The 57,671-nt window shown below is 73.7% G+C and carries 49 protein-coding genes and 1 pseudogene (2 of these 50 cut by a window edge); 16 read left to right on the top strand and 34 right to left on the bottom strand.

Annotated features, from left to right (window positions below; all coding sequences use genetic code 11):
• Nucleotides 1-201, top strand: the final stretch of a protein-coding gene (locus EV384_RS04890) for a N,N-dimethylformamidase beta subunit family domain-containing protein (RefSeq protein ID WP_130330526.1). 1,329 nt of this gene lie to the left of the window's left edge; 201 of the gene's 1,530 nt are visible here — the last part of the coding sequence; its start codon lies off the left edge, out of view; it ends in the stop codon at nt 199-201.
• 52 nt (nt 202-253) lie between these two features.
• Here EV384_RS04890 and EV384_RS04885 read toward each other — a convergent pair whose 3' ends face one another.
• The 6 genes from EV384_RS04885 to EV384_RS04855 form a co-directional block, all read right to left on the bottom strand.
• Complete coding sequence (locus tag EV384_RS04885; RefSeq protein ID WP_242623944.1) at nt 254-5,320, bottom strand: DNA repair ATPase; 5,067 nt, start codon at nt 5,318-5,320, stop codon at nt 254-256.
• Nucleotides 5,313-7,334, bottom strand: a complete 2,022-nt coding sequence (locus EV384_RS04880) for a flotillin family protein (protein ID WP_130330524.1) — start codon at nt 7,332-7,334, stop codon at nt 5,313-5,315. Before EV384_RS04880 ends, EV384_RS04885 begins: the two co-directional genes overlap by 8 nt.
• Before the next feature lie 170 nt (nt 7,335-7,504).
• On the bottom strand, nt 7,505-8,143 hold the full coding sequence (locus tag EV384_RS04875; protein WP_130330522.1) for a hypothetical protein: 639 nt from the start codon (nt 8,141-8,143) through the stop codon (nt 7,505-7,507).
• Nucleotides 8,144-8,307: 164 nt separating this feature from the next.
• Entirely contained in the window at nt 8,308-9,558 is a 1,251-nt protein-coding gene (gene purD / locus EV384_RS04870; protein WP_130330520.1) for a phosphoribosylamine--glycine ligase, read from the bottom strand.
• Nucleotides 9,559-9,642: 84 nt separating this feature from the next.
• Nucleotides 9,643-10,551 carry a type IV toxin-antitoxin system AbiEi family antitoxin domain-containing protein gene (locus EV384_RS04865; protein WP_242623943.1) on the bottom strand — a complete coding sequence of 303 codons (909 nt, stop codon included), beginning with the start codon at nt 10,549-10,551 and terminating at the stop codon, nt 9,643-9,645.
• A 314-nt stretch (nt 10,552-10,865) separates the two neighbouring features.
• Nucleotides 10,866-12,155 (bottom strand): adenylosuccinate synthase, encoded by a 1,290-nt coding sequence (locus EV384_RS04855; RefSeq protein ID WP_130330516.1) that lies wholly within the window; start codon nt 12,153-12,155, stop codon nt 10,866-10,868.
• 124 nt (nt 12,156-12,279) lie between these two features.
• On the opposite strand from EV384_RS04855, the gene EV384_RS04850 reads away from it, so the two are divergent.
• Both EV384_RS04850 and EV384_RS04845 read left to right on the top strand, forming a co-directional pair.
• Nucleotides 12,280-13,278, top strand: coding sequence for a diacylglycerol kinase family protein (locus tag EV384_RS04850; protein WP_130330514.1), 999 nt, complete (start codon nt 12,280-12,282; stop codon nt 13,276-13,278).
• A 74-nt stretch (nt 13,279-13,352) separates the two neighbouring features.
• Complete coding sequence (locus tag EV384_RS04845; RefSeq protein WP_130330512.1) at nt 13,353-15,302, top strand: chromosome partitioning protein; 1,950 nt, start codon at nt 13,353-13,355, stop codon at nt 15,300-15,302.
• Between the two features lie 51 nt (nt 15,303-15,353).
• On the opposite strand, the gene EV384_RS04840 is transcribed toward EV384_RS04845, so the two are convergent.
• Nucleotides 15,354-15,782 carry a DUF3151 domain-containing protein gene (locus EV384_RS04840; RefSeq protein WP_130330510.1) on the bottom strand — a complete coding sequence of 143 codons (429 nt, stop codon included), beginning with the start codon at nt 15,780-15,782 and terminating at the stop codon, nt 15,354-15,356.
• Nucleotides 15,783-16,044: 262 nt separating this feature from the next.
• Here EV384_RS04840 and EV384_RS04835 point away from each other — a divergent pair, with 262 nt between their 5' ends.
• Nucleotides 16,045-17,262, top strand: coding sequence for an LOG family protein (locus EV384_RS04835; protein WP_130330508.1), 1,218 nt, complete (start codon nt 16,045-16,047; stop codon nt 17,260-17,262).
• 54 nt (nt 17,263-17,316) lie between these two features.
• Here the strand turns inward: EV384_RS04835 and fbaA are convergent, their stop codons facing one another.
• The gene (gene fbaA, locus EV384_RS04830) at nt 17,317-18,339 is read right to left on the bottom strand and encodes a class II fructose-bisphosphate aldolase (RefSeq protein WP_130330506.1); all 1,023 of its coding nucleotides are present in this window, start codon (nt 18,337-18,339) and stop codon (nt 17,317-17,319) included.
• 143 nt (nt 18,340-18,482) lie between these two features.
• The gene (locus EV384_RS04825) at nt 18,483-18,866 is read right to left on the bottom strand and encodes a phage holin family protein (protein WP_130330504.1); all 384 of its coding nucleotides are present in this window, start codon (nt 18,864-18,866) and stop codon (nt 18,483-18,485) included.
• Nucleotides 18,867-19,003: 137 nt separating this feature from the next.
• Between EV384_RS04825 and EV384_RS04820 the strand changes: the two genes are divergently transcribed.
• A complete protein-coding gene (locus EV384_RS04820; protein ID WP_130340245.1) occupies nt 19,004-19,216 on the top strand; it encodes a hypothetical protein in 213 nt (70 codons plus the stop codon).
• 3 nt (nt 19,217-19,219) lie between these two features.
• Here the strand turns inward: EV384_RS04820 and EV384_RS04815 are convergent, their stop codons facing one another.
• Both EV384_RS04815 and EV384_RS04810 read right to left on the bottom strand, forming a co-directional pair.
• Nucleotides 19,220-20,278, bottom strand: coding sequence for an LCP family protein (locus EV384_RS04815; RefSeq protein WP_130330502.1), 1,059 nt, complete (start codon nt 20,276-20,278; stop codon nt 19,220-19,222).
• On the bottom strand, nt 20,275-20,760 hold the full coding sequence (locus EV384_RS04810) for a SigE family RNA polymerase sigma factor (protein WP_130330500.1): 486 nt from the start codon (nt 20,758-20,760) through the stop codon (nt 20,275-20,277). The genes EV384_RS04815 and EV384_RS04810 overlap by 4 nt, the downstream gene beginning before the upstream one ends.
• Before the next feature lie 258 nt (nt 20,761-21,018).
• On the opposite strand from EV384_RS04810, the gene EV384_RS04805 reads away from it, so the two are divergent.
• The 4 genes from EV384_RS04805 (at nt 21,019) to EV384_RS04790 (ending at nt 27,514) form a co-directional block, all read left to right on the top strand.
• The gene (locus tag EV384_RS04805; protein ID WP_130330498.1) at nt 21,019-22,584 is read left to right on the top strand and encodes an LPXTG cell wall anchor domain-containing protein; all 1,566 of its coding nucleotides are present in this window, start codon (nt 21,019-21,021) and stop codon (nt 22,582-22,584) included.
• 126 nt (nt 22,585-22,710) lie between these two features.
• On the top strand, nt 22,711-24,144 hold the full coding sequence (locus EV384_RS04800; protein ID WP_130330496.1) for a 3' terminal RNA ribose 2'-O-methyltransferase Hen1: 1,434 nt from the start codon (nt 22,711-22,713) through the stop codon (nt 24,142-24,144).
• Nucleotides 24,141-26,657, top strand: coding sequence for a polynucleotide kinase-phosphatase (locus tag EV384_RS04795; protein WP_130330494.1), 2,517 nt, complete (start codon nt 24,141-24,143; stop codon nt 26,655-26,657). The genes EV384_RS04800 and EV384_RS04795 overlap by 4 nt, the downstream gene beginning before the upstream one ends.
• Before the next feature lie 50 nt (nt 26,658-26,707).
• A complete protein-coding gene (locus EV384_RS04790; RefSeq protein WP_207232236.1) occupies nt 26,708-27,514 on the top strand; it encodes a DedA family protein in 807 nt (268 codons plus the stop codon).
• A 179-nt stretch (nt 27,515-27,693) separates the two neighbouring features.
• On the opposite strand, the gene EV384_RS04785 is transcribed toward EV384_RS04790, so the two are convergent.
• From EV384_RS04785 to clpB, 15 genes and pseudogenes are all read right to left on the bottom strand, one after another.
• Nucleotides 27,694-28,071, bottom strand: a complete 378-nt coding sequence (locus tag EV384_RS04785; protein ID WP_007454255.1) for an ArsR/SmtB family transcription factor — start codon at nt 28,069-28,071, stop codon at nt 27,694-27,696.
• Nucleotides 28,072-28,128: 57 nt separating this feature from the next.
• The gene (pyrE, locus tag EV384_RS04780) at nt 28,129-28,668 is read right to left on the bottom strand and encodes an orotate phosphoribosyltransferase (protein WP_130330492.1); all 540 of its coding nucleotides are present in this window, start codon (nt 28,666-28,668) and stop codon (nt 28,129-28,131) included.
• 165 nt (nt 28,669-28,833) lie between these two features.
• Nucleotides 28,834-29,640: an SDR family NAD(P)-dependent oxidoreductase gene (locus EV384_RS04775; RefSeq protein ID WP_130330490.1), complete on the bottom strand. Its 807-nt coding sequence runs from the start codon at nt 29,638-29,640 to the stop codon at nt 28,834-28,836.
• A 209-nt stretch (nt 29,641-29,849) separates the two neighbouring features.
• Nucleotides 29,850-30,458: pseudogene (locus EV384_RS04770) on the bottom strand (hypothetical protein); the annotation flags it as partial.
• A 72-nt stretch (nt 30,459-30,530) separates the two neighbouring features.
• Complete coding sequence (locus EV384_RS04765; RefSeq protein ID WP_130330486.1) at nt 30,531-31,346, bottom strand: hypothetical protein; 816 nt, start codon at nt 31,344-31,346, stop codon at nt 30,531-30,533.
• A gap of 94 nt (nt 31,347-31,440) precedes the next feature.
• Entirely contained in the window at nt 31,441-32,436 is a 996-nt protein-coding gene (locus EV384_RS04760) for a hypothetical protein (RefSeq protein ID WP_207232555.1), read from the bottom strand.
• 72 nt (nt 32,437-32,508) lie between these two features.
• A complete protein-coding gene (locus EV384_RS04755; protein ID WP_130330482.1) occupies nt 32,509-34,077 on the bottom strand; it encodes a polyamine aminopropyltransferase in 1,569 nt (522 codons plus the stop codon).
• The gene (locus EV384_RS04750; protein ID WP_130330480.1) at nt 34,074-34,874 is read right to left on the bottom strand and encodes a hypothetical protein; all 801 of its coding nucleotides are present in this window, start codon (nt 34,872-34,874) and stop codon (nt 34,074-34,076) included. Before EV384_RS04750 ends, EV384_RS04755 begins: the two co-directional genes overlap by 4 nt.
• Complete coding sequence (locus EV384_RS04745) at nt 34,874-35,296, bottom strand: DUF350 domain-containing protein (protein ID WP_130330478.1); 423 nt, start codon at nt 35,294-35,296, stop codon at nt 34,874-34,876. Before EV384_RS04745 ends, EV384_RS04750 begins: the two co-directional genes overlap by 1 nt.
• 30 nt (nt 35,297-35,326) lie before the next feature.
• Nucleotides 35,327-35,758, bottom strand: a complete 432-nt coding sequence (locus EV384_RS04740) for a DUF4247 domain-containing protein (protein ID WP_130330476.1) — start codon at nt 35,756-35,758, stop codon at nt 35,327-35,329.
• 55 nt (nt 35,759-35,813) lie between these two features.
• Nucleotides 35,814-36,305: a DUF2617 family protein gene (locus tag EV384_RS04735; protein WP_130330474.1), complete on the bottom strand. Its 492-nt coding sequence runs from the start codon at nt 36,303-36,305 to the stop codon at nt 35,814-35,816.
• A 2-nt stretch (nt 36,306-36,307) separates the two neighbouring features.
• Nucleotides 36,308-36,937 (bottom strand): DUF4178 domain-containing protein, encoded by a 630-nt coding sequence (locus EV384_RS04730; protein ID WP_130330472.1) that lies wholly within the window; start codon nt 36,935-36,937, stop codon nt 36,308-36,310.
• Nucleotides 36,938-37,020: 83 nt separating this feature from the next.
• Complete coding sequence (locus tag EV384_RS04725) at nt 37,021-37,884, bottom strand: hypothetical protein (protein WP_130330470.1); 864 nt, start codon at nt 37,882-37,884, stop codon at nt 37,021-37,023.
• Nucleotides 37,885-37,953: 69 nt separating this feature from the next.
• A complete protein-coding gene (locus EV384_RS04720) occupies nt 37,954-38,331 on the bottom strand; it encodes a hypothetical protein (RefSeq protein WP_130330468.1) in 378 nt (125 codons plus the stop codon).
• Nucleotides 38,332-38,478: 147 nt separating this feature from the next.
• Nucleotides 38,479-41,070, bottom strand: coding sequence for an ATP-dependent chaperone ClpB (clpB, locus tag EV384_RS04715; protein WP_130330466.1), 2,592 nt, complete (start codon nt 41,068-41,070; stop codon nt 38,479-38,481).
• A 186-nt stretch (nt 41,071-41,256) separates the two neighbouring features.
• Here clpB and EV384_RS04710 point away from each other — a divergent pair, with 186 nt between their 5' ends.
• Complete coding sequence (locus EV384_RS04710; protein WP_130330464.1) at nt 41,257-42,309, top strand: Fic family protein; 1,053 nt, start codon at nt 41,257-41,259, stop codon at nt 42,307-42,309.
• A gap of 197 nt (nt 42,310-42,506) precedes the next feature.
• On the opposite strand, the gene EV384_RS04700 is transcribed toward EV384_RS04710, so the two are convergent.
• Nucleotides 42,507-43,661: a beta propeller repeat protein gene (locus EV384_RS04700; protein ID WP_130330462.1), complete on the bottom strand. Its 1,155-nt coding sequence runs from the start codon at nt 43,659-43,661 to the stop codon at nt 42,507-42,509.
• Between the two features lie 30 nt (nt 43,662-43,691).
• On the opposite strand from EV384_RS04700, the gene EV384_RS04695 reads away from it, so the two are divergent.
• The 3 genes from EV384_RS04695 to EV384_RS04685 all read left to right on the top strand — a co-directional run bounded on the left by EV384_RS04695 (nt 43,692) and on the right by EV384_RS04685 (nt 46,021).
• Nucleotides 43,692-44,192: a cation:proton antiporter regulatory subunit gene (locus EV384_RS04695; protein WP_130330460.1), complete on the top strand. Its 501-nt coding sequence runs from the start codon at nt 43,692-43,694 to the stop codon at nt 44,190-44,192.
• A 5-nt stretch (nt 44,193-44,197) separates the two neighbouring features.
• The gene (locus tag EV384_RS04690) at nt 44,198-45,406 is read left to right on the top strand and encodes a cation:proton antiporter (protein ID WP_130330458.1); all 1,209 of its coding nucleotides are present in this window, start codon (nt 44,198-44,200) and stop codon (nt 45,404-45,406) included.
• A 183-nt stretch (nt 45,407-45,589) separates the two neighbouring features.
• Entirely contained in the window at nt 45,590-46,021 is a 432-nt protein-coding gene (locus tag EV384_RS04685; protein WP_130330456.1) for a hypothetical protein, read from the top strand.
• A 104-nt stretch (nt 46,022-46,125) separates the two neighbouring features.
• Here the strand turns inward: EV384_RS04685 and EV384_RS04680 are convergent, their stop codons facing one another.
• From EV384_RS04680 to dnaK, 5 genes are all read right to left on the bottom strand, one after another.
• Nucleotides 46,126-46,344 carry a hypothetical protein gene (locus EV384_RS04680; protein ID WP_130330454.1) on the bottom strand — a complete coding sequence of 73 codons (219 nt, stop codon included), beginning with the start codon at nt 46,342-46,344 and terminating at the stop codon, nt 46,126-46,128.
• 144 nt (nt 46,345-46,488) lie between these two features.
• Nucleotides 46,489-46,929 (bottom strand): heat shock protein transcriptional repressor HspR, encoded by a 441-nt coding sequence (locus EV384_RS04675; protein WP_130330452.1) that lies wholly within the window; start codon nt 46,927-46,929, stop codon nt 46,489-46,491.
• Nucleotides 46,930-46,959: 30 nt separating this feature from the next.
• Nucleotides 46,960-48,153, bottom strand: a complete 1,194-nt coding sequence (gene dnaJ / locus EV384_RS04670; RefSeq protein ID WP_130330450.1) for a molecular chaperone DnaJ — start codon at nt 48,151-48,153, stop codon at nt 46,960-46,962.
• An 82-nt stretch (nt 48,154-48,235) separates the two neighbouring features.
• Nucleotides 48,236-48,979 (bottom strand): nucleotide exchange factor GrpE, encoded by a 744-nt coding sequence (grpE, locus tag EV384_RS04665; RefSeq protein WP_130330448.1) that lies wholly within the window; start codon nt 48,977-48,979, stop codon nt 48,236-48,238.
• 47 nt (nt 48,980-49,026) lie between these two features.
• A complete protein-coding gene (dnaK, locus tag EV384_RS04660; protein ID WP_130330446.1) occupies nt 49,027-50,883 on the bottom strand; it encodes a molecular chaperone DnaK in 1,857 nt (618 codons plus the stop codon).
• Nucleotides 50,884-51,104: 221 nt separating this feature from the next.
• Between dnaK and EV384_RS04655 the strand changes: the two genes are divergently transcribed.
• From EV384_RS04655 to EV384_RS04645, 3 genes are all read left to right on the top strand, one after another.
• A complete protein-coding gene (locus EV384_RS04655; RefSeq protein ID WP_130330444.1) occupies nt 51,105-52,946 on the top strand; it encodes a GTPase family protein in 1,842 nt (613 codons plus the stop codon).
• A 103-nt stretch (nt 52,947-53,049) separates the two neighbouring features.
• Entirely contained in the window at nt 53,050-54,735 is a 1,686-nt protein-coding gene (locus EV384_RS04650; RefSeq protein ID WP_130330442.1) for a GTPase, read from the top strand.
• A 94-nt stretch (nt 54,736-54,829) separates the two neighbouring features.
• On the top strand, nt 54,830-56,053 hold the full coding sequence (locus EV384_RS04645; protein WP_130330440.1) for a hypothetical protein: 1,224 nt from the start codon (nt 54,830-54,832) through the stop codon (nt 56,051-56,053).
• Nucleotides 56,054-56,073: 20 nt separating this feature from the next.
• Here EV384_RS04645 and EV384_RS04640 read toward each other — a convergent pair whose 3' ends face one another.
• Entirely contained in the window at nt 56,074-56,985 is a 912-nt protein-coding gene (locus tag EV384_RS04640) for a diacylglycerol kinase catalytic domain-containing protein (protein ID WP_130330438.1), read from the bottom strand.
• On the bottom strand, nt 56,982-57,671 hold the 3' portion of the coding sequence (locus EV384_RS04635; RefSeq protein WP_130330436.1) for an SPFH domain-containing protein. 405 nt of this gene lie beyond the right edge of the window; only the last 690 of its 1,095 coding nucleotides appear in the window; its start codon lies beyond the right edge, outside the window; it ends in the stop codon at nt 56,982-56,984. Before EV384_RS04635 ends, EV384_RS04640 begins: the two co-directional genes overlap by 4 nt.

Raw genomic sequence — 57,671 nt, 5'->3', positions numbered from 1 at the left:
CAGAACACCCACCTGTACGAGACACCGCAGGGCGCAATCGTCTTCGCCGCCGGCACGCTCTGCTGGACGATGGCTCTCAACCGCCCGGGGCACCGGGACGAGCGGATCGAGCGGGCCACCGCCAACCTGCTGGACCGGATGACCGGACGGTCCGGCGCGTCGACGGGCCCGGCGGGTCCGGCGGTGGGGGCCCAGGGCTGACGGGTCGGCGGCGGGGCGGCCCGGCGTACCGGAAGCCGCCCCGCCGCCGGCGTCAGGCCCGGTCGGCGGCGCGGCCGATCGCCGCCGCCACCCCGCCGACCCGGTCGGCGAGCAGGCCGAGCGCGCCCACCGCCCGGTCCACCGGGTCGTCGGAGGCGCCGCCGAGCGCGCGGGCCCGCAGGTAGCCGGCCTTCACCTCGGCCCACCGCCGGGCCTGCTCGGCCGTGAGCCGGCCACGCAGCTCGGCCAGCTTCAGCAGGTTCGCCTCGGCACCCGAGGCGAGGGTCTGCGCCTCGCCGAGGTAGTGGTCGTCGATGACCGCCTCCAGCTCCTCGTCGCTGAGCACCGGGACGATCCGTTCGGCCAGCTTGTTCATGTTCCGGTACGACCCCTGCAGCTGGAAGGGCGGCTCGGTGCGGGACGCGTCGGACTGCGCCGCCGAGGCGATGTACGCCTGGTTGTTGGCGAGCACGACCTGCTGCAGCCGCAGCAGCTTGCGCAGCACCGAGACGATCTGCTCCAGCTCCACGGGCGAGTACGGGTGGGAGAGCTGGTCGGCCCGGACCGACTCGTCGCCCCGCGCCATCCGGACCAGCAGCTCGACGTCGCCGCGGTCGCGGCCGGAGAGCGGCGCCAGCACCGCGTTCGAGGTGAGCGCGTTCTCGATGTAGCTGAGCGCGAAGACCTCCTCCCGGCCGGAGAGCACGTCCCCGAGGTTCCACACGTCGGCCCGGTTGGCCAGCATGTCCGGCACCCGGAACCGCTGCCCCGACTCGGTGTACGGGTTGCCCGCCATGCACACCGCGAACCGCTTGCCCCGCAGGTCGTAGGTGCGGGTCCGGCCCTCCCAGACGCCCTCCATCCGGCGCTGCCCGTCGCAGAGCGAGATGAACTTCTGCAGCAGCTCCGGCGAGGTGTGCTGGATGTCGTCGAGATAGAGCAGGACGTTGTTGCCCAGCTCCAGGGCGAAGGAGATCTTCTCCACCTCCTGCCGGGCGGTCGCGTCGGGCGCGTCCGCCGGGTCGAGCGAGGTGACCCCCGAGCCCAGGGCCGGCCCGTTGACCTTGACGAAGACCAGGCCCAGCCGGCTGGCCACGTACTCCATCAGGGTGGTCTTCCCGTAGCCGGGCGGGGAGATCAACAGCAGCAGGCCGGACTGGTCGACCCGCTTGGCGTCGCCGGTCGCGCCGAGCTGACGGGCCAGGTTGTCGCCGATCAGCGGCAGGTAGACCTCGTCGAGCAGCCGGTTGCGGACGAACGCGCTCATCACCCGCGGCCGGTACTCCTCCAGCCGCAGCCGGTCCCGCTCGGCGGCGACCAGCGCGTTGCGCCGGCGCTGGTAGTCCCGGTACGCGGGCACCAGCTCGGTGCGGAACCGGCGGGTCCGGGCCAGCGTCTCGTCCAGTCGCAGGGTGAGCGCCGACCCGGCGATCCGGGGATGCGCGCCGAGCAGCCCGCCGACGGTCTCCGACATCTTCGCCGCCGCCTCGTGGCGCGGCAGGTCGGCGCCGCACAGCTCCACCGCGACCGCCTCCGGCAGGTCGTACCCGGAGAGCGTGCCGTCGTCGGTGGCGAGGAACGCCGTCAGCCACGCCTCGACCAGCTGGTGGCGGCCGGTCAGGTCGCCGTCGAGGGCCCGCAGGTCGGCGTCGAACTCCCGGGCTGAGCGGGACTGCGGGCCGCCGAGGGCGCGGCGGAACCGGTCCAGCATGGCCCGCGCCCCGGCGCCGGTGACGAAGCCCGCCGGTGGTCGGGACAGCTCCTCGAACAGGTACTCCCCGGCCAGGGCGGCCGCCGCGGCCGGCCCGGTCAGCCCGGCGTCGGCCAGGAAGCGGCCCACCTCGGCGGCCAGCTCGGCGTGCAGCCGGTCGATCGCGTCCCCCGCCTCGACCCGGTCGCCGTCCGACGCGGCGCCCCGGTCGGGGCGGCCGAAGCGGTCCCGGGCCCGGGCCAGCGAGGTGGCCCTGGCGGTCCAGCCGGCCCGGGCCGGCTCGGCCGCGCCGAACCGCCAGAAGAGCTGCGCGGCCGCCCGGGCGGCCGGCGGGTAGCGGAGCAGGCCCGCCCCGGCATGCAGGCGCAGCAACGCCCGCAGCAGCTCCGTGGCATCGTGGTCGTGTACGCCCCGCTCGTAGCCCTCGTCGTAGCGGGCCTCGGCGAACCGGCGGACCAGCTCGCGCAGCTCACCGGCGTCGGCCGCCGCCGCCCGCAGCCCGTCCAGGGTCAGCCGCTCCCGGCCCGCCTCGGCGGCGGTCAGGATCGACGTGGCCAGGTACTCCGCGCGGTACACCTCCGGCGACTCGGAGACCAGCAGCTGGTCCCAGAACCGGCGGGTCCGGGCGAACTCCTCGTCCCGGACCGGGGCGCGGTAGTCGGTGCCGGTCACCGCCACCGCCAGCCCGCCGTCGTGCGGCACCACGGTGACGTCGACCGGCTGGGTGTTCACCGCGAACCGGTGCCGGCCCAACCGGATCGTCTCGCCGCCGTCGGTATACAGGTCCAGGCGGTCGCGCAGGCCGCGACCGGCCTCCTGGCGCGCGGCCCGGATCCGGCCGTCCAGCTCCTCGGCCCGGACCGGGTCGCCGAGGGTACGCAGCTCGTCGACGACCGCGCGCAGCTTGCCCACCATCGGGTCCGCCGCGAAGTAGGTGTTGATCTCGTCCAGTGAGCCGAGCGTGCCGATCCGGCGCCGCACGCTGACCAGGATGCGCTCCGCCGACGAGACGAGCCGGTCGGCCCGCCGGGCCCGCTCGTCGAGCAGCGACTGCTTCCGGGAGGAGAACGCCTCGTAGATCTCGGTCCGCCGGGTCGCCAGCTCGGCGAGGAAGTCGTCGAACTCCCCGAACCGGGACTCCAGGTCCTCCACCCGCAACAGCAGCCGGCCGAGCTGCTCGTCGCAGCGCTCGGCGGTGTCCGCCGCCGCCAGCGCCCCGGTCACCGCCTGCCCGAGCAGCGCGAACTCGGCCGCGAAGCCGGCCCGGCCCTCCACCTCCAGCAGCTCCCGGCGGCGGTTGTCGAGCACCGCCCGGGCCCGGTTGACCGCGCCGAGCACCGCACCGACCCGGGTCAGGATCCCGGTGCGTACGGTCGCGTCGGCGATCTCCAGCCCGCCCACCACGTCGGTGATGGTCTGCAGGCCCTCGGCCCGCCCGGCCAGCTCGTCCCGGACCGCCCCGGCCTCGGCCACCGTGCCGATCGCGGCGCCCTGCCCGGCCAGCCGGTCCACCTCGGCCTGGTAACCGGTGAACGCGTCGTCCCGGCGCAGGAAGTCCACCGCCCGCCGGCCGGCGGCCGTCAACTCCTCGTCCAGCCGCGTCGCCAGCTCGTCGACCCGCCCGTGGTCGACGTACCGCAGCTCCCGCAGGGTCTCCAGGTGGCCGCGCGCCTGGCGCAGCCCGGCGAGCTGCCGCACCCAGTCGTCGGCGGTGAGCGGCGCCTCGCCGCGGGCCCGCCGGGCCAGCGAGGCGATCCGCTCCGCGCTCTCGTCCAGCGCGGTCCGCGCCTGCTCGCTGAGGGCGCGGACCTTCTCGTACTCGTCGAGGACCGCGACGGCGGTGCGCCGCAGCTCGGCCAGCGGCGCCAGCAGGTCGCCGAGGTCGGCCTCGCCGAGCCAGTGGTAGTGGTCGACGATCCGGGCGCAGGCCGCGATCAGCGCCTCGTAGACCCCGGTGGTGGCCGCGGCGCCGTCGACCATCCGGGCCACCGACAGGCAGTCGGAGATGCCCCGGACCAGGTCGGCGTTGCCGATCCGCTCCAGCGGGCCGGTGCCCGCCGGCTGGGCCGCCGCGTACGCGTCGGAGACGTACGGCGTCTGCCAGATCTGCATCGGGTGGACCCGGGTCGGCTCCTCGGAGGTCGCCCGGAACACCACCAGCGTGCCGTCGTCGAAGAGGGAGAAGCCGTGGCACGGGATCGGCGCCGCCACCTCCTTGCGGATGGCGTTGTACGGCAGCAGCAGCGAGCGGCCGTCGGCCCGGGCGTGGAAGACGTAGAGGACGTCCTCCCCGTTCGGGGAGCGGACCACCCGCTCGAACTCCAGCCCGGACACGTCGGTGTCGAAGGTGCGGGTGACCCCGGTGGCCAGGTGGTAGCCGCCCGGGAAGATGATGCCGTGGTCCTCGGGCAGCCGCTGGCAGGCCGGCCCGATGCCGTCGAGCCGGACCACCTCCCGGGTCAGCGTGTTGAAGACCAGGTGCCGCCACTCGGTCTCCTTGTACGGCCGCATCCGCAGCAGGATCAGCGGGCCGACCCGGGCCCAGCTCACGTCGGCGTCGGCCAGGCTCTGCAACGGCTCGGCCACCGGCTCGTCGTAGATGCCCTCGCCGACCTCGGTGTTGTTCTCCAGCTTGACGGTCAGCGTCCCGCCGACCGTCTCCACGAAGATCTCGTCGGCGATGGAGATGTGCGGGTGCCGGCCGAGGACGTGGTCCTCCCGGGTCGTCTCGATCCACTCGAAGTCGTGCGAGGGCGGGAAGACGTGGTCCCGCTCGCCCCGGTTGTCCAGGTACCCGACGCCGCCGTCGGCGTCGAGCCGCCAGCGCAGCACCCGGATGTCGTCGGTCCGCGGGCCGGTCTGGAACACCGCCAGCAACCGCCCGTCGAGCCGCCGAAGGTGCAGCAGCCGGGTCTGCCGGTAGTAGCGGTACAGCTCCGCGAAGTCGCGCTGGAAAACCGGGTCACGCAGCAGACCGGGCAGCTCGTCCGAGCCGGCCCGGTCGAACCGGAACGTGTCGGCGCCGCCTCCGTCGCCGGCGGCGCCGCGCTCCCGCTCGAAGCGGTGCAGCGAGAAGACGTCGTCGATCGTCGTCTCCGGCTTCAGTCCGATGAAGACGTTGTAGCCGAAGAGCATCAACCCGCCGACCGGCACGATGTCCCGGGGCACGCAGTTGTTCCCGGTACGGATCCGCTCGGTGCTGAGCAGGCGCAGCTCGGTGCTGCCGAAGACCTCCAGCCGGCGGGCGTTCAGCCGCTCCGCCCGCCGGGCCAGCTCGCCGGCCTGCCCGACGAGCCGGTTCCGCAGCACCTCGTAGCTGCCCGCGTCCAGCCCGGCCGGGCCGCCCGCGTCCGCCCCGGTCGGCCCGGCCGCGTTCCCGCCGGTCGAACCGGGCACCGGCTCACTCACCGGCGCGCTGCCGCGGACCGGCCAGGGCAGCCAGCGGGGTGTCGGCCACGCCGAGGCGCTGCGCGGCGTTCAGCAACTCCTGGAGCTTGCCCTTGTCCGCGCCGCCGGCCCGCATCTGCTGCATCAGGAAGGCGGAGAGGGTCAGGTTCTGCACGTCACCGGTGTTCACCGAGCCGAGGATCCGGGTCAGGTCGTCGGTGAAGCTGGCGGTGCCGTCCAGCCACGGCTGGGTGAGCCCACGGGCCACCTCGGAGTGCGCGACGAAGCCGTCCACGCTCTTGCCGAACGAGATCGAGCTGAGCAGCCGGTCGAAGAAGACGCTGTCCCCGCCGACGATGTCGATGTTCGCCTTCTCCAGGCCGGTGGAGATCAGCCTCGCCTGCGCCTCGGCGACCTGCCGCTGCGCGTCCAGCCCGGCGAGCCGGACCTCCTTCTCCAGCTCCAGCCGGAGCCGGTACTCCTCGTGCTGGCGGGTGGCGTCGTCCAGCGCGGCCATCGCCGCGGCCTTGTCGGTGAGGCCCTCGGCCTCGCCCTTCAGCTTCTCGCGCACCGCCTCCGCGGCCAGCAGGGCCTTGTCGCGCTCGACGGCGACCTCCGCGCGGCCGACCTTCTCGATCGCCTCGGCGCCCCGCTCGCGGACCTGCACCTCGGCCAGGCCGACGGCCGCCGCCTCGGCCTGGAGGCCCTCGGCCAGCCGGATCTTCGCCCGGGTGTCCAGCTCGGCGGCCTGCTGCCGGGCCTCGGCGAGGACCAGCTCCTCACGCGCCTTGAACTTCGCCGCCGCCTCGGCGGCCTCCGCCGCCTTGATGTCCTTGACCAGGTTCTCCTGCGCCTCGGCCTCGGCCTGGATGACCACCGCCTGACGGGTTCGTTCGGCCTCCTCGACCACCCGCAGCCGCTTGATGTTCTCCTCCTGCTCGGCGACGGTCTTGTCGACCGCGATCCGCTCCCGGACGACCTCGGCGATGGCCCGCTTCTCCGCCTCGACCTCCTTGTCCTTGGCGATCGTGCTGAGCTCCGTCTCCCGCTGCCGCCCGATGACCTCGAGCAGCCGGTCCTTCTCGATCCGCTCGGTCTCGATCGCGATGACCCGCTCCCGGTTCTTCTCGGCGACCGCGATCTCCCGGGTCCGGTTCTCGTGCTGGACGCCCAACTGCTCGTCGGTACGGATGTTCGCCGTCTCCGCCCGCAGCCGCTCCTCCGCCCGGACCCGGGTGATCTCGGCCTCCTCGCGGGCCCGCACCGTCTCGATCTCACGCCGCTGCTTGGCCTCGGCGTCCGCCTGCCGCCGCTCCAGCTCCAGGATCGCCTCCCGGGCGTCGACGTTCTGCCGGGTGATCTCCTTCTCCTCGCTGCGCTGGAACTCGTTGGTCCGCACGTGTTCGATCGCGGTCAGCTCGGTGATCTTCCGGATGCCCTGGGCGTCCAGGATGTTCTTGGCGTCCAGCTGGGACATCGGGGTCTGCTCGAGAAAGTCGATCGCCGCGTCCTCCAGGCTGTAGCCGTTGAGGTCGGTGCCGATCACCCGGATGATCTGGTCGCGGAACTCGTCGCGCTTGGTGTAGAGATCGACGAAGTCGAGCTGCTTGCCGACCGTCTTCAGCGCCTCCGAGAACTTGGCGTTGAAGAGCTCCTGGAGGGTCTCCCGGTCGCTGGCCCGGGCGGTGCCGATGGCCTGCGCCACCTTGATGACGTCCTCGGTGGTCTTGTTGACCCGGACGAAGAAGGTGATCCGGATGTCGGCCCGGATGTTGTCCCGACAGATCAGACCCTCGTTGCCGGTCCGCTCGATGTCGATGGTCTTCACCGAGATGTCCATGATCTCGGCCTTGTGCAGCACCGGCAGGACGACCGCCCCGGTGAACGTGACGTCGACCCGGCGGACCTTGGAGACGATCAACGCCTTGCCCTGCTCCACCTTGCGGAACAGGCGGCTGACCAGGAGGACCACGCCGAGGGCGACGAGCAGGAGGACGGCGAGCAGTACGCCGATCCCGGTGGTGAGGACATCCATGGCTGAGCGCGCGGTGCCGGTCCGGTGGTGCGGGCGGACCGGTGGGTGCCGCGCATCCTCCTTTCGATAAGGGTGCGGTGGCAGCGTGGGACGAACCGGCGGCGGGGTGACCGGCCGGTCGAGGCTGAGAGGGGTGACCCGCCGTCGCGGGAGAGGGTCACCGACGGCGGTTACATCGGTGCGTGACGCGAAGGATCAGGGTCGAAGGCGATGCCGGCGGGCATGACCCAGAAGAACTCGCCCTCGACGTCGTAGTCGTAGATCAGCGCGGAGCTACCGGCGCGCAGTGGCTCGGCGCCGGGCTGGCGGACCTGGACGATCGCGGAGGAGCCGTCCGCCGCCGTCACCTCCGCCTGCCCGAAGTCGGCGGTCACCCGTCCGGTGCGGATGGTGCAGAGGCTGCCGACGAAGGCGTGCCGGCTGGCCTCCGTACCGGAGGGGAAGAGGCGGTTCAGCGGCACGGCGACCAGCCGGGTCACCAGCCAGGCGCCGAGCAGGCCCACCAGCAGCACCCCCATCGACAGGGCGACCCGGGCGCCGACACCGAGGCCGAGCCCGTCGAGCAGCACGGTGCCGGCCAGGCTGACGAACCAGGCCACCGCGACGAGCAGGGAGAACACGATGGCGGCAGGCAGCCCGCCCAGCCCGAGGCCGGCCAGGAAACCACCCGGCGCGCCATCGACGTCGAGGTCGTCGCCGAGGTCCAGCACGCCCGTCAGCACCAGCAGCCAGTAGCCGACGACCACCAGCAGCAGGAAGCTGAACAGCACGGTGGGGAAGCTGAGCGCCGTATCCAGAAACCCGGCCACCGCGAACCCCCTCCCCGTCACCGGCGAGGCCTCACCCCCGACCGGCAGGGTCGATCGTGACACGGGGTGTCAACGACGGACGGCCGCCGAACGGTTGGTTTCGCGTCGGCCCGACCGGCCGGCCCGACCTGCGGAACCGACCGGCCCGGCGGGCCGCGGCGGGGTCAGCGCGGCAGGGTGATCCGGCCCGCCACCGCGGCGGCGGCGATGTCGGTGCGGTGGTGCGAGCCGGCCAGCTCGATGCCGCGTACCAGGGCGTAGGCGGCCTCCCGCGCGGCGGCCAGGTCGGGGCCGGTGGCCGTACCGGAGAGGACCCGGCCGCCGGCGGAGAGCAACGCGCCGTCGGAGGCCCGGCGGGCGGTGCCGGCGTGGATGACCCCCGGGCGGTCCGCGCCGGTGATCACGTCGCCGGTACGCGGCGCGGCCGGGTAGCCGTCGGCGGCCACGACCACGGTGACCGCCCCGCCGTCCCGCCAGCGCAACGGCGGGTGCGCGGCCAGCGTGCCGGTGGCGGCGGCGTGCAGCAGCCCGGCGAGCGGCGTCTCCAGCAGCGCCAGGACGACCTGGGTCTCCGGGTCGCCGAACCGGGCGTTGAACTCGATCACCCGCGGCCCGGCGGCGGTGATCGCCAGCCCGACGTAGAGCAGCCCGGCGAAGGGCGTGCCCCGGCGGCGCATCTCCGCCAGCGTCGGGTGCACCACGTCGCGCATCACCTCGTCGACCAGGCTGGGCGGCGCCCAGGGCAGCGGCGCGTACGCCCCCATGCCACCGGTGTTCGGGCCGGTGTCGCCGTCGCCGGCCCGCTTGAAGTCCTGCGCGGGCAGCAGCGGCAGCGCCGCCTCGCCGTCGGTGACCACGAAGAGCGAGACCTCGGGGCCGGCGAGGTACTCCTCGATCACCACCCGGCCGCACTCCCCGGCGTGCTGGAGCGCCACGGACCGGTCCTCAGTGACGACGACGCCCTTGCCAGCGGCCAGGCCGTCGTTCTTCACCACGTACGGCGGGCCGAACTCGTCCAGCGCCCGGCCGGCGCTCTCGGCGTCGGCGCAGGTGAAGGCGCGGGCGGTGGGCACACCGGCGGCGAGCATGACGTCCTTCGCGAACGCCTTGGAGCCCTCCAGCCGGGCCGCCTCCGCCGACGGGCCGAACGCGGGGATGCCCTTGGCGCGTACCGCGTCCGCGACGCCGGCCACCAGCGGCGCCTCCGGTCCGATCACCACCAGGTCGGCGCCGACCTCGACCGCGAGCCCCGCGACGGCCGCCGGATCGGTCGCCTCGACCGCCCGCAGCTCCGCCACCCCGGCGATCCCCGGATTACCCGGCGCCGCGATCAGCGCCTCGACGGAAGGATCCCCGGCCAACCCGAGCGCGAGCGCATGCTCCCGCCCGCCACCACCCACAAGAAGAACCCGCACGACCCCGCATCCTACTGACCCCACCCCCGCCCCCGTTGATCATGAAGTTGTTGTCCCGAAACGCCACGGCGACGGGCAACAGCTTCATGATCGACGCGGTCTGGCGGCGGCGATGGCTTGGCCGACGACCCAGGGGATGTAGTCGGGGCGGAGGGTGTCGGACCAGGTGAAGCGGAGGACGGTCCAGCCCGCGTTGAGCAGGCGGTTCTGGCGGTGGCGGTCGGTGAAGAGGGCGGCGGGGTTGCCGTGCGGAGCGCGACCGTCGGCCTCGGCGATGATCCGCGCGACACGCCAGCCCATGTCGCCGATGCCCACCAGGTAGCCGTCGTGGTCGCGGACCTCCAGTTGCAGGGCGTCCGGTGGGACCTTCCCGTCGACGCAGCGCAGCCGGGTGCGCGTCTCCAGCGGGGACTGCGCGAGACCGTTCGCCTCCGCGAGATATCCCCGGGCGGCAACCGCGCCTCGTCGGCCTCTGAGCAGCGACGGCACCCGCTCCAGTCCAGCGGTGGAAACCAGCCCTCGATTCAGCGCGGAATCAAGCAGGGAGACCGCGGTGTACCGATCCTCGCGAAGGAGGAGATCGGAGACAGTGCGCAGCGGCTCGGTGGCCATGATGCCGGCCACCCGCCCGAACTGGACCGGCGCGATCACCAGCTGATGGACCACCACTTCGGGGTGGGCCGCCCGGGCCGGGCGCGCGGCCGGCCCGGGCACCGAGAGGTGGATCGAATCGCTCGGACGCAGCCCCTCGATGCCGTACAGCTCGGCCGCCGTGCCGAGCACCACGGCTGCGCCCGGACCGAACGACGCCACCGCGGCCCGGATGCGTGCCCGCCGAGGAACACCGTCATAGAGGTCGGCGTCGACGAGGTAACCGCCCCGGGCGAGGGCCCGCCAGCGGCCGGCCCGGCACAACCGATGCACGTCGTGCACGCTGAAACCGGCAGCGCGCGCCTGCGCCAACGTCACCACACCGTCGCGGGTGGCGGCCACCCGACGCACGATCGCGAGAGCATCCACATCCGTCGACGATCCGCCCCACCGAACCCCGGCGAAACCCCCTGTGGACAACCACCCGCACCCTGTGGACAACCGGGTCCGGTTGATCATGAAGTTATTGCCGGCGCTACCGGCGTGTCACACCAATAACTTCATGATCAACGCGGAGACCGCGGAGACCGCGGAGACCGCGGAGACCGCGGAGACCGCGGAGACCGCGGAGACCGCGGAGACCGCGGAGACCGCGGAGACCGCGGAGACCGCGGAGACCGCGGAGACCGCGGAGACCGCGGAGATCGCGGGTGGGGTCAGGGGAGGAGGGGGTGGCGGACCACGTTTTCTTCGCGGCCGGGGCCTACGCCGATGACGCTGACGCGGGTGCCGGTTAGTTCTTCGATTCGGGCGATGTAGCGTCTCGCGTTTTCGGGGAGTTCGTCTTCGGTGCGGGCCTTGGTGATGTCTTCCCACCAGCCGTCGAGCTCTTCGTAGATCGGGGTGGCGTGGTGGAAGTCGGTCTGGGTCATCGGCATGTCGTCGACGCGCTCACCGTTGATCTCGTACCCGACGCAGATCGGCACCTTGGGCAGGCCGGTGAGCACGTCCAGCTTGGTGACCACCAGGTCGGTGACGCCGTTGAGGCGGGACGCGTACCGGGCGACGACGGCGTCGAACCAGCCGCAGCGGCGCTCCCGGCCGGTGGTGGTGCCGTACTCGTGGCCGACCTTGCGCAGGTGCTGGCCGTTGTCGTCGAAGAGTTCGGTCGGGAACGGGCCGGCGCCCACCCGGGTGGTGTACGCCTTGCTGACCGCGATGACCCTGGTGATCGCGGTCGGCGGGATGCCGGCGCCCACGCACGCCCCGCCGGCCGTCGGGTTCGACGAGGTGACGAAGGGGTACGTGCCGTGGTCCATGTCGAGCATGGTGGCCTGGGCGCCCTCCAGCAGCACGGTCTCGCCGCGGTCCAGCGCGTCCCAGAGCATCACCCGGGTCTCCGCGATGTACGGCTTGAGCCGCTCGGCGTACCCGAGGTACTCCTCGATCGTCGCGTCGACGTCGATCGCCTTGCGGTTGTAGACCTTGAACAGCAGCTGGTTCTTCTCGCGCAGCGCCAGCTCCAGCTTCTTGCGCAGGATGCCCGGGTCGAGCAGGTCCTGCAGCCGGATGCCCATCCGGGCGACCTTGTCGCCGTATGCCGGGCCGATGCCGCGGCCGGTGGTGCCGATCCGGGCGGAGCCGAGGTAGCGCTCGACGACCCGGTCCAGCGCCCGGTGGTGCGGCATGATCAGGTGCGCGTCGCCGGAGATGCGCAGCCGGGAGACGTCCACGCCCCGCTCGGCGAGGCCGTCGATCTCCTGCAGCAGCACCTTCGGGTCGACCACCACGCCGTTGCCGATGATGATCATCGCGCTGGGCGAGAGCGCGCCCGACGGCATGAGATGCAACGCGTACTTCTGGCCGTCCGGGGTGATCACCGTGTGGCCGGCGTTGTTACCGCCGGAGTAGCGCACCACGTAGTCGACCCGCTCACCAAGCAGGTCGGTAACCTTGCCCTTGCCCTCGTCGCCCCACTGAGCGCCAAGGAGCACGATCGCTGGCATCTTTTCCGCCTCCAGAAGGCTCGGGTGCCAGGTGGCGACCGGTTGGCGAGCCCGGGGTGTCAGGCTAACAAGTAGTGACGGCGCGGCTGGCAGGGGTCGCGGCGAGAGGCAGGAGGCTCGGCCGGTGTACGACGTGGTGCTGCTCACCCTCGGCTCGGAGCGGGACGCTCCCGGTGGGGGCTGCGGCAGCGGTGGAGCCTGCTGCGGTGGCGCCGACGAGGCCGCCGGGGAGAAGACCGAGGAGCGCTGCGAGACGCCGCGCGTACCGGTGCTGGCCTGCGCGGACGCGCTGACCGCCCGGGGGGCCCGGGTGGAGATGGTCACCGCCCGCTCGGACGCGGAGGTCGACGAGGTGCTGGCCCGGCTCGACGGCCCGCCGCGCTCCGACGGCCTGACCTGGCCGGACCCGGATTCGAAGACCCGCCTGGTGGTCGCCACGGCCAGTGACGGTCAGTTGCGCGCCGTCGTGCGCCGGCTCGTCCGGCGGTACGCCCCGCCGCCCAGTCGCCGCCCCGCCGACCTGCCCGCGAACCGGACCGTGCCGGACCTGCCGACGGTCGGCGTACTCCCGTTGGATCCGGCCCGGAGCGGCACGCACCGCGACCTGGCCGCGCAGCTCGGGCTGCCCCGCGACCCGGCGGCGGTGGCCGCGGCGGTGCTGGACGGCAGCGCCCGGCGGCTCGACCTGCTCCGCAACGACGGCGGCTCGGTGACCCTGGACGGCGCGCTGCTCGGCGCGGCCGACGACGCCGGCCGGCCGCTGCACTGGCGGGCCCGGGTCGAGGTGGACGACGCCGTCCTCTCCGACGGCGACGAGCCGATCATGGCCTGCGCGGTCGGCAACGCCGGCGGGTACGCGCGCCTCGACGACGTGGCGCTGCTGGCCGACCCGGACCCGACCGACGGCCGGGTCGAGGTGGCGGTGGCCGTTCCCGTGGTGACCCGGACGGCGTTGGGCCGGAAGCGGGTACGGCTGGAGGTGCGCCGGGCCCGGGGTCGCGCCGTGGCGGTCGTCCCGCGCGACGAGAAGGTGCCCTTCCTCGACGACGGCGTCGAGGGCGAGCTGAGCCGGAAGCGGTCCTGGTGGATCGAGCCGGGCGCCTGGGCGGTCTGGACGGTCTGACCCCCCGTCGATCCGTGGGCGGGCCCCGGGAAATCCGGACGGCCTATCCTCGGCGGGAGGAATGGGGAGGAACCGTGGTGCACGAGTACGCCGACCGGGCCCACGTGCCGGGCCAACAGCCGGTGCCCGAGCGGGACATCGAACCGCTCTGGCCGCTGGACCCGACCGAGCCGGTGGCCGCCCAGCCGTGGGCGGTGCCGACCCAGCCCGCCGCACCCGCCCGGCCCACCCCGCCGCCGCCGCCGAACGGAAACACGCCGGCTCCCGCCGGTGAATCCGCGCCCGCCGGCTGGGCGTTGACCGCGCCGCCCGGCGCGGGCGCCTGGCCACCCGCCCCGGCCTGGGCGCCGCAGCAGCCCGCCGGTCAGGCCGCCGCTCGACCGGACCTGGGCGAATCCGGGCCCGTCCCCGACGGCGGGACGCCCGGGCCGCGCGGCACGCCACCGGCGGTCGACCTGGACCTGCCGTTCACCCTCGACCAGCCCACGGCGACCGGACCCGGCATCCCGGCGACCTCCGGTGCCGACGCCGCCGGGAACCCGGCGACCGACGGCGGCCCGGCGACGGCCGCGCCCCGGAATTCGGGCGAGTCGCCCTGGGCCCAGCCGCCGCAGCGGCTGACCACCGCACTGACCGAGCCGCCCGCGACCGGGATCGGCCCGGCGGAGGCGGCCCCGACCCCGGTCGCCGGGGCCGACGGCGCCGCCCCTCCATCCGCCGCGGCGCCCCACCAGGAACAGCCCGACGAGGTGCCCGCCCCGCCCCGGCTCGGGCCGTTCCCGCCCGCGCCGGGCGTACCAGGCCACCGCCCCGACCAGCAGCCGCCGGCACCCGGACCGGTCCCGCCGTACGGCGACGGCACGACGTACCCGCCAACGCCGCCGTACGGTCAGCCCGGCTATCCCGGCACGTCCGCGTACCCGCCGCCGCAGGCGCCCGGGCCGACCCCGGCCGCCCCGCCCGGCTGGTACCCGCCGGCCTGGCCGCAGCAGGCCGGCACTGGGCCGCACCAGCCCGGCCCGCCGCCGCAGCAGCCGGTCCCGCCGCAGGCGACGCCCGTGGCGTACGCGGACCCGGCCTGGATGCCGGAGACCGGCGCGACCCCGACCGCCGAGGACTTCGCCCGCCGCCGGCAGGCCCGGCCGGTGGACCCGGTGGCCACCATGGGCGTCCGGGCCGTGGTCAACCGGATGGGGCTGGTCCGGCTCGCGCCCGGACGGCACGAGCAGGAGCTCAAGCGCGACATCGAGATGGTCCGTCGCAACTTCGGCGGGCTGCGGCAGGTGACGGTGGTCAACCCGAAGGGCGGCGCCGGGAAGACCGTGGCGATCCTGCTGCTCGCCATGACATTCGGGCAGAAGCGCGGCGGCTACGTGCTGGCCTGGGACAACAACGAGACCCAGGGCACCCTGGGGATGCGGGCCCAGCAGGACTTCCACTCCCGCACGGTCCGGGACATGCTGCGCGACCTGGGCCAGTTCCAGGGCGCGCACGGCCGGGTCGGCGACCTGTCGCAGTACGTCCGCTCGCAGGGCGAGGGGATGTTCGACGTGCTCGCCTCGGACGAGTCGGCCACCGGCGGGGAGATGCTGACGGCGGCCGCGTTCGCGGAGATCCGCGAGGTGGTCAGCCGCTTCTACAAGCTGATCTTCGTGGACACCGGGAACAACGTCCGGGCGCAGAACTGGCAGGCCGCGATGGACGCCACCGACCAGTTGGTGGTCACCATGTCGGCCCGGAACGACTCGGCGGAGACCGCCGCCCGGATGCTCGACCACCTGGAGCAGAGCGGCCGGCAGCGGCTGGTCCGGCAGGCGGTGACGGTGGTGTCGATGCCGCCGTCCCGCAAGGAGATCGACCTGCCGGCGATCCAGGAGCACTTCGCCGCCCGGACCCGGGCCGTGCTGCTCGCGCCGTACGAGCGGCTGATCGACACCGGGGAGCCGATCCGGTACGGGCAGCTCTCCTCAGCTACCCGGGACGCCTGGTTGAAGATCGCCGCCGCGGTCGCCGAAGGGCTCTGAACAGGCACGACGGCCGGCCCGACCACGTGTCGGACCGGCCGTCGGCGCGGGTCAGTTGCTGGCCAGGGCGTCCCCGGCGGCCGGGTCGCAGTCGCGGAGGAACTGGGCGCAGCGGGCCGCCTCGTCCGCCTCGCCGATCTCACCGGCGGCCCGGGAGAGGACGTAGAGGCAGCGCAGGAAGCCCCGGTTGGGCTTGTGCGACCAGGGCACGGGACCGTGGCCCTTCCAGCCGCTGCGGCGGAGCTGGTCCAGGCCGCGGTGGTAGCCGGTGCGCGCGAACGCGTACGCGGGAATGACCTGACCTGCGGCGAACGCGCGAGTGGCGAGCGCCGCCCAGGCCGCGCTGTGGGTCGGGTAACGGGCCGCCACCTCGGCGTACGCCTCGTCGGTGTCCTGCTCGGCGGCGTCGGCCAGGGCGGCGTCGGCCTCCTCGTGCGCGGGCAGGAGGGTGGCCGGTGGCTCAGGCAACAGGTTCTGCATCGCCCCATTCAACCCGCTTCGCCCGGGGGCGCGCGAGGGGGTCCGGCGAACCCGGTCGGCCGAACGGATGAGGGTTTCGTCACGCCTGCGGCCCGCCGCGCACGTACCCGCGGCCCATGCCACGCAGCGATGTTTTCCATTACAACTATTGGTCCGGAGCCTCCCCAGGACCCGGTTACGCAGGAGCCCGGCGGCCCGACCGCCGGGCTCCTGTCCGTGCTGCCGGGTTTGCCGGCTTGCCTGCTCCGGGCAGGATGTCCTGGTGCCGACCCCACCCCCCGCGGACGTCATCGAGCCGCACGACACCAGCGTCCACGAGATCGAGACCCGCGCCGACTTCGACCGGCGGCTGGCCACCGGCAGCCTCGCCGGGGTGACCGTGCAGGGCCTCCGGCTCGACCTCGACCCGGTCCCCGACCTGACCGGCACCGAGGTCGCCGGCACCCTCTTCGTGGGCTGCCGGTTCGCAGACCGCGAGGTCGGTGCCGACCTGGTCCGGCGCGGCGCCAACGTGGTGCCGCCCTTCTCCGGGCTGCCCTACCCGACCCAGCCGTCCCACCTCTACACCCCGGACGACCTGGCCGCCGGCTTCGCCGAGGGTGGCTTCGCCGGGATGTACGACACCCGGGTGTACGAGCACTTCCGCGCCCATGGTGGGGCCCTGCCGGACGTCCGCGAGGCGCTCGGCCAGCGGCTGCACGACCACGGGGTGGACAACGCCCTGGCCGACGCCACCCGGGCGTGGCTGGCCGCGCACGGGCCGCAGTCCGTGGTGGGCGTGATGGGCGGGCACGCGGTGCCGCGCGGCAGCGCCGCGTACCGGATGGCGGCGGTGCTGGGCTGGGAGCTGGCCCGGGCCGACCGGCTGGTGGTGACCGGCGGCGGTCCGGGCGTGATGGAGGCGGCCAACCTCGGCGCGTTCCTCGCGTCCCGGCCGGCGGAGGAGCTGACCGCCGCGATCGACCTGCTCGCCACCGCCCCCGACTTCACCGACCACGACCGGTACACCGCCGCCGCCCTGGCGGTACGCCAGCGGTACGCGCCCGGGCCGACGCTGCCCGCGCAGCGCCCCACGCCGGCCGGCACCGAGTGGGCCCGCTCGGGCGGGCTGGCCATCCCCACCTGGCTGTACGGGCACGAGCCGGCGAACCTCTTCGCCGGGCGGATCGCCAAGTACTTCTCCAACGCGATCCGGGAGGACACCATCCTGCGGCTGGCCCGGGGCGGGATCGTCTTCGCACCCGGCCGGGCCGGCACGGTGCAGGAGGTGTTCCAGGCGGCCACCAAGACGTACTACGGCACCGACGGGGCGAGCGGCGCGTACGTCTTCCTCGACCGGGCGTACTGGACGACGGAGCTGCCCATCGAGGCGCTGCTGCGACCGCTGCTGGCCGCCTCGCACTTCGGCGACCTGTCGGCGACGGTGCACCTGACCGACGACGTCCGCGAGGCGGTCCGGGTGCTGACCGCGACGGCCTGACACGGCAAGGGCCGGCCCCCCGCGTGGGAGCCGGCCCTTCCGGGTACGTGCTGGTTACTTCATCTTGGTGCCGGTGGAGCGCAGGTGCTCACAGGCCTCCACGACGCGGGCGGCCATGCCGGCCTCGGCGGCCTTGCCCCAGACCCGCGGGTCGTACATCTTCTTGTTGCCGACCTCGCCGTCGACCTTCAGCACGCCGTCGTAGTTGCGGAACATGTGGTCCGCGACCGGCCGGGTGAAGGTGTACTGGGTGTCGGTGTCGATGTTCATCTTCACCACGCCGTAGTCCAGCGCCTCCCGGATCTCCGAGAGCAGCGAGCCGGAGCCGCCGTGGAAGACCAGGCTGAGCGGCTTCTCCTTGCCGTACTTGGCGCCGACCGCCATCTGGATGTGGTCGAGCACCTCGGGGCGGAGCTTGACGTTGCCCGGCTTGTAGACGCCGTGCACGTTGCCGAAGGTCAGCGCCGCCATGTAGCGGCCCTTCTCGCCGAGGCCGAGCGCCTCGACCATGGCCAGGCCGTCCTCGACGGTGGTGTAGAGCTTCTCGTTGATGGCGTTCTCGACGCCATCCTCCTCGCCGCCGACCACGCCGACCTCGATCTCGAGGACGATCTTGGCCTCGGCGGCCCGGTCCAGCAGCTCGGCGGCGATCTGCATGTTCTCCGCCACCGGCACCGCGGAGCCGTCCCACATGTGCGACTGGAACAGCGGCTCCTGGCCGGCAGCGACGCGCTCCTTGGAGATCTGCATCAGCGGCCGGACGAACTTGTCCAGCTTGTCCTTCGGGCAGTGGTCGGTGTGGAGGGCGATGTTCACCGGGTAGTTCTTGGCCACCTCACGGGCGTACGCGGCGAACGCCACCGCGCCGGTGACCATGTCCTTCACCGACGGGCCGGAGAGGTACTCCGCGCCACCGGTGGACACCTGGATGATGCCGTCGCTCTCCGCGTCGGCGAAGCCCTTGAGCGCCGCGTTCAGCGTCTGCGAGGAGGTCACGTTGATCGCGGGGTACGCGTACCGGCCGGCCTTGGCGCGGTCCAGCATCTCCGCGTACGTTTCGGGGGAAGCGATGGGCATGTCTAACGCTCCTTACTTACCGCTCTCGGCCGTGCAGGCCGCTGTCTTCCATGGGTGCGCCGGACCGCGCTGTCCACCGCGGGCAGTATCCCGTAGAAGGTGGCGACGGGCACAACCGACCCGGGACCAGCCGACCGGCGCGCTCACCGGCTCTCCAGGCGGTCCGGCACGACGACGTTGATCAGCCAGCTCACCACCGCCATCACGATGGCGCCCCAAAAGGCCGCCCAGAAGCCGTCCACGTGGAACGGCAGGTCCAGCCCCCGAGCGATCCAGTCGGTGAGCAGGAACAGCAGCGCGTTGACCACGAGCGCGAACAGGCCGAGGGTGAGCAGGTAGAACACGCAGCCGAACACCTTGATGACCGGCTTGAGCACCGCGTTGACCACGCCGAAGATGAGCGCCACCACGATCAGGGTGAGCGCGTTGTTGGCGCCGTTGCGGCCGGTCACCTCGACCCCGGGCACGATGAGCGTGGTGACCCACAGCGCGATCGCGGTGATCGCCAGTCGGATCAGAAAGCCCACGCCCCCATCCTGGCACCGGGGTCCCGGGTACGGAGGGACAATCCGCCGACTCCGGTTCCGCCCGGCTCCGAGCAGGCGGCACGCGCAGCCCGTACGGTGTGTGGATGGTTGTCCGCACCGAGATCCAGGGAGGGACGATGGGTCAGCCCGACGAGGACTTCGCCCCGAGCGACCACCTCGCTCCGGAGGAACGGGATCCGGAGGCGGAACCGGCCGACGCCGTCGAGCAGGCGATGTCCACCGACCCGCGCGACGCCGAGACCGAGCCGCACCGCGGCCTGGAGGTCGGCGACTGGGACGCGATGGAGCAGGCCCGGGTGGTCGCCCCCGACGAGGACGACTACCGCTGACCCTCACCCCAGGCCGGTCACCCGGTCCGGGTGGGCCGCCGTCCACTCGCCCAACCGGTCCGCCCGCAGCGCGGCGAGGAACCCCGGGCTGAGCGTGGGGTCGAGCCGGAACCGGTAGCTGGGCTTCTCGACGTACCTGACCGGCAGGACCACCGCGACCGGCGCGGCGCCGGTCCCCTGCGCGGCCACCGAGAGCAGCGCCGGCAGGGACGTCTCACCCGTCTCGGTCACCAGGCCGGTGCCGACCTCCCTGAGCAGCGTGGAGAGCAGCACCGGGTTCGTCAGCACACCCCGCTCGTCGACCCGGCGGAGCAAGCCCGCCGCGTACCGCTGCGCGTTGCGGTCGCGGTCCAGGGAACCGTCGGGCATCCCGTACCGCTGGCGGAGCAGGTCCACCGAGGCGGCACCGTCGAGCTGCTGGCAGCCGGCGGGGAACACCCGGCGGGTGTGCGCGGAGCGGACCTCCGCCGGCAGGCAGACCGGCACGCCGCCGACCGCATCGGCCAGCTTGCGCAGCGCCGGGTACGTCAGCACGGCGCCCGCGTCGATCCGTACGCCGGTGGTGTCGGAGACCACCCGCCGGGTCAGCGCGTAGCCGCGGGCCAGGTCCGGGCGCGGCGTGCCGGCGCCGAAGGACAGGCTCGCGTTGAGCTTGTCCCTGCCGTGGCCGGGGATCGACACCTCCAGGTCTCGCGGGAGCGAGACCAGGTAGAGCCGGCTGCGGTCCGCCGGTATGTGCACGAGCAGCACCGAGTCGGCGAGCCGGTAGGGCCGGTCCGCCGACCCGTCCGCCCCGACCAACAGCACGTTCAGCGCCCCGGTGGGCTTCGACGGGGCGGGGTCGATCAGCAGCTCCACGGGTGCCGGCCGGTCCGGGGTGAATGCCGGCACGCCGACCAGGGCGGCCACGACCAGCGCCAACGCCGTACCGCCGAGGCGGAGCCGGAACCGGCGGCGCCGCCGGCGGACCACCGACCGCTCGATGGCGGCGCGGACCGGGCCGGTGGGCGGGGTCAGGGTCTCGTGTCGCGCGAAGGCGGCCCGCAGGTCGTCCTCGATCATGAGCAGGCCTCCACGTACTCGGCTCGGAGGGTGGCCAGCGCCCGGGAGATGCTGGAGCGGACGGTGCCGACGGCGCAGCCGAGGATCTCGGCGATCTCGGCGTCCGGCAGGTCCTCGTAGTAGCGCAGCACCAGCGTGGCCCGCTGCCGGCGGGGCAGCCGGGACAGCCAGGACCAGAGCTGGTCCCGGTCCACCGCGGACTGCGCGTGGTCGGTCGGTGCGGGCACCGCCTCGTCCGGCTCGCCGCGCAGCAGGACCCGGCGCGCCCACGACCCACGCCGCCAGTCGATGTACTGGTTGGTGAGCATCCGCCGGACGTACCGCTCCGGGGAGTCGGTCCGCGCCACCCGCCGCCAGTTCAGCTGGACCCGGACCATGGTGTCCTGCACCAGGTCCTGGGCCTGGTGCGGATCGCCGGTCAGCATGACCGCGTACCGCAGCAGCGCGGCCAGCCGTGAGTCGGCGAACTCCTCGTACGTCACTGCACCTCCCGGTGTCCCGCCCTTGATGACGGGCCCGGACGGGCGGAACGTTGCAGTCGATCCGGCCGATCGGCGTCCCGCCACGTCCCGTGACCGTCGCAAATACGACGCGTGCCCGTCCGCCGGCCGATGCGCCGGTCCTGATCAGCCGTTCGGCTCATTCGCCTGCTCAGGAGGCCCTCGGGGCACCGGGGCGACTTAAGGAGTCTTTAAGATCCGCAGGCTCCACCTGGACACCCCCACGGGAGGAACCCCCCAATGCTCAAGCACTCGACCCGGCGCTGGCTCGCCGGGCTCGGCGTCGCAGGCGCGTTCGTCGCCGCCTCCGCCACCCCCGCCTTCGCCGCGGACCCCACCATCGCCGACGCGCAGGGGGCCGAGGGCTTCTCGCTGTACGCGAACGACGTCATCGTCGCTCCGGACGGCCCCGAAAAGTGGATCTCGCTCTACTCCCTGGTGGACGAGCCGTTCACCGACTACACCGTCAAGGTGGACCGCAGTGCCGTCGACGGCTTCGCGGAGGTGCAGACGCCGGACTCCTGCGCCGGGACCGGGGCCGTCCTGACCTGCACGGTGAAGAACGACGCGGAGCCGGACCTGGACCTGCTCTCCCTCGCGGTGCTGCCGCGTGACGGGGCCAAGGCCGGGCAGGAGGGCCAACTCGCATTCACCGTCACCACCCCGGACGCCGGAACCGCCACCTACCGCTCCACGGTGACGGTGGGTGAGGGCGTCGACCTGACGTCCGAGCCCTTCGTCAACCTGGCCGGCACCCCGGGCAGCACCGTGCCGGCGCCGTTGTCCGTGGGCAACCAGGGCAAGACCGACGCCGAGGATGCGGTGCTGTTCTTCTTCGGCTCCTACGCTCTCGCACCGGCCAAGCGGTACGAGAACTGCGAGTACTTCGAGGACAACTTCGGCGAGTACGCGTACGCCTGCACCCTCGACGCCACGGTGGCGGCGGGTGGTAGCGCGAAGCTCGACGACTCCTTCGGCTTCGCCGTCCCCAGTGACGCCTGGGCGCCGAACACCGACTACGGCTTCGCCATCTGGATGACGCCCGCGGACTGGCAGGCGTTCCGGTCGCAGGTGCCCGACTTCGGCAAGAGCGCGAAGGGCGACGAGGGGGTTCTGAAACTCACCCCCACCGCTCCCTCCCGGACCCTGGCCCGCGCGATGCAGCAGACGGACGTCGACCCGACCAACAACGAGACCATGATCCAGCTGGCGGTCAAGGGCAACCAGAAGGCCGATGTCGCGGCCAACGGCGCCACCCTGGACGCCCAGGTCGGCGCCACCGTCCCGGTCACGGTCGGCTTCACCAACAACGGCCCGGCGGCGATCAACGCTGGCGGCGAGGACGGCATCTACACCCTGGCGCTGGTCACCCTGCCCAAGGGCACCACCGCCGTGAAGGCGCCGGAGCAGTGCGCCGACGCCGAGGGCGAGTTCGGCCCGGACTCCGGCAAGGCGGGCGCGGCCGTCTACGCGTGCTTCGTGCCGGGCGTGGTGGGCAGCGGCAAGAAGGTCGAGTTCCCGTTCTCGCTCCGCGTCGACCAGCCCGGCACCCTCGCCGGCAAGGTCGAGCTGTTCCACGGTGGCCCGGACGAGACCACCCGCAAGGACCTGAACCCCGCCAACGACACCGCGAAGATCGTGGTGAAGGCCACGGGCGACGGTGGCCAGGGTGGCGGCGACGGCGGCACGCTGCCGATCACCGGTTCCTCCACCGGCCTGATCGCCGGCATCGGCGCGCTGCTGCTGGCGGCCGGCGCGGGCGGCTACGTGGTGGCCCGCCGCCGCAAGACCCGCTTCGTCGCCTGACGGATCCCGCACCACGCAGCGACACCCGGTGCCCCGCCGACCACCACGGTCGGCGGGGCATCGCCGTATCCACCGCGACCGAAAACGGGACGATGCAAGATCGATCGTGCTGACACCATCGACGGCGTGCTACTCACCCTGACGACCACCCACCGGCCGGCGACCGACCTCGGCCACCTGCTGGTCAAGCATCCGGACCGTGTGCAGAGCTTCGACCTGCCGGCCGGCACCGCGCACGTGCTCTACCCCGAGGCGGACGAGCAGCGCTGCACGGCCGCCCTGCTGGTCGAGGTCGACCCGCTCCGGCTCGGCGGCGGGCGCGGCCGCGGAAAGATGCGGGCCGCCACCCCGGACACCTTCACCCTCGGGCAGTACGTCAACGACCGCCCGTACGCCGCGTCCAGCCTGCTCTCCTCGGCACTGGCCAGGGTGTTCCGGTCGGCGCTGCGCGGCGAGTCCCGGGACCGGCCGGAGCTGGCCGCCACCCCGATCCCGTTGGAGGTCCGGGTGCCGGTGCTGCGCTGCCGGGGCGGCGCGGAGCTGGCCGTACGGGTCTTCGCCCCGCTGGGCTGGACCGTGACGGCCGACCCGGTACCGCTCGACGAGACGCACCCCGAGTGGGGGGACAGCCGGTACGTCGCGCTGACCCTCGCCGGCACGTTCCGGGTGGCCGACGCGCTCAACCACCTGTACGTCCTGCTACCTGTGCTGGACGACGCCAAGCACTACTGGGTTGCGCCGGACGAGGTGGAGAAGCTGCTCCGGGCCGGCGCCGGCTGGCTGGCCGACCACCCGGAGCGCGCCCTGATCACCCGCCGCTACCTGGCGCACCGGCGGGCGCTGGCCGGCCAGGCCCTGGCCCGGCTGGCCGAGCTGCGCCTCGCCGACGAGCCCTCGGCCGACGACAGCGTGACCGACGAGCCGACGCCGGACAGTCCGCCGCGCGCCTCGCTGGCCGTGCGGCGTCGGGAGGCGGTGCTGGCCGCGCTGCGGGCCAGCGGGGCGACCCGGGTGCTGGACCTGGGCTGTGGCGGCGGCGCACTGCTCACCGCGCTCGCCGCCGACCGGCGGTTCACCGAGATCGTCGGCACCGACGTGTCCAGCCACGCGCTGACCCTGGCCGCCCGCCGGCTCCGGCTGGACCGGCTGCCGGAGCGGCAGCGTGACCGGATCCGGCTGTGGCAGTCGGCGCTGACCTACCGGGACGACCGGCTGCGCGGGTACGACGCGGCGGTGCTGATGGAGGTGATCGAGCACGTCGACCCGCCCCGGCTGCCGGCGCTGGAGGACGCCGTCCTCGGTCACGCCCGGCCGGGAACGGTGGTGGTGACCACCCCGAACGCGGAGTACAACGTCCGCTACGAGGGGCTGGGCGCGGGTCGGTTCCGGCACGCCGACCACCGCTTCGAGTGGACCCGGGCCGAGTTCGCGTCCTGGGTCGGGCGGGTCACCGCGACGTACGGCTACACCGGCACGATCAGCGGGATCGGCGACGACGACCCCGAGGTGGGCGCACCGACCCAGCTGGCCGTGCTGACCCGGCAGGAGGAGAGCCGATGACCACCCTCGACATCCCCGAGCTCGCCCTGGTGGCGCTGGTCGGCGTCTCCGGCTCGGGCAAGTCCACCTTCGCCCGCCGGCACTTCCGGCCCAGCCAGGTGCTCTCCTCGGACGCCTTCCGCGCGATGGTCGCCGACGACGAGAACGACCAGTCGGCCTCGGCGGACGCGTTCGACGCGCTGCACCACGTCGCCGGGGTCCGGCTGCGGCGCGGCCGGCTCACCGTGGTCGACGCGACCAACCTCCAGCCGCACGCCCGCGCCGCGCTGGTGAAGGTGGCCCGCGAGCACGACGTGCTGCCGGTGGCGATCGTGCTGGACGTGCCGGAGGCGCTGGCCTGGGAGCGTACCGAGGGACGGGCCGACCGGACCTTCGGCCGGCAGGTGCTGGCCCGGATGCAGCGGGACCTGCGCCGGTCGTACGGGCAGCTGGCCCGGGAGGGCTTCCGCAAGGTGCACGTGCTGCGCGGGGCCGAGGAGATCGACGCCGCCGAGATCCGGTACGAGAAGCTGTTCAACGACCGGCGGGAGCTGACCGGGCCGTTCGACATCGTCGGCGACGTGCACGGCTGCCGGGAGGAGCTGGAGGCGCTGCTGCTCCGGCTGGGCTGGACGCTGCGCCGCGACGACGCGGGCCGCCCGGTGGACGCGGCGCACCCGGCTGGTCGTACCGCGGTCTTCGTGGGTGACCTGGTGGACCGCGGCCCGGACTCCCCCGGCGTGCTCCGCCTGGTGATGGGGATGGTCGCGGCCGGGCACGCGATCTGCGTGCCCGGCAACCACGAGCAGAAGCTGCTGCGCAAGCTGCGCGGCCGGGACGTGCGGCTCACCCACGGCCTGGCGGAGACGATGGCGCAGCTCGACGCCGAGGACGCGGCGTTCGCGGCGGAGGTGGCGGCCTTCGTCGACGGCCTGGTCAGCCACTTCGTGCTGGACGGCGGCCGGCTGGTGGTCGCGCACGCCGGGCTGAAGGAGGCCTACCAGGGTCGCGCCTCCGGCCGGGTCCGCGCGTTCGCGCTCTTCGGGGAGACCACCGGCGAGACCGACGAGTACGGCCTGCCGGTCCGCTACCCGTGGGCGCGCGACTACCGGGGCTCGGCCATGGTCGTGTACGGCCACACGCCCACCCCGGAGCCGGAGTGGGTGAACAACACCATCTGCATCGACACCGGCTGCGTCTTCGGCGGGCAGCTCACCGCGCTCCGCTACCCGGAGCAGGAGCTGGTCGCGGTCCCGGCGGTCAAGGAGTGGTACCCGCCGGTCCGCCCGCTGGTCGCGTCCACGCCAACCCGGCCGGACACCGTGCTGGACCTGGCTGACGTCACCGGCCGCCGGCACATCGAGCACGCCTACGGGTCGCTGACCGTGCCGGCGGAGAACGCCGCCGCCGCGCTGGAGGTGATGAGCCGCTTCGCCGTGGACCCGGGCCGGCTGGTCTGGCTGCCACCGACCATGGCCCCCTGCTCGACCTCGACGGTCGACGGGTTCCTGGAGCACCCGGCGCAGGCGTTCGCCGACTACCGGGAGGCGGGCGTCGAGCGGGTGGTCTGCGAGGAGAAGCACATGGGCTCGCGGGCGGTGGTGCTGGTCGAGCGGGAGCCCGGCGGGTTCGACGGCGGGGTGGTGCACACCCGGACCGGCCGGCCGTTCTTCGGGCCGCCGCTCGACGACAAGCTGCTGGCCCGGGTCCGGGCCGCGGTGACCGCCGCCGGGCTCTGGGCCGAGCTGGAGACCGACTGGCTGCTGCTCGACTGTGAGCTGCTGCCCTGGTCGGCGAAGGCGGGTGGGCTGATCCGGGAGCAGTACGCGGGCGTCGGCGCCGCCGGCCGCGCCGCCCTGCCCGCGGTGCTCGCCACGCTGGACGCGGCGGCCGGGCGGGGGCTGCCGGTCGACGAGCTGCGCGGGCGGATGGCCGACCGGGCGGCGGAGATCGAGGCGTACTCGGCGGCGTACCGGGCGTACGTCGGGCCGACCGACGGGCTGCGTGGGGTGACCCTCGCGCCGTTCGCCGTGCTGGCCGGGGCCGGGGCGAGCTACGCCGACCGGGACCACGGCTGGCACCTCGACCTGGCGGACCGGCTCTGCGCGGCCGACCCGGAGTTCTTCACCCCGACCCGCCGCCGCATCGTCGACCTGGCCGACGCCGCGGCGGTGGCGGCGGCCACCGAGTGGTGGCTGGCGCTGACCGCGGCCGGCGGGGAGGGCATGGTGGTCAAGCCGTACGCCGGCCCGGCCGCCCGGTCGGCGCGGGGTTCGCTGCTCCAGCCCGGGATCAAATGCCGGGGCCGGGAGTACCTGCGGATCATCTACGGCCCCGGCTACACCGAGCCGGGTCAGCTCACCGCGCTGCGCCGGCGGTCGCTGGGCCGCAAGCGCGGCCTGGCCCTGCGCGAGCACGCCCTCGGCCTGGCCGCCCTGGACGCGCTGGCGGCGGACGCCCCGCTGTGGCGCCGCCACGAGCTGGTCTTCGCCATCCTCGCCTGCGAGTCCGAGCCGGTCGACCCCCGCCTCTGACCCGCCTGGCCCGGTCCGGCGCGACGCCGGACCGGGCTTCGGTAACCTGTGTGGCCGTGGACACAGCTGAGAAGACCCGGGCGCTCTCCGAGAGCGTCGCCCTGAACCCGCTCGATCCGAAGGACCTGATCCACACCTTCGGGTTGATCGGCGTCTGGGCGATCCTCTTCGCCGAGACCGGCCTGCTGGTCGGCTTCTTCTTCCCGGGCGACTCGCTGCTGTTCCTGGCCGGCGTGGCCGCCTCGCCGGTGGCCGACGCGATCTTCGGCAGCGGCACCCGGCTCTCGCTGGCCGGCCTGCTGATCGGCGGGCCGCTCTGCGCGATCGCCGGCGCGCAGCTCGGGCACTGGCTGGGCCACCGGTACGGCCGCCGGATGTTCGACCGCCCCAACTCCCGCCTCTTCAAGCGGGAGTACGTGGAGAAGGCGGAGTACTACTTCCAGAAGTTCGGCCCGGCGAAGGCCGTGGTGCTGGCCCGCTTCATCCCGATCGTCCGGACGTTCCTCAACCCGGTGGCCGGGGTGCTCGGCATGCCGGCCCGGCAGTTCCTGATCTGGAACATCGTCGGCGCGGTCCTCTGGGTGGACGGCATCCTGCTGATCGGCTACCTGCTCGCCGACCAGATCTACAACGCGATCGGCGACAAGATCGACCGGTACATCCTGCCGGTGGTCGCCCTGATCATCGCGGTCTCGGTGTTGCCGATCTTCTTCGAGTTCCTCCGCGACCGCCGGGCGCGCAAGCGCGGCGAGGCGGCCGCGATGGTCGCCGCGGCCAGCGCGGCGGGCGTGGTCGACGCGGTCCGCGACGCCATCGACGGCGAGGACAACCCCCACCAGGGCCACCAGGGTCGCTGACCAGGATGCGCCGATGGCCGGTCCCCTCGCGGGGGCCGGCCATCGGCAACGACCTGTCGACCTGCGGGTGGTACGGATGACGGGCAGCCGTCACCGTCCGGTGGTGGCGCCACCCCTGGCACGCCACCCGACGTCACCCCGGGCAGGGGTGACCATCCGGCCGTCGGACACGTCCGGTGTCAGCGGGCCTTCTTGGTGGCCCGCTTGCGCGGCGGGGTCAGCAGATCCGCGATCGTCGCGATCGCGCTCGGCACCAGCCGGTAGTACGCCCAGACACCGCGCTTCTCCCGCTCCAGCAAGCCGGCCTCGGTGAGGATACGCAGGTGGTGACTGACCGTCGGCTGCGAGAGGCCGAGCGGCGCGGTCAGGTCACAGACGCACGCCTCGCCCTCGGGGGCCGACTGGATCAGGCTGAGCAGCCGCAGCCGGGCGGGATCGGCGAGGGCCTTCAGGACCCCCGCGAGACGCTCGGCATCGGCACGTTCGATCGGCTCGCCGGCAAGCGGCGAGATCTGAGGCATGGTCATTTCAGCCAACGCAGTTCCCACGTATTCCATCCTTCCACCAGCAGCATCGATCCGCCTGCATATCAGCAGATCCGAATCGGCAAACTTTTACGCCACAAGGCCGAGGTCAGCCAACGTATAGGCCGCCCGATAAGGCAGTCCGGCGGCTCGCACCGCGTCGCCGGCACCTCGATCAACAATAACCGCAACGCCCACCACTTCGGCCCCGACCTCGCGCAGTGCCTCGACGGCGGTCAACACACTGCCACCCGTGGTCGAGGTGTCCTCCACCGCCAGGACCCGACGACCCGCGACCTCCGGCCCCTCGATCCGGCGTTGCAGACCGTGCGCCTTGCCCGCCTTCCGGACCACGAACGCGTCCAGCGGGCGGTCGGTCGCGGCGGCCGCGTGCAGCATCGACACGGCGACCGGATCGGCCCCCAGGGTCAGCCCACCGACGGCGTCGTACTCCCAGTCGGCGGTCAGATCGCGCAGCACCCGGCCGACCAATGGCGCCGCCCGGTGATGGAGCGTGACGCGACGCAGATCGACGTACCAGTCCGCCTCGCGACCCGAGGAGAGCACCACCCGTCCATGGACCACAGCCAGGTCGGTAATGAATTTACGCAGGTCGTCGTGGTGCCCCATGGCGATAGAGGGTACTGCGCAAGTCTGGGAGCCGTCTGCGGGGTCCACCCGGGTCAACCCTGCGGGCGACGATGAGTGGCGATGCCCGACTACTCTGCGCGACCGTCCACCCTGGCCGGCGCCGCCACGCCCCGTCGGCGGGACCGCCGGCCGGCCGGCGGGCGGTCAGCCCCCGTCCCGGTCCACCCGGCCCCGGGTGTCCCGGGCGACCCCGCGCAGCAGCCGCCGCGGCGCGTGCCGCAGACCCGCCACCGCCAGCTTGTACTTCCAGTTCGGAACGCTGACCAGCTTGCCTTTCCCCAGGTCACGCAGCCCTTCAGCGACCACGTCGTCGGCCTTGAGCCACATCCAGCGCGGGGTCGCGGACATGTCGATGCCGGCCCGCTCGTGGTAGCCGGTGCGGGTGTAGCCGGGACAGAGCGCCATCACCCGTACGCCGAGCGGAGCCACCGACCGGGCGATCGACTCACTGAAATTCGTCACCCAGGCCTTGCTCGCCGAGTACGTCGAACCGGGCATGACCACCCCGAAACCCGCAACCGAAGAGACATTTATCACTGTCCCTCGCCCGCGTTCGATCATCGGGCCGAGGGCGGCGTGGGTCAGCCGCAGCACCGCCAGCATGTTGAGCCGCAGCAGCCGGGCCTCGTCCTCGACGGTCGACCGGAGGAACGGGGTGTTCAGGCTGATCCCGGCGTTGTTGACCAGCAGCTCGACCGGCGGGCCGGCGGCGAGCCGGCGCTCCACCGCCGCGCAGCCGTCGTCGGTGGACAGATCGGCGGAGATCGTCTCGACGTCCCGCCCGTACCGGCCGGTCAGCTCGGCGGCCGTGGCGTCCAGCCGGCCGGCGTCCCGGGCGACCAGGACCAGGTCCCAGCCGTCGGCGGCGAGCCGGTGCGCGAACGCGGCCCCGATGCCGGCGCTGGCGCCGGTGATCAGGGCACGTCCCAGGGTGGGGAGTTCGGTGGTCACGGGCGATCCTCGGGCGGGGTCGGGCCGGGCGGCTCCGACCCGGCGGGAGGGGGTGGGGGCGCTCCCGGCGCCGCAGGCGGCGACCAGGAGGTGGGTGGGCCCGGCGGCGGGCCGTAGCCCGGCGGGGCGGACGGCGGGCCGTAGCCGGTCGGGGCCGGCGGGGCGGACGGCGGGCCGTAGCCGGGCGGGGGCGGGTAGCTCGGCGCGGCCGGGGGCATCGGGCCGCGCGGTGGCGTCGGGCGGGAGGGGGCCCGGCGGCGGTTCAGGAAGGCGGTCGTGGCGGGCAGGGACACCAGCGCGGCGACCACCAGGTAACCCAGGACCTGGGCCACCGACAGGGTCGCGTTCAGCGGGATCCACCACCCCGGATGGGCGTCGCCGAGCCGGGCGAGCAGGTCGGCGGTGACCCGCTCGTCGGCGCCCAACCGCAGCGGCGCGGCCCGCTGAACGACCAGCACGGCCAGCCCGCAGCAGCCGCAGAGCAGGCCCAGCCCGCAGACCACCCAGATGCCCACCCGGGCACCCGCCCGCCCGGCGAGCAGGCCGAGGGCGAGGCCGACGAGCACCAGGCCGACCAGCACGCCGACCACGGCCGACAGCACGGTGGAGGCGCGCAGCAACGACACCACCCCGTCGATCTCGCCGGCCCCGGCGCCGGTCGCGGTCGCCGCCAGTCGGAAGCGGTCGACGGTGCCACCCAGGACGAGCAGGCCCACGACGGCGTACACCACGGCGCCGACGGCCATCAGCACCAGCACCGCCGCCGCCGCGACCACCGCCGCCGGACGGCGGGGCGGCGCCTGATCGGGATACGACACGACAGATCCCTCCGGTAGGCGTCGGCTTGCAACCTACTCGGAGGGATCGTCGGCGTCGCTCTTATCCGGACGTCAACTTCCGGATGGCGGCCGGTTTCCCTGGCCCTCGGTCCCGTCCTCCCGACCACCCGGCCGGTCGGAGCCGGGCTGGTCCGAGCCGGGCTGCCCGGGGGCCGGCTGGTCCGGGCCCGGCTGGCCCGGAGCCGGCGCGGCCGGCGGCTGCCACGGACCGGGCTCGGCGGGATGGGCCGGGGCCGGCGGGTAACCGGGCTGGCCGCCGGCGTACGGGTGGGTCGGGTAGGCGGCGCCGGGCAGCGGGGGCTCCCAGGCCTGCTGCGGCTTGCGGAAGAACTCGTTGGCGTTCGGCAGCGCCAGCAGGATCAGGGCGCCCAGCAGGGCGAGCAGGCCGAGGACGCCGAGCAGCGTGGTGATCGGGCCGTACCAGGAGGGCAGCGCGTCCTCCAGCCGGCGCTGGATCTCCTGTCCGCTCGGCATGTCGCCGGTGTTCCCGCCGCCGGTCAGCCCGCCGACCGCGTTGTTCACCAGGCTGCCGCCGGTGCAGCAGATCAGGATGCCGCCCAGCACCCAGGTGGTGATCCGGGCGCCGTTCTTCCCACGGTTGTTCAACAGCGCGAGGACGACCATCCCGACGGCGAGCAGCAGGGGCAGCACGGCCAGCCCGATGCCGAACGCGTAGGCGAAGTCGGCACCCTGCTCGGCGGCGGTGCCGCGGTAGGCGTCCCGCAGGACGTCCCGGACGGTGCCGATGGTGGAGAGCGTCAGGATCAGGCTCACCACCTGAATGACGGCGAAGAGGATGAGCAGCCAGCTGGATATCGTCACCAGGCCCGGCCGGGCGCGGGTGGGCGTGCCGTGGGCATCGACCATGATTCTCCTTCCCTAGATCACCCGCACACCGTAACCAGCCCCGGCCAGCGCGGCACGGTACGCCGGGCGGGAAACCTCCGGCGCCGGGCGTCGATCAACCGGCGAGCAGCGCTTCCCGGCACAGCCGGCGGTGCTCGGCGGTGACCACGCCGAGGAGGAAGAGGTCGACGGCGAGGGCGGAGACCGCCCCGAACTGGTTGACGGTGAAGTTGAAGATCTGCCCGAAGAGCAGGTCCACCAGGAGCGCCAGCTTGAACAGGCGGAACGCGTCGGCCCGGTCCCCGCGCAGCCGCAGTGCCGCCCGGACACTGAGCACGGCGGTGATCAGCGCGGAGACCGAGGTCCCCAGCACCGCGCCCCACTCCCGCTGCTGGTCCAGCTGACCGGTGACCCCGTCGATCACCACGGCGAACACGGTGACCGTCGGCTCCACCACCAGATAGACCACCACGGGGTAGACCAGCCACCGGCGGGCGGTCAGCCAGGCGACCACCCGGCGGCTCCAGGCCAGCCACCGCTGCCAGAACCGGACGGGTGGCGGCTCCCGTCGGGGCACGGCGTCGAGCAGCTGCGCCACCGCCGCCTCGGCGGCCGGGCCCGACCCCCGGACCAGCCGCCGCACCGCCTCCCGGCGCCGGTCGGTGAGCCCGCCGGGCACCCCGCCGAGCACCATGTCCAGCGCGTTGGCGGTCCGCTCCGCGGGGGTCAGCCGGACCCGGCCGCGGACCGCCTGGGTGAGCACGACCAGCAGGGCGAACGCGCCGTAGATGATGCCGGCGGCGGGGGCGTAGAAGTAGTCGGTCCGGGTGGTGACGAACTTGCCCACCTCGTCGATGAAGAGGCCGAAGCCGATGCCGCCGACGATCGCGCCGACCGTCCGGGGCCCACCGCCGAGGAAGACCAGCGCGATGCCGAGACCGGCGGCCATCAGCAGCCCGCCCCAGAACACGTGGGCGATGTGCAGGCCACCACCGCCGAGCTGCGGATAGCCGGTGGCTTGCAGATACGCCCGGGTGACCAGCACGGTGACCACCCCGGAGAGCACGAACGCCTCGAGGTACGCGGCCGCGTCCACCGCCCGGGTCGGCACGCGGTTGCGAAGCCACTCGACCCCCGGTGGCCTGCGGCGGCGACGCGACGACCGGGGCGACATGCCCCGAACCTAGTAGCCGCGCCACTCCGCGCGGGCGTACTCCAGCACCCTGGGCTGCAACAACGTGGAGGCGGGCACGTCCATCCGCCCCCGGTCGGCGGGGAAGGCCGCCGCCGCGCGCAGCACCTCCGGGGTGAGGAAACGCAGCGGCGGGGCGTCGGCGGGCAGCTCCAGCACCGGCGCGGCGGCCCCCGGCGCGGCCAGCACGAACCCCCAGTCACCGAAGCTCGGCACGTCGACGTGGTACGGCGCGGTGGCGAAGCCGGCCTCGCGGACCGACCGCTCGATCGACCAGTACGACCGGGGCGCGAAGTACGGCGAGCCGGACTGCACGACCAGCCGCCCGTCCCCGGCGAGCACCGAACGGATCAGCGCGTAGAACTCGACGGTGTAGAGCTTCGCGGTGGCGGTCTCGTCCGGATCGGGCAGGTCGGCCACCACCACGTCGAAGCGTTCCGTGGCGGTGCGCAGCCAGCCGAACGCGTCGAGGTTGAGCACCCGCACCCGGGGGTCGGCGAACGAGTCGTGGTTGAGTTCGCGCAGCTGGGGCTCGGTCCGGGCCAGCTTCACCACGGCCGGGTCGAGGTCGACCACGGTCACCCGGCGAACGTCCGGGTAGCGGAGGATCTCCCGGACGGCGAGCCCGTCGCCGGCGCCGAGCACCAGCACCTCGCCGCGCGGCCCGCGCATCACCGGGTGCACCAGCGACTCGTGGTAGCGGTACTCGTCGACGGAGCTGAACTGGAGGTCGCCGTTGAGGAAGAGCCGCAGGTCGGTGTCGGCGTGGCCGATCTCCCGCACCGACCTGGTGAGCACGATCTCCTGGTAGCGGCTGCGCTCGGCGTGCACCACCGGGTCGCGGTAGAGCTGCTGCCGGGCGGTCAGCTCGAAGTCGGCGGCGGCGATCCAGGCGTACCCGAGGCAGAGGGCGACCACGACGGAGCCGGCGGCGAGCGCGACGCGTGCGCGGCGGCTCAACTCCCGGCGGAAGACCGTGCAGACCAGGGCGAGGCCGGCCACCGCGTTCACCACGCCGACCACCAGGGCGCCCTTGAGCTGGCCGAAGACCGGCATCAGCAGGAACGGGAAGGCCAGCCCGCCGAGCAGCGCGCCGACGTAGTCGGCGGCGAAGAGGTCGGCCACCGCGCTGCCGGCGGACTGCTCGCGGATGCGTTGCAGCATGACCATCAGCAGCGGGATCTCCGCGCCGATCAGCAGGCCGAGCACGAAGGCGGTGCCGACCAGCGCCGGGCCGTAGAGGTCGAGCCAGGCGAACGCGGCGTAGAGGCCGAGCACGGAGAGCCCGCCGAGCAGCGCGAGGGTCAGCTCGATCGCGGCGAACGCGGCGGCGGCCCGGGGCTGCAACGGCTTGGCGACGAGCGCGCCGACGCCCATCGCGAAGATCATCACGCCGAGCACGATCGACGCCTGGCCGACCGCGTCGCCGATCAGGTAGCTGCCGAGCGCGACCAGGGCCAGCTCGTAGACGAGGCCGCAGGCCGCGCAGACGAAGACCGCGAGCAGGACCGCCGCGCGGGCCGCCCGCCAGCCCGGCCGCGCCGGCGCGTCGGTGGTCACGCCTCCTCCCGGGTACGCCCGGCGGCCTCCGCCCCGGCGCGCTGCGCGGGCACGACGCCCCGGAGCTGCCGGCGGCGCTGCACCACGCCCACGGTGACGAAGAGCGCGGCGAGCAGGAGGAGCCCCGCGGCGGCGAGCAGGCCGCCCCAGCGGTCCCGCCAGTAGTCGTTGCCGGCGGCCGGCAGCGGGCTGGGCGCGGCGGTCGGGGCGGCGGTGGGGGCGGCGGCCGGCTCCGCGACTCCCGCCTCGGCGGCGAGCAGCGGCAGCGTGGTCGCCGCGCGGGTGACCGCCCAGCCCGGGTCGTCGATGAAGGCGTCGTCGTCCAGCCCGAACCGTTCCAGGCCGCGTCCGATCGTGTAGAGGTCGCCGGTGTCGATGTCGTCCGAGCCGTTCACCCGGATGGTGGCGGAGTCTGACGCCTCGCTGCTCTCCGAGGTGTAGGTGACGTCGGCCTCGACCTCGATCCAGCGGGGGCAGCGCGGGTCCTCGCCCACCGCGATCCCGTCACCGAGGTTGGAGCCGACGCTCGTCACGTTGGGTTGGTCCGTCAGCCGCCAGCCGTAGCAGATGCCCTGGCTGGCGGCGGCCTCCTGCAACAGCGGCACGGTGTCCGCCCGCTCGTCGGCCGCCGGGGCGGGCACCTCGAGGCTGTCGGAACCGCCGTTGAAGACGCCGAACGCGCAGGCGACCACGACTGCCGTCACCCCGACCCAGAGGGCGGTCTGCTTCCAGACCTTCGACTTCCCGCTGGCGAACGGGGTGTCGTGCCCGGTCGGGGCGGGCTTGGCGGTGGCCATCAGCTGATCGCGGCGGCGATGATCGCGCCGGTGGCGAGGTGCACGACCGCGGAGACCCAGACCGCCGGGTGCGGCTCCGGGTCGACCAGCAGCTCACCGAGCTTGCCCGGGGTGGCCACGTCCAGCAGCACGAAGGCCGCCGCCATGATGACCAGGCCGAGGACGCCGTACGCGGCCGCGCCGACCAGGCCGAGCGCGAAGTCGTCCTCGCTGGCGACGATCGCGGCGACCACGATGACGCCGACACCGGCCAGGTTGGAGGCGAGCAGCAGCGCCGCGTTGCGGTTGCGCTCGTGCCAGATCAGGTGGTTCAGCCGGCCCGGGGTGGCCAGGTCGACCAGCACGTAGCCGATGCCCATCAGGACGACGCCGACCACGCCGTACGCGAGGGTGACCAGCAGATCGGTGGCGAGGTTCTGCACTTCAGCTCCAGGGTGAGGTGGTCGGACGGGCTACTTGCCGGCGCCGGGGCCACCGCCCCGGACGGTGCTGCCCCGGCCCCAGCCCCAGCCGCGGCCGACGACGTGGTGGTAACGGGGGTAGGCGGTGGTCATCCGCTCCAGCAGGATCAGCGAGCCGGCCGCGATCGGCAGGATCACCACCGAGTCGTCGTCGTAGCGCAGGTAGACCCCGCTGCCGTCGACGTACTGGTCGGCGGGCTGCCAGGCGTCCGTGATGTCCTTGGAGACCTGGCTGGGCGTCCGGGTCGAGGTGTACGCCAGGGCGTCCCCGCCGATGTCCCGGCTCGCCGAGCGGCGGTAGTGGTCCTGCACGTAGCCGCGCGGGGAGAAGTTGCCGTAGAGGATGGCGAAGGCGGCGAGGAGCGCGCCGACCACCGCGACGGCCACCCCCACCACGATCCACCGCCGGTACGTCGTCGTCACAGGACCACCTCAGTTCGCGACTGCGGGGCTCGCAAACCCGGCTCACGCCTCGCGCTCACAGTGCCACCACCGTCTCGGTCAGGACCAGCTCGTTGGTCTGGGGGTACGCGTGCCAGGTGCGCCAGCCGACCGTGCCGTCGGGCGGGTCGGGGCGCACGGAGAGCGCGGTGACCGCGTCCACGTCGCCGGGGAAGACCCCGACCAGCGCGTACGGGTCGTCGGCGAGCTCGGCGCGGAGCGCGGCGACCCGGGTCCGCAGGCCGTCGCCGTCGGGCCGGAGCACCGTGGCGGTGAACCGGTAGCCGGCGGCAACGTCGTGCAGGGTGCCGGGCAGGTGCGGCGGGCGGCCGGGCAGGCAGGCGACCGTCTCGGTCACGCCGCCGCAGACGACCTGGTGGGAGGCGCCGAGCAGGCGCAGCCGCAGGGTCAGCCCGCCGGGCAGGGCTAGCTCGCGCACGTGCAGCGCGGGGCGTTCCGGGCCGCCGAGCGCCAGGCTCAGGTCCGCGGCGCTGGTGTCGACGTACGGGGCGTGCAGGGTGACGAGCACGCTCAGGACACCTGCTCCGGGCCGCCCTGCGGGTAGATCATCACCTCGGCCCGGTGCAGCTTCTCGCCGAGCGCCACCTCCCAGCCGGCTTCCCCGTAGGCCTCGAAGGAGAGCCGGGCGCCGCCGGACGCCTGGTAGTCGTGGTAGCGCATGGTGCCGCGCGGGTCGAGGCCGGTGCCGCCGGTGGCGGTGTAGCGGGCCTGGCCGGACTCGTTCCAGGTGTACCGGCGGCCGGCGATGTCGAGGGTCGGTGCACCCGGCGTGACGGTCGCGGACGGCTCGGCGGTCCAGAGCACCAGCTCCACGTCCGGGTCCGCCTCGACGGAGAGCCAGCGCTTCACCCCGCCGGCGTCGTCGAGCAGATGTTCCGCCCAGCTCCAGCCGCCCTCGACCAGGTGCACCGAGCCGCGGACCGTGTACGGCACCTGGCGGATCTCCACGATGTCGCCGGGCCGGAGCCTGCGGGGGTCACCGCGCAGCGCGTCGGCGTCGCGGTCGCGGAACGGGTCGCCGGGCGTCGGCGGCCGTGGCCGGGACCGGGCCTTGACCAGCGCCACCACGGCGATCACCACACCGGCCACCGCGATCAGACACCCCAGTGCCGTCACCAGGTACGCCACCGATTCGCTCAAGCCGACCGCCTCTCCACGTGCGTCGGCGGTGACGGTAACAACCCGACGCACGCTTCCGGAAAGGCAGTTCGCTGAGTCAACGCTCAGCTACGGAGGGTGTCGGCGGTGGGGTCGGCGGGCGGCTCCTGCGGACCTTCGGGCGTCCGGTCCCCCGCCGCGGTGGGGCGCCCCTCCGCCGGACCGTGCGAGGTGGACGCGATCGACCCCGTGGGCGGGTGGGCCAGGTGCAGCGCGGGGTCGGGGCAGATCATGTAGCCCGGCGGGAACGTCACACCGACCGGCGGGTAACCGGACGAGGACGCCATCGGGTGGGCACCGGCCGGGACCGCGGGCGGGGGCCGGAACCAGCGCCCGGCCTCGGGGAGCAGGAGCAGCACCACCACGACCGTGGTGAGCACCAGAACCGCCAGCACGCCGAGCCCACCGACACCGAAGAACACGTCCGCCGGGTTGCCCTGCGCGTAGAGGGTGTCGAGGAACTTCGACTGCTCCCAGTCGGGACCGTCGGGCGGCACGCCCTCGGACGGGTCGAAGCCGGGATCGGCGGCGCCGGCGGCCAGCACGAGGGGAATGAAGAGCACCCCCGAGCAGCCCTGGAAGAGGCAGAGCAGCAGTTGCGCGCCGGCGGCCACGAAGACCAGGACCCGGGCGGTGTTGCTGCCCCGGCTCAGGGGCCGGGCGGTGGCGGCGAGCCAGCCCGCCAGGAGCAGCGCCGGGACGCCCATGGCCAGCGCCGTGAAGACGTTGCCCGACCGCTCGTCCGACACCTCGACCGGGTCGGCGTCGGGGACCAGCCCAAGCGCCCGGTCGATCTGGCCGTCGTAGCGCACGGCCTGGACGACCACCAGTCCGACCAGGAGGAGCAGGACGACGACCGTCGCGAGCTGCACCCAGAAGGCGGCGGTGACGATGGCGGGACGTACCGGCGCGGCGTCGGGCGGGATCATGGCTGGCAAGGTACGGCGTACCCGCCAGCGCCGGCAGAACCGATCGGGCAGGGCCGACCGGCGAGTGGATCAATTACCGGCGAGCCGTTCCGTGGCGTACTCGCGCAGTGTCGCGCGGCCCATCACGCAGCCGCTGAACGTGGTGAATTCCCGTTCGTCGTCGCGCAGCCTCGTCCAGGCCGCCCGGCCGGCCTCCGGGTCGACCCGGTCCAGCAGCGTGGCCGCGTACGCCCTGCCGGCCGGCGAGCCGTGGCTGAGCAGCCAGTCGACCTTCTTGCGGGCCTCCGCCGGGTGCTCGTCGAGCGCCCGCTCCACGTGCCGGAACGCCTCGGTCTCCGGCAGCAGCGTGGAGGCGATGCCCACCCCGCCGAAGGCGAGCGTGTCGGCCTTGGCCAGCTCCTTGACGGCGGCGTCCAGCTCGCGGTCCTTCTTCCCGATCCCCAACATGCCCTCACTATTGCCCCGCACCGGGGCCGCTGACCCTGTTGACCAAGAAGTTTGCGTCTGTGAACCTGCCTTCCCCCTTGATCACCGGGGCGGAGGCGGCGCGGCCGGGTCCCGCGGGGGGCGGGACCCGGCCGGGTGGGGGCGGGGTCAGGCGGCGGTGACCGCCAGGGAGTCCCTGCTCTCCGCGAGGTCCACCTTGACGGTGTCGCCGTCGCGGATCTGGCCGGCGAGCAGCGCCCTGGCGAGCTGGTCGCCGATGGCCGACTGGACCAGCCGGCGCAGCGGCCGGGCCCCGTAGATCGGGTCGTACCCGTGCTCGGCGAGCCAGGTGCGGGCCGCCTCGGTGATCTCCAGGCCGAGCCGGCGGTCGGCCAGCCGGCGCCGCATCCGGTCGAGCTGGATGTCGACGATGGAGCGCAGGTCGTCACCGCGCAGCGCGGCGAAGACCACGATGTCGTCGAGGCGGTTGAGGAACTCCGGCTTGAAGTGCGACCGGACCACCGCGAGGACACCCTCGCGGCGCTGCTCCTCGGCCAGCGTCAGGTCGCTGATCACCGACGACCCGAGGTTTGAGGTGAGGATCAGGATCGCGTTGCGGAAGTCCACCGTCCGGCCCTGACCGTCGGTGAGCCGGCCGTCGTCGAGCACCTGGAGCAGGATGTCGAAGACGTCCGGGTGGGCCTTCTCCACCTCGTCCAGCAGGATCACCGAGTACGGCCGGCGGCGCACCGCCTCGGTGAGCTGGCCGCCCTCCTCGTAGCCGACGTACCCGGGCGGGGCGCCGACCAGACGGGCCACGGAGTGCTTCTCGCCGTACTCGCTCATGTCGATGCGGACCATGGCCCGCTCGTCGTCGAAGAGGAACTCGGCGAGCGCCTTGGCCAGCTCGGTCTTGCCGACACCGGTCGGGCCGAGGAAGAGGAAGCTGCCGGTCGGGCGGTCCGGGTCGGCGACGCCGGCCCGGGCGCGGCGGACCGCGTCGGAGACCGCGCCGACCGCCTCGGCCTGGCCGACCACCCGGGAACCCAGCGACTCCTCCATCCGGAGCAGCTTGGCGGTCTCGCCCTCCAGCAGCCGCCCGGCGGGGATGCCGGTCCAGGAGGCGACCACGGCGGCGATGTCGTCCGCGCCGACCTCCTCCTTGAGCATCGCGCCGTCGGCCTGGAGCCGGGCCAGCTCCTCCTCCGCCCTGGCCAGGTCGGCCTTCAGGGCGGGGATCCGGCCGTACCGCAGCTCGGCGGCGCGTTCCAGCTCGCCGTCGCGCTCGGCCCGCTCGGCCTCGCCGCTGAGCCGCTCCAGCTCCTCCTTGGCGGTGGAGAGCTTGGTGATGTGGCTCTTCTCCGTCTGCCAGCGCTCGGAGAGCGCGGTCAGCTGCTCGCGCTTGTCGGCCAGCTCCTTGCGCAGCCGCTCCAGCCGCTCGGCGGAGGCGGCGTCCGGCTCCTTGGCCAGCGCCATCTCCTCGATCTCCAGCCGGCGCACCGCCCGCTCGATCTCGTCCACCTCGACCGGCCGGGAGTCGATCTCCATCCGGAGCCGGGACGCGGACTCGTCGACCAGGTCGATCGCCTTGTCCGGCAGGAACCGGTCGGTGATGTAGCGGTCGGAGAGGGAGGCGGCGGCGACCAGCGCGGCGTCGGTGATCCGTACGCCGTGGTGCACCTCGTACCGCTCCTTGAGACCGCGCAAAATGCCGATGGTGTCCTCGATGGTCGGCTCGCCGACCAGCACCGGCTGGAAGCGGCGCTCCAGCGCCGGGTCCTTCTCGATGTGCTCGCGGTACTCGTCCAGGGTGGTCGCGCCGACCATCCGCAGCTCGCCGCGGGCCAGCATCGGCTTGAGCATGTTGCCGGCGTCCATCGAGCCCTCGCCCTTGCCGGCGCCGACGACGGTGTGCAGCTCGTCGAGGAAGGTGATGACCTGGCCGTTGGAGTTCCTGATCTCCTCCAGGACGGACTTCAGCCGCTCCTCGAACTGGCCGCGGTACTGCGCGCCGGCCACCATCGCGCCGAGGTCGAGCGAGACCAGCTTCTTGTCCCGCAGCGACTCGGGCACGTCACCGGCGACGATCCGCTGGGCCAGGCCCTCGACGATCGCGGTCTTGCCGACGCCGGGCTCGCCGATCAGCACCGGGTTGTTCTTGGTACGCCGGGACAGCACCTGGATCACCCGGCGGATCTCCGAGTCCCGGCCGATCACCGGGTCGATCTTGCCGTCGCGGGCGCTGGCGGTCAGGTCGACGCCGTACTTGGCGAGGGCCTGGTAGGTCTGCTCGGGGTCGGCGGTGGTGACCCGCCGGTCCCCGCCGCGGACGCTGGGGAACGCGGCGACCAGGTTCTCCTCGGTGGCACCGGCGGACTTCAGCGCGCCGGAGACCGCGCCGCCCACCCGGGCCAGGCCGGCGAGCAGGTGCTCGGTGGAGGTGTACTCGTCGCCGAGCGGCCGGGCGATCTGCTCGGCGGCGCCGATGGCGTTGACGAACTCGCGGGCCAGGGTGGGCTCGGCGATGCTGGAGCCGCGCGCGGCGGGCAGCGCGTCGACCGCCCGCTGGGCGGCCCGGCGCAGGTCGGCGGGGTCGGCCCCGACGGCGCGCAGCAGGCCGGGGGCGGTCGAGCCCTGGGTGTCCAGCAGTGACAGCAGCAGGTGCCAGGGCTCCACCGTGGCGTGGCCGCGCTCGTTCGCCAGCGCGACGGCACCGGTGATGGTCTCGCGGCTCTTGGTGGTGAGACGTTCCGTGTTCATGGGCTCCCCCGGATCGGCGTGTCCACTAGGAAGGACACAACCAGAGTTGAGCCTATTCCGCTCAACTCCGGGTGTGTGACCTGGCTCACTTCACGTACGGCCAGCCGTACGCGGATCTACCCAATGGAACTGCATAAACTAAATAACGGCGCCTAACATTGGGTACTTTCTAGAGCGGATGACGTGATGCGGAGTTTCGCCGATCTCGATCGGTTGATCGGCCAGGTCCCTGGTCCGGTCGTCACCGCGCTCGGCACGGTGGACGTCGGTCGGGGCTCGGAGGCGCTCTACCGGGATCAACTTCCCGGCCTGCTGAGCCAGCTCGCCAACCGGGCTCGCGTCGCCAGCATCACTGCCTCCTCGGCGATCGAGGGTGTCGTCGTCCCCGACCACGCTCGGGCGGACAAGATCCTTTCTGGGAAGGTCACGCACCTGAGGACAAGGAGCGAGCAGGAGCTCGCCGGCTACCGGGACGCCCAGGACCACCTGTTCCAAGGTTCGTGGCGCCCACTCAACAGCGGACTCCTCCTCCACCTGCACAAGATGCTCTTCGCGCACACCGCAGCCTCCGGCGGTCGGTTCAAGACCGAGGACAACCTGGTCGTCGACCGCTCCGCCTCGGGAGAGGTGACCGTCCGCTTCCGGCCCGTCCGAGCGTCCGACACGCCCTTCTACGTGTCGGAGCTGATCGACCGCTACCTGGTCGAAGTGTCAGGCCAACGGCATCACCCGGTGCTCCTGGTCGGGCTCTTCGCACTCGATCTGCTCGTGGTCCATCCCTTCGAGGACGGCAACGGACGGGTGACCCGCGCCCTCACCAACGCTCTGCTGATGGAGACCGGCTACACCGTTTCCCGGTACGTCAGCCTGGAACAGCGGATCGCCGAGACGGCGGACGAGTACTACCAGGCCCTGTTGGACTCCACCCATGGTTGGCACGAGGACCGCGCCGACCCTTGGCCGTGGCTGAGCTACTTCGTCAACATCCTGGCCACCGCGTACCGGACGTTCGCGCAGCGGGCCGCCTCAGATCGGGCCGACGGCTCGAAGCAGGACCGGGTCCGTGACTACGTGGTGAACCACGCTCCCGCTGTCTTCCGGATGTCCGACATCCGCACCGCGCTGCCCGGCGTCAGCGATCCGACGATCCGCGTCGTGCTGGATCGCCTACGCCGTGATGGCACCATCAGCTCCGAGGGCCTGGGCAGGGCGGCAGCCTGGCGGCGAACGCCTTCCTGATCAGCCAGAGGGGGTGCGGTCAGTCCGGGCGTCGCCAGCGCCAGGCGAACTCCCCGGCGGCGGGTGGCGGCCCGGGCAGCGGCGGCTCGGCCACGGCCAGGCCGGCCAGCAGCACCGCAAGGTGGCGGCGGCGCAGCTGCCGGGTCCGCTCCGGATCGGGTACGCGGACCGCGGCGCACCCCTCCAGCAGCAGCCCGTTAGCACGAGCGGGATGGTTCCGCAGTGGTCACGGACCTGCAGCCGGCGGGTCGGTCGCCGTCGAGGATCACCTTGATCCACCGCCGGTTGGCGGTCCATCCGGTGCCGAGGATGACGTCGTCGGGCCCGCGGGCGGCGATCGTGCCGTCGGCGAGCACGGTCAGATAGTGGTCGCCGGTCAGCGGCCAGTCGACGTGGTAGTAGCGTCCCCCGGCCACCACACCCACCCCGTCCGGGCCGGTCACCGCCAGCAGCCCGACCCCGATCGGCGCCACGGACAGGGCCTGCGCCGGGTGCCCGGCAGCGCGGGCCGGCTCCCAGGACCGCGTATCCACGAGGCGCCAGAGCGCCGGGAAGCCGGTCCGGTCGGACCGCTCCCCGACCAGCCACACGCCGCCGTCGGGGGCGAGCACCACCCGCAGCACACCCACCTCGCCGTCGATCGCCGGCACCGGGGTGGCCAGCCAGCTCCGCCCCCGGTTCCGGGAGATTGCCGCGTACGGCCGGCCGTCGCGCGCGCCCGCCGCCACCAGCAGGTCGCCGTCGTGGCCGACCGTGTTCAGCCCCGGCACGGACGGCTGGGCGGCCAGTGGCACCAGCCGCCGGCCGTCCCACTCACCGATCACGCCGCGAGCCTCGACGATCTGGTAGCGGCCCCCCGCGGCCACCAGGGCGGCCGGCTCCCCGCCGGTCGTGTGGGCGAAGCTGGCGCCGCCGTCGGTCGAGGTGTACCAGCCGTACGGCTCGGAGAGCAGCACCAGTGCCTCCGGCACGGCGTAGAGCTGCTGGTTCGCCGCCACCGGACGGGGATGCCGCAGTGCCCGCCAGGAGCGTCCACCGTCGACGGTGGCGTAGAGCAGGGCGGCGCAGCCACGACCGGGCGGCACCCCGTCGCAGGCGGCGAAGAGCGCGTAGCCGTGCGCCGCGTCGACGAACTCGACGTTCGGCCGGTCGTAGCGCGGTGGGACGGCGACCCGGACCTGTCGTACCTCGTCGAAGCCGACGGCCCGGGTCGGTACCGGCGCGGTCGGGGCCGGCCGGGGCGACGCGGACGGCCGGTGCGGCGGGGGCCGCCGGACGTCGCCGATGGAACAGGCGGCGAGGGCCGGCACCAGCAGCACCGCGACCACCGCGAGACTTCCGCGACCGATCATCGAGCCACCTCCCAAGGTAGCCTTGCCGAGGTGCGAGTACGTGTCGAACAGACTGCCCTACCGGGGATCGGCGTACGCCATGACCTGGTGACCGAATCGGGCCGCCGGTTGGGGGTGGTCTCCCACCGCAACGGCCGCCGGGACCTCGTCCTGTACGACCCGGACGACCCGGACGCCTGCCAGGCCGACATCCCGCTCACCGACGACGAGGCGGAGGCGCTCGCCGACATCCTCGGCGCGTCGCTGATGCTCGGGCAGCTCTCCGGGCTGCGGGAGCAGGCCGCCGGGCTGCTCACCGAGCAGATCGCCATCCCGGCCGGCACCAAGTACGTCAACCGGCAGCTGGGCGACACCAGGGCGCGTACCCGGACCGGGGCCTCAATCGTGGCCGTGCTGCGGGACGGCGAGGTCATCGTCTCGCCGGACCCCACCTTCCGGTTCGCGGCCGGTGACGTGGTGGTCGTGGTCGGCACCCGTCAGGGTCTCGACGGGGTGAGCTCCATCCTCGCCGACACCGACCCGGACGGCTGAGGCGGATGCACGAAACCACCACACTGCTCGTCGAGGTCGGCGCGCTGCTGCTCCTGCTCGGCCTCCTCGGCCGGCTCAGCAGGCGGTTCGGCGTCTCCCCCATCCCCCTCTACCTGCTCGCCGGTCTCGCCTTCGGGCACGGCGGCCTGCTGCCACTCAACGCCAGCGAGGAGTTCTTCGCCGTCGGCGCCGAGATCGGCGTCATCCTGCTGCTGGTCATGCTCGGCTTGGAGTACAGCGCCAACGAGCTGGTCGGCAACCTCCGCTCGGCGGCCCCGGCCGGCCTGATCGACGCGGCGCTCAACGCCCTGCCCGGCTTCGCGTTCGCGCTGCTGCTCGGCTGGGGCTGGGTGGCCGCGGTGGTGCTCGCCGGCGTCACCTGGGTCTCCTCGTCCGGGGTGATCGCCAAGGTCCTCGGCGACCTGGGCCGGGTCGGTAACCGGGAGACCCCGGTGATCCTCTCCGTGCTGGTGATCGAGGACCTGGCGATGGCCCTCTACCTGCCGCTGGTCACCGCGCTGCTGGCCGGCGTCGGCCTGGTCAAGGGCGGGATCGCCCTGGCCGTGGCGGTGCTGACGGTGGTGGTCGTGCTGGCGGTCGCCATCCGGTACGGCCACCTGATCTCCTCGGCACTCTCCGCCAAGGACCCGGAGGCCCTGCTGCTCGGGGTGCTCGGCCTGACCCTGCTGGTCGCCGGCGCCGCCGCCAAGCTCCAGGTCTCCGCCGCGGTCGGCGCGTTCCTGGTCGGCATCGCGCTCTCCGGGCCGGTGGCGCACCACGCGACCCAGCTGCTCTCCCCGCTGCGGGACCTCTTCGCCGCGGTCTTCTTCGTCTTCTTCGGGCTGGTCACCGACCCACAGGACATGCCGCCGGTGCTGCTGCCGGCGCTGGCGCTGGCCGTGGTGACCATGGGGACCAAGCTGCTCACCGGCTACCTGGCCGCCCGGCGGGCCGGGATCGCCGAGCCCGGGCGCTGGCGGGCCGGCTTCGCGCTCACCCCGCGCGGCGAGTTCTCCATCGTCATCGCCGGGCTGGCGGTCGCCGCCGTCCAGCCGGTGGAACCCCGGCTGGCGGCGCTCGCCACGGCGTACGTGCTGATCACCGTGGTGACCGGGCCGATGCTGGCCCGGCTGCCCGACTTCCCGTGGTTCAAGCGCTGGCTGCGCCGGCGCAGCCAGGTCCGCCGGCCGGAACCGGTGCCGGCGGCCGACTGACGCCGGTCGATACGGATCGGGCCGGGTCGACCGTACGGTGGACCCGGCCCGGCCGTCCGTCGCCGAATCGGTCCCGGACAGGTCTTCCGCCGCCGCGCGAAAGCGCGTTACCGTGTCGCCCCAGCAGCCAGGGTCCGCGGGTGGCCGGTGCCCCCGCCAGCGGTAGTAGCGGAAGGTTGGCCGGTGAGCGTGCAGGAGTCGACGTTCCACGGCTTTGCCAACCCCGTTGATCCGTCCCCGGCGGAGTTGCGCGCCTGGGCGTACCAGCCGGACTCGGTGCCGCTGGCCTCGATGCCCCCGGACTGGGACCTGCTGGTCGCCGGCGACCACCTCGTGACGACGCTCTTCGAGCTGGCGATGGACCCGGCCTGCCCGGCCCGGCGGTTCGCGCTGCACTGCCTCTACATCTACGCCGCCGACGGCATCCGGACGAACTTCCGGGCCCACCCGAAGCGCCGCTTCCGCAAGCTCGTCGAGCAGGCCGAGCGGGCCGGCGACGAGCTGATGCACACCTGGGCGCACAACAGCCGCGTGCTGCTGGCCCGGCCGGACCTCTTCGTCTACCACGACTGGTGCGAGGGCGGCCTGGTCCGGGAGAACCGCCGCATCGGCTGAACCCCCGCGCCCGGGACCCCCGCGCGGCGCCCCCGCGTCCCGGCCCCGACAGGCGAACGGGCCGGGACCCCCCGTGGGTCCCGGCCCGCACGTCGGCGGATCCGTCAGGTCGATCCGCCCTGCTTGCGGCGTTTCACATCGGCCCGGCCGCGGTCGATGCCGTGGTCCACCTGGTCGGCGAAGCGCCCATCCTTGATCTTCTCCGAGAACTTGCCCTCGGTGACCTGGTCGAACTTCTCCCGGATGTTCTCGGCCACCTTCTCGAGCCGGTCCTCCGTCTGCTGGGCCACCTGCTGGGCCACCTTCTTCGCCGATTCCGCCATGACTCCCCCCCCCCCGCCAGTTCGGAGTCCGGATTGAGCTGGTTGGACCTGATTCCAGGCTAACGAAGACGGCCCGACCCGCGCCGGGGATTCCCCGAACTGCGAGCCGGGCCGGTGTGGACCAGCGGTCGAGCGGCGAGTGGGTCAGCGCTCCGGGTTCCGGCGCGGACGCCAGACCACCAGCGCCGTCGAGGTGCGGTTGGTGGGCACGAGGTCCCGGCCCGGGAAGCTGGCCAGCGCCTCCAGCTCGGCGATCCGCCGGTACGCGGCGTCCAGCTCCGCCTCCAGCCGGGCCATCCGCTGCTGCGCCTGCTCCAGCAGCCGCTCCAGGCCGATGATCCGCTTGACCCCGGCCAGGTTGATCCCGTCGTCCTGACTGAGCCGCTGCACCTCGCGGAGCAGCACCACGTCCCGGACGCTGTAGCGGCGGCCGCCGCCGGCGGCCCGGCCCGGCTGCACCAGGCCCAGCCGGTCGTACTGGCGCAGGGTCTGCGGGTGCATGCCCGCCATCCGCGCCGCGACCGAGATCATCAGCACCTTGGCCTCGTAGGCAGGGTCACCCGAGCCGACGAACTCCTCCGACATGCCCGCTCACCTCCGCAGCACCCGACCGGATCAACTGAATCGACGCACCCGCGCGTCGAGATGTTCCCGCGCGGCGGCCGGGGTCTGGTCCGCGAACGACTCCAGCGCCGTCCGCGCCTCGTCCGACAGCTTCGCCGGCACCACCACGTCGAGGGTGACCAGCAGGTCACCGGCCCGACCGTCCTTGCGCACCACACCCTTGCCCCGGGCCCGCAGCACCCGACCGCTCGGCGTACCCGGCGGCACCCGCAGGGTCACCGTGCCGTCGAGGGTCGGCACCCGCAGGTCGATGCCGAGCACCGCCTCCGGGAACGTGATCGGCACGGTCAGGGTCAGGTCGTCCCCGGAGCGCCCGAAGAGCTCGTCCGGGCGGACCTTCACCTGGACGAAGAGGTCGCCCGCCGGGCCGCCCCGCTCGCCGGGCTCGCCCCGGCCCGCCAGCCGGATCCGCTGGCCGTCGGCCACCCCGGCGGGGAAGCGGACGTTCAGGGTCCGGGTCTTGGTGACCCCGCCGGTGCCGTGGCACTCCGGGCACTTCTCCTCGACGACCGTGCCCACGCCCTGGCAGTTGCGGCACGGCTCGGAGAAGCTGAACGACCCCTGGTTACGGGTGGTCACCCCGGCGCCGTGGCAGACCGGGCAGGCCACCGGCTGGGTGCCGGGCTTCGCGCCGTTGCCGTGGCAGGTGTCGCAGACGCCGGGCGCGCGCAGCGAGAGCGGCAGGGTCACCCCGCGTACCGCGTCGTCGAAGTCCAGCGCGACCTCGGTCTCGACGTCCCGACCGCGCGCCGGGCCTCGCGGGCGGGCCGGACCGCCGGCGCCGGCGCCACCGGAGAAGATCGTGCTGAACAGGTCGGTGAAGCCACCCCCGCCGAAGCGCGTGTCAGCGCCGCCGGCCGCGCCGCCGCCGCCGAACAGGTCGGAGACGTCGAACGGCATCCCGCCGGGCTGGCCCCCACCCCGGGCGTTGCGGCGGAACGCGCCCGAGCCGAAGAGCGAGCGCATCTCGTCGTACTCGCGGCGCTTCTTCTCGTCGCCGAGCACCGCGTACGCCTCGGAGACGGCCTTGAACCGCTCCTCGGCCTTCGGGTCACCGGGGTTGTGGTCCGGGTGCGACTCCCGGGCCAGCTTCCGGTACGACTTCTTGATCTCGTCCGAGGAGGCGGACTTCTCCACGCCCAGCACGGCGTAGTAGTCCTTCTCGATCCAGTCCTTGGAACTCACCGGTCCACCCCCTTCCACGGGACGTACCCAGGTCGTCCCGCCCGCTCCTGACGGGCGGGCGGGACGGCGCGGGTCGGCACTGTTACTCCGGGTCGGCCACCGCGACCAGTGCGGGCCGCAGCAGCCGCTCGCCGAGCTGGTAACCCCGGCGCATGACCTGCACGCAGGTCGGTTCGGTCACGTCGGCGGAGGTCTGGTGCGCCACCGCCTCGTGCCGGGTCGGGTCGAACGGGTCGCCCTGCTCGCCGAACGCCGTCAGGCCGAACTTGCCCAGCGCGGTGGTGAGCTGCTCGGCCACCGTGCCGAACGGGCCCACCAGGTCGCCGTGCTCGCGGGCCCGGTCCAGGTCGTCGAGGATCGGCAGCAGCGCGGCCAGCACCGAGCCGGTCGCCTGCTCCTGGACCAGGCTGCGGTCCCGGTCCACCCGCTTGCGGTAGTTGGCGTACTCCGCCGACACCCGCTGCAGGTCCCGGGTCCGCTCGTCCAGCTCGGCGCGGAGCGACTCCAGCTCGGCGCCGAGCGGCGCACCCGGCGGGGCGGCCTCCTTCGTCGGCTCGGCCGGGGAATCAACCACCGGCGGGCCGGAGACCTCGGCCTCGGCCTCGATCTCGTCGACGACGACCTCGGCCTCCTCGACCAGCCCCTCCGCCGGGGCGTCGGCCGCGGCGTCGGTGGCGGTGGTCGTCGACTCCCCGGTCTTGCGGATCTTGCGCTTGTCACGGATGACGACCCGCGGCTCCTCGCCGGCGGCCTGCCCGGCGGTCGCGGAGCCACCCGGCGCCGACCCGGTGGTGCCCGGGTCGGCGGCTCGTGGCTTCTCCGTCATGCGGCTACCTCATCCCTCTGCCGTGAGTACGTGTCCGGAACGGCAGGTCACTTCTTGCCGTCCTCGTCCACGATCTCCGCGTCGACCACCTCGTCGGCGCCGCCGGCCTGCGGGCCACCGGTCGCACCCGCGCCCGGCCCCGCCGCACCCGGCTGCTCACCCTGCTCGGCCTGCTGCGAGTAGAGCAGCGAACCGGCCTGCTGGGAGACCTGCGCCAGCCGCTCGTGCGCCGCCTTGATCTTCTCGATGTCCTGGCCGCCGAGCGCGCCGCGCAGCTCACCGAGGGCCTCGTTCAGCTGCTCCCGGTTCTCGCTGGGCAGCTTGTCGCCGCTCTCGGCGAGGAACTTCTCGGTCTGCCACTGCAGGGCCTCGGCGACGTTGCGGGTCTCCGCCTCCTCGCGGCGCCGCTTGTCGTCGTCGGCGTGCTCCTCGGCGTCCCGGCGCATCCGCTCGATGTCGTCCTTCGGCAGCGAGGAGCCGCCGGTGATCGTCATCTTCTGCTCCTTGCCGGTGCCCAGGTCCTTGGCGTGCACGTTCACGATGCCGTTGGCGTCGATGTCGAACGTGACCTCGATCTGGGGCACACCGCGCGGCGCCGGCGGGAGGCCGGTCAGCTCGAAGGTGCCGAGCTTCTTGTTGTAGGCCGCGATCTCCCGCTCGCCCTGGAAGACCTGGATCAGCACCGACGGCTGGTTGTCGTCCGCCGTGGTGAAGACCTCGGAGCGCTTGGTCGGGATGGTGGTGTTGCGCTCGATCAGCTTGGTGAAGATGCCACCCTTGGTCTCGATGCCCAGGCTCAGCGGGGTCACGTCGAGCAGCAGGACGTCCTTGACCTCACCCTTGAGCACGCCGGCCTGCAGGGCGGCGCCGACGGCGACGACCTCGTCCGGGTTGACGCCCTTGTTCGGGTCGCGGCCGGTGAGCTGTTTGACCAGGTCGGTCACGGCCGGCATCCGGGTCGAGCCGCCGACCAGGATGACGTGGTCGACGTCGGCGACCTTGATCCCGGCATCCTTCACGGCCTGCTCGAACGGGCCCTTGCAGCGGTCCAGCAGGTCCTGCGTCATCCGCTGGAACTCGGCGCGGCTGAGCGTCACGTCCAGGTGCAGCGGGCCGGCGGAGCCGGCGGTGATGTACGGCAGGTTGATGTTGGTGGTGGTGGCGGCGGACAGCTCGATCTTGGCCTTCTCGGCCGCCTCGCGGAGCCGCTGGAGGGCCATCTTGTCCTGGGCCAGGTCGATGCCGTGCTCGCCCCGGAAGGTCTTCACCAGGTGGTCGATGATCCGCTGGTCCCAGTCGTCGCCACCGAGGTGGTTGTCACCGCTGGTCGACTTGACCTCGATGACGCCCTCGGCCAGCTCCAGCAGGGAGACGTCGAAGGTGCCGCCACCCAGGTCGAAGACCAGGACGGTCTGCTCCTTGGAGCCCTTGTCCAGCCCGTACGCCAGGGCGGCCGCGGTCGGCTCGTTGACGATCCGCAGCACGTTGAAGCCGGCGATCTCACCGGCCTCCTTGGTGGCCTGGCGCTGGCCGTCGTTGAAGTAGGCCGGGACGGTGATCACCGCGTCGGTGATCTGCTCGCCCAGGTACGCCTCGGCGTCCCGCTTGAGCTTCATCAGCGTCCGGGCCGAGATCTCCTGCGGGGTGTACTTCTTGCCATCGATGTCGACGGTCCAGTTGGTGCCGATCTCCCGCTTGACCGAACGGATGGTCCGGTCCGGGTTGGTGACCGCCTGGCGCTTGGCGACCTCACCGACGAGCACCTCGCCGTTCCGGGCGAACGCGACGATAGAGGGGGTCGTCCGCGAGCCCTCAGCGTTGGCGATGACGGTGGGCTCACCGCCCTCGAGAACGCTGACGCAGGAGTTCGTCGTGCCGAGGTCGATGCCGACCGCACGTGCCATGTTCGCTTCCTCGCTTCGTAACGTCGAGCAGGTGACGGGCATCGCCCGCTGGGTTCCGGCGGGCCTCGCCGTCAAGCGATCCCACCACAAGTTGAGTGAACTTGACTCAATACTGCCACGCGCCCCGGAAACCGCAAGTCGAGGTTGAGTCGACCTGACGCAACCCGACCGTTATTACCGTCCGGTTGTCTTCCCTTGCATCGGTCGGGCACGCTTTAGCGGTGACGACGCATGGCGATCCCGCCACCCATTCAGGCGCGCCCGCCGTCGCAGCCCGCACCGGACCGCCGGACGCCGGGGAGGCTCCGCCCGGCACCACCGGTGACGGCCTGTCCGCCGCGCTCGCCGGCCTGCGGGCCGCGATCGGCGCGGCCCGGTTCCCGCTGGCCCTGCCCTCGGCCGAGCCGGCCCGGCACGCTGCCGCCGGCCTCACCGACCAGCTCGACGACTACCTGCTGCCCCGGCTGGCCCGGCTCGACGCGCCGCTGCTGGTGGTGGTCGGCGGCTCCACCGGGGCGGGCAAGTCGACCCTGGTCAACAGCCTCGTCCAGGCGCGGGTGAGCGCGGCCGGCGTGCTCCGCCCCACCACCCGCTCCCCGGTGCTGGTCTGCAACCCGACCGACTCCGCGTGGTTCCGCCAGGGGGAGCTGCTGCCCGGCCTCACCCGCACCAACGAGCCGAGCGAGAACCCGGGCACCCTGCACCTGGTCACCGCCCCCGCGCTCCCCGCCGGGCTGGCCTTCCTCGACGCGCCCGACATCGACTCGGTGGTCGACGCCAACCGGGCCCTCGCCGGTCAGCTCCTGGCCGCGGCCGACCTCTGGCTCTTCGTCACCACCGCCGCCCGGTACGCCGACGCCGTCCCCTGGGGGCTGCTGCGCAGCGCCCGGGCCCGGGGCGCGGTGATCGCCATGGTGCTCGACCGGGTGCCCCCGGAGGCGGCCGACGAGATCGCCGCCCACCTGTCGGAGATGCTCGCCGCCCAGGACCTCGCCGCCGCGCCGCTCTTCGTGCTGCCGGAGACCTGGGTCGACGGCCAGGGGCTGCTCCCCGACAAGGTCACCGCACCGCTGAGCGCCTGGTTCTCCCGGCTCGCCGCCGACGCCGACGCCCGGTCCGCCGTGGTCCGGCAGACCCTCGACGGGGCGCTCGCCGCCCTGCACCCCGCCGTCGACGGGCTGGCCGACGCCGCCGACGAGCAGGTGGCCGCCGCCGACGCGCTGGACGAGCGGGTCCGGGCGGCGTACCGGGGGGCGCAGCGGACCGTCGAGCAGGGGCTCAAGGACGGCCGGCTGCTCCGGGGCGAGGTGCTGGCCCGCTGGCAGGAGTTCGTCGGCACCGGCGAGCTCTTCCGCACCATGGAGGCGCGGATCGGTCGGCTCCGGGACCGGTTGGTCGCAGCCGTTACCGGGCGCCCGGCGCCCGCCGCGGAGCTGCGCAACGCGATCGAGTCGCAGCTGGTGACCCTGCTGCGCGGGGTCGCCTCCGAGGCGGCGGAGAACGCGTACACCGGGTGGAAGGCGCATCCCGCGGGGGCGGCGCTGCTCGACCCGCCGCTCGCCCACGCCTCCGACGACCTGGCCGAACGCGCCGAGCGGCTGGTCCGCGACTGGCAGCGCGGGGTGCTGGACCTGGTCCGCGAGGAGGGCGGCGACCGCCGCTTCGTGGCCCGGACGGCCGCGTACGCGGTGAACGCCACCGGGCTGGCCGTGATGATCGCGGTCTTCGCCTCGACCGCCTTCATCCCCACCGGTCTGGAGGTGGCCACCGGCGCCGGCACCACGGTCGCCGCGCAGGCCGTGCTCCAGGCGATCTTCGGCGACCAGGCGGTGCGCAACCTGGCCAACAAGGCGCGGGGGGACCTGCTCGACCGGGTCGGCGCGCTGCTCGAGGAGGAGGCGGCCCGCTACCTCGACCGGACGGCGGCGGCCCGCCCGGCCGCCGAGACCGGCGCCACCCTGCGCCGGGCCGCCGCCGAGGTGGAGATGGCCCGGCACCGCAGCGGCCTGTCCCGGACCGACGGGCCGGTGCTGCCGCCGACCGGGACGGGTGGGGCGCGGTGAGCGCGCGGAGCGAGCGTTCCCGGGCGGCTCGCGTGGGACGCGGCCGCGCAGGAATGCGAGTTGAGCCTGCGAGCCCCGCGGTCGCGAACGAAGGTCGGCTCAGATGAGCAACATCGTCGGTCGGGTGCGCGAGGCGTTCCGGGGCGACCAGCGGGTCGACCCGGACGCGCTGATCGCCCGGCTGGACGCCGTGCAGCGCTTCCTCCGCGCGGTGGACGGCCAGGTGCCCGACGCCCGCCTGGTCGCCGCGCACACCGTCGTCGAGCGGGCCGGCGCCCGGCTCGCCCTCTCCGGCGACCACACCGTCGTCGCCCTGGCCGGCGCCACCGGCAGTGGCAAGTCCAGCCTGTTCAACGCCCTCGCCCGGCTGGAGCTCTCGCCGGTCGGCGTACGGCGGCCGACCACCGGCGTGGCGCACGCCTGCGTCTGGGGGCAGCTGGGCGGCGCCGGTCGGCTGCTCGACTGGCTCGGCGTGCTGCCCCGGCACCGGTTCGTCCGGGAGAGCGCGCTCGACGGCGACGACGAGTCCGGCCTGCACGGCCTGGTCCTGCTGGACCTGCCCGACTTCGACTCGGTGCAGCGGACCCACCGGCTGGAGGTGGACCGGATGCTCGGCCTGGTCGATCTCGTGGTCTGGGTGGTCGACCCGCAGAAGTACGCGGACCGGGTGATCCACACCAGCTACCTGCGCGAGTTCCAGCGGCACAAGGACGTCACGGTGGTCGTGCTCAACCAGGCCGACCGGCTGACCCCGGCCGAGCTGCCCCGGGTCCTGGCCGATCTGCGCCGGCTGCTCGACGCCGACGGCCTGGACGGGGTGCCGCTGCTGCCCACGGTCGCGGTCGACCCGGCCGGGATGGTCGGGCTGCGCGAGGCGCTGGAGCGTACGGTCGCCGAGCGGCAGGCGGCGCTGCGCCGGCTGGCCGGCGACGTGGACGCCGTGGTGGCCGAGCTGGAGCCGCTGGTCGGGGTGGAGCCGCCGCGTACCGGGCCGGACGACGCGTCGACCCGGGAGCTCACCCGCGCCCTGGCCGGAGCGGCCGGGGTGCCCTCGGTGGCGGAGGCGGTCGAGGGCGCGTACCGGCACCGGGCCGGCGGGACGACCGGCTGGCCGCTGGTCAAGGGCTGGCGCCGACTGCGGCCGGACCCGCTGCGCCGGCTGCACCTGCCGGGACCGGCCGCGGACGCCGACGCGCCCGCGGAGAGCCTGGTCGCGGCGACGTCCGTACCGGATCCGACCGCCGCGCAGCGCTCGGCGCTCAACCTGGCCATCCGCGCGGTGGGCGACCGGTCCGGCGCCGATCTGCCGACGCCCTGGCCGACCGCGGTGACCGCCGCGGCCCGGTCCCGGCTCGGCGACCTGCCCGACGCGCTGGACCGCGCGGTGGCCGGCACCGACCTGGGGATGGATCGGCGGCCGGCCTGGTGGCGGGTCGTCGGGGCCCTCCAATGGCTGGTCACCGCCGCCGCGCTGGCCGGGCTGGGCTGGCTCGCGCTCGGCTACGCCCTGCGGGCGCTCGGCCTGCCGGCGCCCGAGTACCCGAGGGTGGGCGAGGTCCCGCTGCCGACGGTGCTGCTCCTCGGCGGCCTGCTGGCCGGGCTGCTGGTGGCGGCGCTGACCAGACCGGTGGTCCGGTGGGCGGCGCGGCGGGCCCGCCAGCGGGCGGAGAAGCGGCTCACCATCTCGGTGGGGACGGTCGGTGACGAGTACGTGCTGGTCCCGGTGCGGTCCGCGCTGGGCCGGTACGCGCAGGCCCGCGAGGCGCTCGGGGACGCCGCCCGCCGCTGAGCGCCTCGGCGACGACGCGGCCGGCCGGCCGGTCACGGCGAGGCGCGCCGCGCTGGCAGGTGTCCCGGCCGGGCCGGCGGCGTAGGGTCGGTGCATGGCCACGCCACAGACCCCCTACGAGGCGGTGCTCCACGCCGCCCGCGACGTGACGAGGCTCGACTGCGCCCTCGACGCGGAGATGCTCGGCGCCGCGCTGCTCGGCAGCGTGTACGCCGTCGCGGAGACCGACCGGGAGAACGCCGTCCGGGAGTTCGTGACCGGCTTCCTCGCCGCCACCTCCCGCCGCCGCAGCGCCGCCGCCACCACCATCCGCGCCGTCTTCGCCGCCCTGGTGCCGGACGCCGAGGGCGCCGGCCGGATCCGCCCCGGCGCGCAGGCGCCGGCCTGGACCGGCCAGCTCGGGCGGGTCCACCTCACCGGCGTCTGGTCGTACGGCGACGTGTACGGCGACCAGACCTCCTACCTCGCCACCTTCGCGTACGACGAGGCCGAGGGTGGCCCGGAGCACGCCCTGGTGGCCCTGGTCGACCACAACATCGGCATCACCAAGGACGTCTTCGTCGGCGGCCCGGCCGAGCGGATCCTCGAACAGGTCCGGCAGATGTGCACCGAGGACGAGCTGACCTGGTTCCGCACCGAGGAGCCGGCCCGGATGCGCGGGGAGGTGGCCCGGCACCTGGCGGTCACCGACGACCTGGGCGAGCTGCCGGCGGCCGGCTCCCTCGCCACCGACCGGGCCCTGGTCGGCGCGCGGCTGGCCGTGCTGCCCGCGCCGGCCCGGCCGAGCGGCGACCCGGCCGCCCCGCCGCTCACCGACCAGGAGCGGACCCGGCTGGTCCGGGGCTTCCTCGGCTCGCCGGAGGCCGCCCGGTTCGGCCTGGACGCGGTGGCCGACGCCGAGCTGGCCTCGCTGCACTTCTGCCTGGGCCTGCTGCTCGACCACGCGCAGAGCTTCCCGGACGCCGACCCGATGCGGTGGAGCCCGACCGTGGCCGAGCTGTTCCTGCTCGACTGGGTGCACCGGCGGGCCGTGCTGGACATGGACGACGCGGCCATGCTGCCGCGGGTGCTCCGCGGCTGGGCCGCGTGCGCGGCCCGGCAGCGGGGGCTCCCGGAGGCCGCGGCCGGCCGGACGGACGAGGCGATCGAGGAGATGGTCCCCGAGTTCGCCCGGCTCTACAGCACCGGGGAGCGGCGCAGCCCCGCCACCGCCGCCGTCGCCCAGTTGATGGCCGACGGCGTCGACCCGGACGACCCGGCCGCCCTGGACGCCTGGATCGAGGCCAACCGCCACCGCCTCACCGACGACCCCGCCTGACCCCGCCCCTCGGGGTGTGCTCAGGGCTCGACGAGGGCGAGGCGGCGGGGGCCGACGTCGACGGTGAGGCGTTGCCCCCAGCTCAGTGCCAGCCGATCCGCCTCCAGGCCGTCGGCGAAGGCGACCAGGCCGTCGGACTCGGCGACCAGCTCCAGCCGGTCGGCGCCGGCGAGCCGGCCGGCGGTGAGGCTCACCCCGGTGACCGGGGACGGCCACGCCTCGCGGACGTACCAGCAGAGCGCCTCCTCCTCCGGGGCGGGCGGCCGCGGCGCACCCGGACGGTCGCGCGCGATGGACGCGCACCAGCCGGTCGCCCCCGTACCGCTGCCGATCACCACCCCGGAGGAGGAGTGCCGTTCCCGCCGGGCCCGCCCGCCGTCGGCGACGGCGAGCAGGTAGCGGGCGGACTGGTGGGAGGCGTGGCCGACGTACACCTCGTTGAGGCCGACCAGCTCCTGCCCGTCGTCGAGCGCGGCCCGGACCATCGCGCGGCCCCGCGTGGTCGCCGCCCCGGCGGCGACCGCCGGCAGCAGGCCGGCGAGCTGCCCTGCGGTGAACCGGACCAGCACCCCGGCGTTGCGGCCGGGCTCCGGGTCGACGCCGATCACCGGCTGCCGGTCCAGGTACTTCGCCACGTTGGCGACCAGGCCGTCCGGGCCGACCGCGACCACCACGTCCTCCGGCCCGAAGAGGAACCGGGGCAGGTCGTCGCGGTCCACCGCGCCGCGCCGCCAGTCCGCCGGGATGGCGGCGCCGACCGTGGTCAGCGCCGCCCGGAGGGCGTCGTGCCGGTCGACGACCTCGGTCAGGTCCCGGCCCCGCTCCCGCAGGTACCAGGCCGCCGCCGCGCGGGTGCCGTGCCGGGCCAGCAGCTCGTCCAGCTCGCTGCGGCGGCTCACCACGACCACCCGCGGGGCCAGGGTCGCGCTCACCGGCTCGGCGCCAGCCGGGCCAGCAGGTCGGTCACCACGTCGGGGGTGACGGTGAGCTGGCCGATCTGCGGGAGCTGACCGGCGATCTCGCGGACCGTCAGGGCCCGCAGCACCTCCGGCGGGAGTTCGGCGTACGCGGCCAGCTTCGCCGCCTCCGCCTCGGCCTCGGCGTGGCCGACCGCGCGTACGCCGTCGGCGCGGGCCGCGGCGAGCAGCCGCTCCTTCTCGGCCGCGCCCCCGGCGAGGACGCGCTCCTTCTCCGCCTCGGCGGCGGCGAGGACGCGCGCCCGCTCGGCGGCGGCCGCATTGGCGACCTTCTCGCGTTCCGCCTTGCCCTGCGCGGCGGCCAGCTCGGCGGCGGCGTCGAGTTCGGCCCGGCGGCGGGTGTTCGCGCCGCGCTGCTCGACGAGCTGCTGCTCCCGGCGGGCCAGCTCGATCTTGTTCTGGAGCTCGTTCTCGGCGATGGAACGCTCCTGCTCGACGGCCTGGGCGCGGCGGGCGTAGGTGGCCCGGTCCGCCTGGACCTGGACCGCCTCGCGGGTGGGGGTCTGGAGGGCGCGTTCCAGCTCGGGCTCGGGGCGGATCGCCACCACCCGGGCGCTGACCACGGCGACGCCGAGGTCGGTGAGGCGGGGGTCGTCGTCGAGCGCGCCGGAGACCGCCTCGCGGACCGGCGCGACGGTGGT

Source organism: Micromonospora kangleipakensis (assembly GCF_004217615.1).
In the GTDB taxonomy this organism is placed as follows: domain Bacteria; phylum Actinomycetota; class Actinomycetes; order Mycobacteriales; family Micromonosporaceae; genus Micromonospora; species Micromonospora kangleipakensis.
This window is presented reverse-complemented; position numbering and strand designations above follow the sequence as displayed.

What these genes read in the sequence shown, in the direction of transcription:
- EV384_RS04880 (WP_130330524.1), bottom strand. Translation starts at nt 7,334, where the DNA reads ATGGATGTCCTCACCACCGGGATCGGCGTACTGCTCGCCGTCCTCCTG.
- EV384_RS04855 (WP_130330516.1), bottom strand. Translation starts at nt 12,155, where the DNA reads ATGCCAGCGATCGTGCTCCTTGGCGCTCAGTGGGGCGACGAGGGCAAG.
- EV384_RS04840 (WP_130330510.1), bottom strand. Translation starts at nt 15,782, where the DNA reads ATGCAGAACCTGTTGCCTGAGCCACCGGCCACCCTCCTGCCCGCGCAC.
- fbaA (WP_130330506.1), bottom strand. Translation starts at nt 18,339, where the DNA reads ATGCCCATCGCTTCCCCCGAAACGTACGCGGAGATGCTGGACCGCGCC.
- EV384_RS04820 (WP_130340245.1), top strand. Translation starts at nt 19,004, where the DNA reads ATGGGTCAGCCCGACGAGGACTTCGCCCCGAGCGACCACCTCGCTCCG.
- EV384_RS04815 (WP_130330502.1), bottom strand. Translation starts at nt 20,278, where the DNA reads ATGATCGAGGACGACCTGCGGGCCGCCTTCGCGCGACACGAGACCCTG.
- EV384_RS04805 (WP_130330498.1), top strand. Translation starts at nt 21,019, where the DNA reads ATGCTCAAGCACTCGACCCGGCGCTGGCTCGCCGGGCTCGGCGTCGCA.
- EV384_RS04795 (WP_130330494.1), top strand. Translation starts at nt 24,141, where the DNA reads ATGACCACCCTCGACATCCCCGAGCTCGCCCTGGTGGCGCTGGTCGGC.
- EV384_RS04785 (WP_007454255.1), bottom strand. Translation starts at nt 28,071, where the DNA reads ATGGAATACGTGGGAACTGCGTTGGCTGAAATGACCATGCCTCAGATC.
- pyrE (WP_130330492.1), bottom strand. Translation starts at nt 28,668, where the DNA reads ATGGGGCACCACGACGACCTGCGTAAATTCATTACCGACCTGGCTGTG.
- EV384_RS04765 (WP_130330486.1), bottom strand. Translation starts at nt 31,346, where the DNA reads ATGGTCGATGCCCACGGCACGCCCACCCGCGCCCGGCCGGGCCTGGTG.
- EV384_RS04750 (WP_130330480.1), bottom strand. Translation starts at nt 34,874, where the DNA reads ATGGCCACCGCCAAGCCCGCCCCGACCGGGCACGACACCCCGTTCGCC.
- EV384_RS04725 (WP_130330470.1), bottom strand. Translation starts at nt 37,884, where the DNA reads ATGATCCCGCCCGACGCCGCGCCGGTACGTCCCGCCATCGTCACCGCC.
- EV384_RS04720 (WP_130330468.1), bottom strand. Translation starts at nt 38,331, where the DNA reads ATGTTGGGGATCGGGAAGAAGGACCGCGAGCTGGACGCCGCCGTCAAG.
- clpB (WP_130330466.1), bottom strand. Translation starts at nt 41,070, where the DNA reads ATGAACACGGAACGTCTCACCACCAAGAGCCGCGAGACCATCACCGGT.
- EV384_RS04710 (WP_130330464.1), top strand. Translation starts at nt 41,257, where the DNA reads ATGCGGAGTTTCGCCGATCTCGATCGGTTGATCGGCCAGGTCCCTGGT.
- EV384_RS04700 (WP_130330462.1), bottom strand. Translation starts at nt 43,661, where the DNA reads ATGATCGGTCGCGGAAGTCTCGCGGTGGTCGCGGTGCTGCTGGTGCCG.
- EV384_RS04690 (WP_130330458.1), top strand. Translation starts at nt 44,198, where the DNA reads ATGCACGAAACCACCACACTGCTCGTCGAGGTCGGCGCGCTGCTGCTC.
- EV384_RS04680 (WP_130330454.1), bottom strand. Translation starts at nt 46,344, where the DNA reads ATGGCGGAATCGGCGAAGAAGGTGGCCCAGCAGGTGGCCCAGCAGACG.
- EV384_RS04675 (WP_130330452.1), bottom strand. Translation starts at nt 46,929, where the DNA reads ATGTCGGAGGAGTTCGTCGGCTCGGGTGACCCTGCCTACGAGGCCAAG.
- grpE (WP_130330448.1), bottom strand. Translation starts at nt 48,979, where the DNA reads ATGACGGAGAAGCCACGAGCCGCCGACCCGGGCACCACCGGGTCGGCG.
- dnaK (WP_130330446.1), bottom strand. Translation starts at nt 50,883, where the DNA reads ATGGCACGTGCGGTCGGCATCGACCTCGGCACGACGAACTCCTGCGTC.
- EV384_RS04650 (WP_130330442.1), top strand. Translation starts at nt 53,050, where the DNA reads ATGAGCAACATCGTCGGTCGGGTGCGCGAGGCGTTCCGGGGCGACCAG.
- EV384_RS04645 (WP_130330440.1), top strand. Translation starts at nt 54,830, where the DNA reads ATGGCCACGCCACAGACCCCCTACGAGGCGGTGCTCCACGCCGCCCGC.